The sequence below is a fragment of the Rhodococcus sp. C3V genome (assembly GCF_029269915.1).
GTDB lineage: Bacteria > Actinomycetota > Actinomycetes > Mycobacteriales > Mycobacteriaceae > Rhodococcus_F > Rhodococcus_F qingshengii.
The window spans coordinates 1-44,164 of the sequence record NZ_JARJBE010000023.1 but is presented as its reverse complement, the minus strand read 5'-3'; the positions used below and the strand labels follow the sequence as shown (position 1 = coordinate 44,164).

The following is a 44,164-nucleotide window of genomic DNA, read 5'->3' as shown; positions in this document are numbered from 1 at the left end:
GACGAATCACTCGGGCCCCCGCGATGCGACGAGGACGCGCGGTCAACTCGCCGCCGCAGTTCGGGCACTCGTTGTCCATCGCCGCTGAGCAGTCGACGCAGAAGGTGCATTCGTAGCTGCATATTGTTGCGGCGGAGGCGTTGTCGAGGCAGGTGCGGCACCTCTCGCAGATTGTTTTCATCGCCAACATCGCCGCTCCTGGAGTCCTCTCGCCTTCCGGCGCAGTGCATCTGTCAGCGTCAGAGAACCACACCTGCCCGGATTCGACCTACACCGGTCACACACCCGACTCCCGGCCACTTCAGGCGTCCGTGAGGCCCGTCCGGCGCGGTGTTGCGGCACGATGATGTGCACGGTCGATCGGTGATTCGGAGGAAGTAATGAGCAAGGATTTTTACACTGCGTCGGAGCTGGCGGATCTGGGCTATGTGTCCGAGCGTCTGAGGTCGGTGTTCGGTGAACCCGATTCCGTCGACGGGGAGCTGCGTTGGGATGCCGACACCGTTGTTGCCGTCGAGCGAGATGAGATGCAAGGCCTATCGACTGAAATCTTTACAACTGGCTGGCGAGCCAATAGCTATGCCAACCACCCGACAGGAGGAGATGAACGATGAGTCGCATATGGACGGTGGACACACTTGGGGAGCCGATCGACGTTCTCATGCTTCGGACACGGGCAATCCCCAGCCCGGGGCCGGGAGAGGTCGTGGTGGATATGGGGGCGTGTTCCCTCAATTTTCCCGATGTGTTGCTGTGTCGGGGTGCCTATCAACAGAAGCCAGATATCCCGTTTACCCCAGGACTAGAGGCAGCAGGCACTGTCGCTGATGTGGGCCCGAATGTCGTTGGCCTCAGTAGTGGGCAAAAGGTGATCGTGATCCCGCAGCTTCCCGCCGGCGGACTTGCCGATCAGATTCTCATCCCAGCTGAGCACGTGTTCCCGATAGGCGACTCGCTATTACTCACGAAGGCGTCCTGCCTGTTCGGGACTTACCAGACGGCACACTTCGGCTTGCACCGACGAGCTGCGCTCCGACCGGGCGAAACATTACTCGTACATGCCGGTGCTGGTGGTGTGGGATCGGCAGCGATCCAACTGGGAAAGGCTGCGGGCGCGCGTGTAATCGCGACGGCTGGCGGGAAGGAAAAGACCGCGCTACTTCCTGGCGTCGGCGCTGACGTCGCGATCGACTACTCCACCGAGGACTTCACAGAACGGGTGATGGACGAAACGCACGGCCGTGGAGTTGACGTCGTCCTCGACCCGGTGGGCGGCGAGGTCTTGAGCAAAAGCATTCGATGCACTGCGTGGGAAGGCCGCGTCGTGGTCGCTGGCTTCGCCGGTGGAGAGATCCCCAAGATCGCCGCCAACCGGATTCTCCTGCGGAATATCAGCCTAGTGGGACTTCACTGGGGTCCATACACGCAACACGCACCGCACCTAGTGAAGCAAACCTTGGACGACTTGCTCGCCCTCCTAGCCGACAGCAGAATCGATCCGATGGTCGACGTGCGACAGTTCGCAGAAGCACCCCAAGCGCTCGAAGATCTGGCTCACAGACGAACGGTCGGCAAAGTCGTCATCGAACGCTGAATCCGGCATTGCACTACATACATAGCGACTCGGAGTCACGCTCTCCAACAAGAGGCCGGAGCACTCGGGTGGGCCCGTTAGGCTCTAGGCCTACGCCTGCGACCATGCGCCTCTGATCGGCCACTCCGTCACCAACCTCGGGCCCTGAGAACCCTTGTTCGGCAGGATAATCGCCACACCGATGCTGGAGTGCCTGAGCCGTACTTGAAGCTGTTGCACCGCGTCGCGGAGGGACGAATAACTCGTTCAGAGCCGTAGCTCGCCGCACACATCGTCTCCAACCCGATGCTGAACGGCGAGATAATCCGCCTCGACGGCGCAATTCGCATGACACCGCGCTGATCGTCCTGGAGGGAAGATCAGGTACGAACCGCTGTACCGACGACGCCATGCGCGGGTCGTGTGCCCCTCTGCACCCGTCCCGCGCGACCATTCGATCCCAAAGTAGAGAAAATAGATGCAACGCAAGCACTTCAAAGCCGACCACGAGGACTACCGCGCGACCGTCCGGGAGTTCCTAGCCCGCGAGATCGAACCCCACTACCCGCAGTGGGAGAAAGACCGACTTATCGACCGATCCGCATGGCTCGCTGCAGGCAGGTCCGGCATTCTCGGACTCGCCGTACCCGGCGAATGCGGCGGTGCCGGCGTCACTGACTACCGGTTCCGGCAGGTCGTTTTCGAAGAAATCGCCCGCACCGGCACTACTTCGTTCGGTTCCGGATTGAGCGTGCACGACGACATCGCCATCCCCTACATCTTGCACCTGGGCTCCGCGCAGCAGAAGGCCCGTTGGCTGTCGAAGATGGCCGACGGTGAGGTGATCGGCGCAATCGCGATGACCGAACCCGGCGCAGGCTCGGACCTGCAGGGCATCAAGACCACAGCCGTGCGGGACGGCGAGGAGTGGGTGATCAACGGCCAGAAGACGTTCATCACAAACGGTATTCACTCCGATCTGGTGATCGTGGTGTGCCGCACCGACCCTGGCGCGGGAAGCAAAGGCTTCTCGCTGCTCGTGGTCGAGCGCGACACCCCAGGCTTCAGCCGCGGTCGCAAGCTCCACAAAGTTGGGCTCGCCTCACAAGACACCTCAGAACTGGTTTTCGAAGACGTACGTATTCCGGCCGAGAACTTGCTCGGAACCGAGAGTGGCGGGTTCCGTCATCTGATGGAGAACCTGCCACTCGAGCGGATTTCCATCGCCGTGTCTGCCATCGCGTTGGCCCGCGCGGCCTTCGAGTGGACAAAGAACTACGTGTTCGAGCGAAAGGCTTTCGGAGGACCGATCGGTAATCTGCAGAACACCCGATTCACCCTCGCGGAAATGCGCACGGAGATCGAGGTCACCGAATCGCACATCGACCGTGCGGTTCTCGCGCTGAACGTGGGAGAGCTCACTGACGTCGACGCCTCGATGAGCAAGTGGTGGGCGACCGAACTCCAGAAGCGCGTTGTCGATCGATGCGTGCAGTTGCACGGCGGATACGGCTACATGATGGAGTACCCGATCGGCCGCGCCTACGTCGACTCCAGGATCCAGACCATCTACGGCGGCACCAGTGAGATTATGAAGGAAATCATCGGCCGCGATATCGCCGCCGAATTCCGGTGACAAGAGCTCTCCGAACTCGCCGGCGCAACCGTTTAGCTCGCCTGGTGTGCAAGGACTCCGCCGTCGAACACGGGCACCATCCACGCCGTCGACCCATCCGCGGAGTTGCCGACGTGTTCCCTATGCCCGCGACGCGCTCACGTCGATCGAGCGCTACTCGCAGTAGGTGCCCACCCACGCACCGGAATGCTCAAATAGCACGAGGAGGAGCAGGGCCGGCGCGATGTGAGATCGCTCGGGTCGCCGTCCACGGCTGCTGCGCCCTGGTCTGGTCGAGGTCAACGGGGCGATGCTCCACTGGTGGAGCGAGCTGCTCTACGCGTACTACAGCTGCTCGGAGAACAACGGACCCACCCGGATCGACATCGCCGGGACGACGGCCCCAAGTTGGGCCCGGGGACGTAGGGTTGCTCTTCTTCGAGCGCGACAACTGGAGCTTCGAGTACCTCAACGATCCGAGAAGACCGCCGCCTCCCGCCATTCCGACTATTCGACGTGGACGAGGGCGGGCGATATTGGTTATCTCGACGAGGAAAGGTACCTAATTCCTCACTGATCGGGCGACCTTCAGGGAGCATATCGGGTGGTCAACACCTACCCGCAGCAGATCGAGAGCCGTCTCGGCGAGCACCCCGTGATCTGGGACGTCGCGGTGGTTGGCGTCCCCTACGCCGAGATGGAGCAGTCGGTGCAGGCCGTCGTGCAGTTGATGCCGGGCATTTCACCGTCCGACGATCTGGCCCAAGGCATCGTCGGGTTCGACCGTGGCCGGATCGATCGCTACATGTGCCCACGCGAGGTCAGGTTCGTCGACGCACTTCCCCGCACCGAAACTGGCAAACTGGTGAAACACAGGTTGTAGGCGGGCGGGAAGGCGGTGCCCCCGAGATCGAATCCTGCTCGCGCCGAAATCATTACGCGTGAGTGGAACCGGTGTCATCGGCGTCGAGGCCGAGGGCACCGATACACATCTGGTCCAGCGTGTCGAGCAAGCTCTCCTCGTCCGCATCGTCACCCTGGACAAGCCACAGATATAGGCTGTGGTCGACCATCGCAGCCATGGCACGGGCAGCCATGACCGGATCGAGCGACGCGCGAACATCGCTCTGCTCCTGCCAGCGGGCGATTGCACGAGCCGTCCGATCGATCAGTTGTCGGCGGTGCTCATGGCGTAGTGCGCGGAACTCGTCGTTGAACGTCGCGACCTGCTCGACGATGGCCATCAACTTCGCATTGCGCCGATACGCCTGGTAGTACGAACGGTTCGAGGCGACCAGCCGCTCGGCTGGCGACAGGTCGGTGTCTAGCGGTTCGCGCCGGTGCACATCGTCGAACAGTCGCGTGCTCAACTCCTCGAACACGTCTTCCTTGGAGTCGAAGTACCGGTAGAACGTCCCGTAAGAGACCCCCGCTTCTTGCGCGATCTGCTCGACGCGGGTACCAAGAAAGCCGACCTCCTCAAAGATCTTTCGCGCCGCATCGAGCAAACCGTCCCGAGTCTTTCGACCCCGCGCAGTCAGAGTGGCGACGGACGGCGCCGCAGAGGGTGTGTTGGCAGATGACTTGATCACTCCCGCGACTATCCAACAAAATGACATGACCGTCAATTCATGTTTCCAATTTCGGGCATAGCGTTTCAGCCCCTCCATCGTAGACGCGTCTCGCCGAAGGGGCTGAGGATGATTCTGAATCAGTTCCGTGATGGGAGGAGGGACAAGTGACGGGGGTTCGCCACGCGTAGCCGGGCGAGCACCGCGGTAGAGATCGCTCGGCGGACGGCGGCGTCTGCGTACGAATGTGTCCCCGCCCGAATTCGATCGGCGAGATCGGCCTCGGACTGACATTCGAGGGCCGTGAGTAGGTCCGCCAACTCGGCCGAGCAGTCTCCGGCGCGGAGCTCCCTTCTTGCTGTGCCGAGCAGGTTGACACAGATTCGCAGCGCGTATCGTTCCCGGTCGTGCGCCCCGTCGAGCACTGGGGCGACATCGTCGAGAAGAGCGCCGGTGACAAGCTCGAGGATCTCCGACAAACTCGGGCGGTCGTGCAGCGACGGCGCCGTCACGTCCGGTGGCGGATCGACGACGTCGAGCAAGCCGAGCATAAGAAGCAGGTCGTACTCGGACTCACACACTCGCCGTCCGATCGCGGCCAGCTCGATCGAGTTCTCAGCGCCACCGAGGTGCCGTTGCGATTGGAACTGACTCAGCACCAACCACCGCAGCGTGCCATAGACCTCCCACCAGTGCAGTTCGGCTTCCGACGGCCGGATGCCCGTGGCACGTTCATAGCCGTCGAGTAGCTGTTCCCGGGTACCGATCCCGGCCACCGGCGCCTGCGCACCGAATCGCCATGCACGCACGCAGAGCCAGCCGAGGTCTTCGATCGGATCACCCAGATGGGCGAGTTCCCAGTCCAGCACTCCGCAGATTCCGGCGCCGTCGACAAGCACGTTGCCGAGTCGAAAGTCTCCGTGCACCAGAGCATTCGGGCGTCTGGCAGGCCTATTCTCCCGAAGCCAGCGCAGTCCGACCTCAACCGCTGGACGAGGTTGTTCCAAATCCCGGTACACGGCCTCGGTCGCGTCCAGCGGGTCGCCGGCGTCGAGCATTCCGAGGGTGCTGGTGTCTGCACGGTGGATCTGTCCGAGAACGTTACCCATGTCGTCGGCGAGATGCATCCGCACCTCGTCGAACTCGGAATCCCGCTGCAATTTACGCGGGATCGACTCACCGACAACCATGTCCATCACCAGATACGGGGCATCTATGCCCGGTGCCGCGTCCCCCGATGCGAGGACAGTAGGAACCGGAACACCTGCGGCGGCGGCCGCTCGTAGGCATGCCACCTCTGCCCGCATCCGGTCGGCGTCGCCGTGCCCGGGCGGGTCCCGGCGCAGCACAACGTCCTGCGATTGACCATCTACGCCCCGAACGTCGACCGCCCAGATCTGACGGCTCGCACCGCCGGTCAACTGTCGGGGATCCCCGACAGTGATCTCGTCGCCGAAGGAGTCACTCAGTGCGACGCGAATTCCGTCGCTGAGGCTGCTGGCGGCATGAGTCACAGCCATGGCGCTGCGCCTGGATCGCGCAGCAGTCGACGTGCGGTCGACATGCGGTGCACCTCGTCCGGCCCGTCGTAGACGCGCGCGTAACGTGCTTGCCGGTACATCCGTTCGAGCGGTGTGTCGGAGGTCAGTCCGAGTGCGCCATGCACCTGGATCGCGCGATCGACGACGTCGTGCAGCATCCGGGCACCCCAGAACTTCACCAAGCCAATCTGGATGCGAGCTTCCTCGCCGGTATCCATCACACGGGCCGCATCGAGGGTCATCAGGCGGGCTGCGTGGATCTGCGCTGCGGATTCCGCGATGTACCGGTGAATCTCGCCCTTCTCTGCGAGCAGCGACCCGTGTACGTAACGGGTGTTCGCGCGCTCACACATCAATTCGAATGCACGCTGCGCCTGGCCGAGCCAGCGCATGCAGTGGAAGATCCTGCCGGGGCCCAGTCGGTCCTGAGCGACGACAAAGCCCTTACCCCGTTCGCCGAGGAGGTTGGCCGACGGAACGCGGACATCAGTGAGACGAATCTCGTAGTGATCGCTGGGATCGTGCCCCATGGTCGGTATCGAGCGGACGATCTCGAATCCTGGCGTGTCGGTCGGCACGATGATCGCGCTGATCCGGGAATGCCGCGGCGTCGAATCCGGCTCGGTTCGAGCGAATACCGAGCAATACCCCGCATCTGCCACCCCGCTGGTGAACCACTTGTGCCCGTTGATGACCCACGTGTCGTCGTCGAGTTCAGCGCACGTCTCGATCAGCGTGGGATCGGAGCCTGCCGTGTCCGGTTCGGTCAAGCCGACCGACGGCAGGAACTCGCCCGCGACGATCGGCGGGATCCACCGCTGCTTCTGTTCCTCGGTTCCGTGCTTGTGCAGCATCAGAGTGTCTTGCATCGATACCGAACCGACTGCCAGCTGGCCAAATTCGGAACGACCGATGACCTCGTTGAGGAACACGAAGCCGAGGAAGGGTACACCCCTACCGCCGACGTCTGCCGGGTGCCCGAGCGCCCATAAGCCTAGTTCCTTTGCGCGCGAGCGCAGGTGACCAAGCATATTGTGTGCAACCTCGTCCTCTTTCGCAAGGACGGACTCTACCGGAATCACCTCGTCGTCGATGAATGCGCGTAACCGAGTAGCCAATTCGGCGATGTCGTCTTCGGGTTGGTTAACGATCATGAGTGCCTCCTTGTATCAGCAGCAAGTTGCAGGGGCCGGTTTGCGGCCGAGTCGACGTACTCGTCGATCCGAGAGATCCGCCCATTCTCTACGCGGACGAACAGGCTGGCCGGAATCTCGAGCGGTCCGTGTCCAGGGAGGGTGCCACGCACGACGTGCTGTTGAGCAAATCCGTCGGGCAGCCTATAGCGCCGGATTTCTTCGTAGCGGAAGTTCTCGAGGGTTCGGGAGAGCCAGCGTAGGGTGCGAAGATTCTCCGCGACCGTCTGCTCCTGTCCGTCGTCGTTATGCCAGATACGTGCGTCCGGCGAATACAGTTCGGTGAGCGTCGCTTCATCACCACCGGAGACGGCGGCGAAAAACCGATCTGCGAAGTCTTTCATGCGAAAATGCTTCTCCTCAAGGCAGTTACAGCGCACAAGCTGCGGTCTCTCACCCCGCCCGCAAGGAGTTGGTGTTGACAGACGACTTGCGTATGGACAAACTATCCAAGAACATGACATGACTGTCAAGTCATATTATTGACACGTTTCGCGCCATGCCATTCCCCCCGAAAGGATCGCAATGAACGCCAATCCGAAGTTCGAATTCCGCGGAATCAATCACCTCGCACTTGTGTGCTCGGATATGCAGCGCACCGTCGACTTCTACTCGGGAACCCTGGGTATGCCGCTCGTCAAGACGCTCGATCTTCCCGGTAACCTCGGACAGCATTTCTTCTTCGATTGTGGAAACGGAGACACGCTGGCGTTCTTCTGGCTGGCGGATGCTCCCGACGCAGTTCCCGGAATCTCCGCCCCGGCCGGACTGCCTGACCGGGACGAACTTGTCAGCGCTGTCGGCTCGATGAATCACGTTGCCTTTGCCGTCCCGCCGGAGAAGTTCGACGAGTACCGCAAGCTACTCAAAGCCGACGGTATACCGCTGAGCATTACTCTCAACCACGACGACAGTCCGGAGGGCGCTTCACGAGAGATCCATGAGGGCACCTTCGTCCGGTCCTTCTACTTCCAGGACCCCGATGGCGTACTTCTCGAATTTGCTTGCTGGACAAAGAAGTTCACCGAGTCCGACGTCGCACACACGCCGAAGACCGCAGCAGACCGGACCGTTCCCAGCGCGTCCTGACGTCCCGAGCTTCTTGAAAATCCGAAAGGAATCTGCATGCCACGTCTTCGCGAAATCCCCCGCTCCGAGGTATCGGACGAGAAGATTCTCTTCTTCTACGACCGTCTGTTCGGCCCCGACAAGGATCCCGCCGTCGATCACGGCACTATCCACGCCACCCCCGGTGACTGGTGGACCGTATTCGCCCAGTCCTCCGACGTTTTCCGTCATGCCGTCAAAGGATTCGCGCTGTATCGCAACGCAGACCTCGATCCCCTTCTGCGTGAACTCGGCCAGGCACGCGCCGGGTACGCTCGCGGCAGCCAATTCGTCTTCTCCCAGCACTGTAAGCAGATGCGTTCCCTGGGCATGACCGAAGAGAAGATTGCCGCACTCCCACACTGGCAGGTCAGCGACCTGTTCAGCGACATCGAACGCGCCGTTCTCGCCTACACCGACGGACTCGTCTACGATGGCGGGCGCGTACCCGACGAGGTCTTCGCCGTCCTTGAGGCGCACCTGTCCGACAAGCAGATCATGGAACTGACGTACATCACCTGCATGTACGACATGCACGCCACCATCTGCCGAGCCCTGAAACTCGAATTCGACGATCGCCCCGAACTCATCGAGGAAGTCCGGATACCCGAGGGCGTCGTAGTCGCCGACCTTTCTGCCGACCTTGCCGGAGAATGACCAACTAATCTTCATCGAGGACATCTATAGGTAGGGACTGACCATGGAACTTATTGCCATCCTAGAACTTTCATTCAAGCCGGACTCCCTCGAAGCCGCACGTGCGGTAATGGCGCGAGTGCTCGAGGAAACGCGATCATTCCCCGGTTGCATTTCTGTGAAGACAGTAGTCGACAGCAAGAATCCCACCACGTGGCGATTTGTCGAAACCTGGGAATCCGCCAAGCACGACGCGGATTACCGCAAGTTCCGCGCCGGCGAGGGCGCTATCATCGATCTCGGCCCACTGCTCGCAGGCGCACCGTCGCTCAAGACGGGAACCGCCGACCCAGGCTTGTGATCGACCGGCCCTGGCCGTTGGTATGAGAGCGACGACGCGCGGTAAACGGTCGCAGAATACGAAGAAGGTCTCCTGTCGTGACATCACAGACAGGAGACCTTCTTCGTTCGTGTACTGGGCTGCCCCTTCTGGCTTGCCACCGGTCAGGGCGTGACTACCAGTTCCTGGGAATCCTGGTCCACCGAGGACGCCTTCCGGCGTGCAGTGCCTCGGCCCGGGATTTGGGCGACGACCGGACCTAGCGCCCACCGGACGAGGCTGATCAGTCCGTACGGGAGCACGAAGATGAACAAAATCAACGTGGCACCGTAAGTCATGCCGGCCGCTGACTGGTTGATGTCGGCCGTCCACTGGGGCACGTACACCACGAAGAACGCGCCGAAGACGACACCAGGAACAGTGCCGAGTCCGCCGACGACAATCAGCGTGATGAACGCGATGGCCAACGGAAGTCCGAACGCCTCCGGGCCCACGTACTGGACCACGAGGCTGTAGAGCACACCGCCGAGCCCGGCGAGCGCCGCGCTGAGCGCGAACACCGTCGTCTTCGTCCGAGTAGCCGGGACACCGAGGGTGGTCGCGACGGCCTCGTAGTCCCGGATTGCGATGAGCGACCGTCCGATTCGACCTGTCGACAGTCGGCGCACCACGAAGTATGAAACCGCGGCGACCGCCAGGCACAGGTAGTACACCCACTGGTCGCGTTCGAGCCCGGTGAACGCCGGCGCCTGCGCGCCGGTGACGTTGATTCCGGCCTGCCCGTCGGTGACATGTTCGAACCGCTTGATCACCGCAGGCGTCACCAGCGCGAGACCCAATGTGGCGAGCGCCAACTGGAGTCCGTGCAGGCGCAACGCGGGTAATCCGAATAGGTATCCCACGATGTAGCAGAGTACGAAAGCGATCGGCAGCAGAAGCGGATACGGCACACCATGGTTCTCGATCAGGACTGCACTCAGGTAGGCCCCAACCGCGAAAAAAAAGCCGTGGCCCAGTGAAATCTGACCGGTATTGCCGGTCAACAGGTTCAGCCCCAGCCCGACCACGACGTACACGAGCACCATCGACCTGTCGAAGTTGACGTACGGCGCCGAAATCAACGGCGCCACCGCAGCCACGAGCAGCGCAGTCGCGACTAACGTACGGGACAGCCAGCGCGGCGCGTCGAGCTCGGCGCGAGGTTGACGTAGCAGTTCCAGGATTCTCATACCCGCGCCACCTTTCGTGCACCGAACAGACCCTCGGGCTTGAGCAGAAGAACACCGAGGATCAAAATCAACGCCACCGACTGTTTGAAGTCGTGGCCGATCCACGAGATGTATGTGCCTGCAAGGTTTTCCGCGACACCGACGATCAGGCCGCCAACGAGTGCCCCGACCGGGCTGTCCAGCCCACCGAGCACAGCCGCGGCGAACGCGTAGATCAATGAAGCGACCAGCATGTTCGGCTGGAGTAGCAGTTGCGGAGCAGCCAGCGAAGCCGCGAGAGCGCCGATGGCCGCAGCCAATCCCCACCCGATCGTCAGCATCCGACCGACCGGGATACCGATTAACTGTGCCGAGTCCGGGTTGCCGGCTGCCGCCCGCATCGCGAGACCGACCTTGGTCCGCTGGAACAACCAGAACAGCGCTACCGCCACAACCATGACCGCGGCCAGAATCACGAGCGACTGTCGGGAGATCACTATCGGGCCGAGCATGATCACGGCCCCGGAGACCGCTGTCGGGAACTGCTTGCTCTGCACCCCCCAGATCCACCCGGCGGCGCTGTTGAGCACGAGCATCAGGCCCAGCGTGATGATGACCAACGGCATGTGATTCGGAGAAGATGCCAACGGCCGGACCAGAACCCGCTCAGTCACCGCGCCACCGACGAACGCCACCGCCATCGCTCCGAGGATAGCGAGGTACAGCGGCGCACCCCATTGATGGAATTGCCACGCGAAGAACGCCGAGAACATAGCCATCTCGCCCTGCGCGAAGTTCACGATCCCGGACGCCCGATAGACCAGGACGATGCTCAACGCGAATGCGCCGTACAGGGCACCCCAAGTGAGCCCGTCCACCAATTGTTGAAGAAATACCTGCATGACCTAACTCCTGTGCTCAGTATCCGAGGTAGGCGCGTCGCACCGACTCGTCTTGCGCGAAGTCGGCGGCGGGACGCTGGGCCACGACGCGGCCCGAGTCGACGAGCACCGCGGACGTCCCGATCTCGAGGGCCAGGTGCGCGTTCTGTTCGACGACGAGAATCGTGGTCCCGGTTTCCTGCTTGATGCGGCCGAGCGCGGCGAATACCTCCTGGGTGATGCGCGGCGCGAGACCCAGGGACGGCTCGTCGAGGAGCAACAACCGCGGCCTCGCGACGAGGGCCCGAGCGATCGCGAGCATCTGCTGCTCCCCGCCGCTGAGCCCCGCCGCCAACTGGCGGCGACGTTCACGCAAGCGGGGAAAGAAGTTGTACCACTGCTCGATCGCCCGCTCGGTGACAGCGGCCGTCGTCGCGTATCCCCCGATTCGCAGGTTCTCCTCCACTGTCAAGTCGCCGAACGTGCCCCGTCCCTGCGGGACGTGCGCTACGCCGAGACGTGCGATCCGGTCGGTGCCCATTCCGGTGATGTCGCGGCCGTCGAACGAGACCCGTCCGCTGGTACGCACCATCCCGCAGATGGACCGGAGAATCGTGGTCTTGCCGGCGCCGTTCGCCCCGAGGATCACCGTCACCGCGTCCACGGGTACCTCGAACTCGATGCCGTGCAACACTTCCGCGCTGCCGTAACGAGCATGCAGCCCCTCGACTGTCAGTAAATTCATGCCGCACCTCCCAGATATGCCTCGACGACCTCCGGATGGACGGCGACCTCGGCCGGAATGCCCTCGGTGACCTTCTGCCCGAAGTTCAGGACGACAACCCGATCCGAGATCGACATCACCATCGCCATGTGGTGTTCGACGAGCAGCACCGAGAATCCTCGCTCGTCGCGGAGTCGCCGGATGGTGTCGGCGAGTTCGAGGACCTCTTCGTGGATCAGACCGTTCGCCGGTTCGTCGAGCATCAACAGGCGAGGGCGCTGCATCAGGGCGCGAGCCAGTTCGATCCGCTTCAAGGTGCCGTAGGGCAGTGTGCCCGCTGGTTCTCTTCCGACTTGGGCGAGGTTCATCGACTCGAGCAGGGCCCATGCCTCCTTTCGCTCCCGATGTTCCTCGCGGCGTGTGAGGGGCAGGCCCAGGGCACTGCCGAGGAATCCTGACCGGGTACGTGAGTAGGCTCCGGTGAGAACATTCTCGACTACCGTCATCGTCGGGAACAGTCCGATGTTCTGGAAGGTCCGCGCGATCCCGACGTCGGCAATCGCATCTGCCGACAGGGCCAAGAGATCGTTATCCCCGAAGGTGATCCGACCCGAGTCAGGCTGGTACAGCCTGCTGATGCAGTTGAACATCGTCGTTTTACCCGCACCGTTCGGTCCGATCAGACCGACGATCTGCCCAGGCGCGATCGTGAAGGATGGCCCGTTCAGCGCGACGACGCCACCGAAACGGAGCGTGACGTCCTCCACCCGCAGCGCGGGCACCTCGCCGGCGGCGCTGCCGACCTCCCTCGCGTCCTGCACCGCCGTCACTTCCCGGTGCTGCGTGTGACCACAGCGTCGTAGTGCCAGCTTCCGCCGTGGAACGTCATCGGCGCCATCGAGGTGATCGAGTAGGGGTAGTCGGATGCGGTGTCGAAGGTGACGCCCTCGATGGACAGGTCCGTTGTCACACCATGCAGGTTCTGGACCGCGTCAATCAGATCTGAACGGGTGCAGCCATTCATCTCTTCGAGCGCGGTGACCAGAAGCTGAGCTGTGTTGTAGCCGGTGGCGGCGATAGTGTCCGTGGTCTTGAACTTGCCCGAGTTCCGTTCGGCGAAGGCGCGCCACTTCTGCACACCTGGCTTGGCGTCGTGGTCCTTGCTGCTGACGTCGTAGATCCAGTAGAAGGAGTGAACACCCTCGGCCGCGTCGAGCCCCGCCGGGGCGAGCACGAAATTCGTGTCGGTCGCGCCGGAGTAGATATAGGTGTCGGGCTTCCAGTTCAGTTCGTGTGCCTTCTTGAGGGACTGTGTGACGAAACTGGCGGTCGCGAAGTTCACGAACACGTCGGCGCCGGAGTTCGCGAGGTTCACCACCTGAGAGTCCACCGAAGGCGTCATCTGCTCGTAGGACTGCTGGGCCACGATCTGTGTTCCGCTGCCCGCCAGGGCGGACTTCAGCGCGTCGAGGCTACCGTTTCCGAGGCTGTCGTTCGGGTAGAGCACCGCAATCTTTGCCTGCGGGTGATCGCGAAGGACTTGCTTGGCACGCTCAGAAACCTCCCACCCGGTCTGAGGATTCACCGCACCGGCCACGACGGGTCGTTTGTCAATCGTGGCAAGCAGTTCATCGGTGCCAGTCATCGGAAACACGAGCGGGACGTTCTTCTGCGTCAGGTAGTCCACGACCGCGAGGGTCGAGGCGGTACCGACCAAGTTCTGGATCGCGAACACCTGCTCCTGCTCCACCAGCGAGCGGACGTTGCTGACGGTGCGGGCAGGATCGTATCCATCGTCCATCGCAGTGTAGGAGATCGTACGAGTCTTGCCGTCGCCCATGGCAACTCCGCCAGAAGCATTGATCTCGTCGAACAGCGCGGATGCAGCGGTCGCCTGGGGCCCAGCGACCGACTGCATGAGGCTGGTGCCGAACCGGATCTCAGTGTCGGAGATACCGGGGTCGCAGTCGCCCATGGCGGCGTTGGTCTCGCGGCCGGAACAGGCCGTCAGGACAGCAGTGGCACACAGGGCTGTCAGGCCCACGGCGAGAGTGCGTTTCATGGTCGCTCCGTTGATTGAGGTGTGGTGTGTGTTGGGTCCGGAAGCAGTCCGTACCGCATCTCGGGCAGAACTGAGTTGGGGCGACGCCGTACCGTCGCCGATGCAAAAAGATCAGGATCAGACCGACGACCAGGAGGTGCGGTCGCGGAAGTCTCGTCCGAGGGTCTCGCCGGTGACGTACTCGGCGACGTCGAGGAACAACATTCAAGCGCTCCTTCGTTTCGGTCTGAACAGGACAAGATTCGATCTGACAGTGAGGGGTGCGAGTTGGGAAGCCGTCTCCGCATATGCACAGCAATGTGAAGTCCAAAAGTAATGACGTGACAGTCATGTCATTATTGCCCAAAGTGTGACGGTCAACACGCCTCGTGTCAACCTGCCGAGCCCGTACCTCCCCGTCCGATCACTCTCCCAAACCGCTCGATCGATGCAATTCGTGAGCACAAACGTGCTGACATTCAAAGGGATCCATCGGAATCCGGCCGACAGAGCGCATCACCCACCCCGGCGGACACAACGGTGGGCCCCACACGGTCCGTGTGAGGCCCACTGCAATTCGGGTTCCCGGGAGCCGCCGCATGAATCAGTCAGCTACGCCGATAACAGCGCCGATCGGGAATGGATGTCAGCGGGTCGCCTGAGCTGCGGTACCGGCAGACCTCAAGTCGGCCCATCGGCTGTCGTCCACACCCACCAGTGTGGCGAGCACTTCACGGGTGTGCTCGCCGAGAGCCGGCCCTGGCACAGGAGTCGCCGGTTTCGACCGGGAGAACTTCGGCACGACGCCGGCGGCCGGGACTGCCACACCGAACTGGTTGACCAGGCGAATCACCATATCCCGCGCGGCATAGTGCGAGTCAGCGAGCATGTCCGGGGCGGTGTAGATCCGCCCGGCCGGAACGCCGTTGTCCTCCATAACCTTCAACAGCACATCGGAACTCAGCGTAGTTGTCCAGGAACCGATGATGGCATCGACCTCGGCAATGTTGTCGCCACGCGGGCCGTGTTCGGCGAACCTCGGGTCATCGGCGAGCTCAGGCTGGCCCATCGCGCCACAGAGCCTGCGGAAGACGGTGTCGGCATTGGCTGCAATGATCACGTCGGCTCCGTCAGACGTGGGGTATACGTTCGACGGAGCAACTCGGGGTAGCACCGATCCGGTACGGCCGCGGGTAACTCCGGCGATTTCGTGGTCGGCCATCGTAGATTCCATCAGGGCCGCCACCGCCTCGTAGATCGCGACATCCACCTCTTGGCCGCGACCACTGGCGGAACGCTCGTGAACCGCGGCCAGTGTTCCGATCACCGCGAAGAGAGCCGCCAGAGAATCCCCAAGACTGATACCCACGCGGGTGGAAGGAAGTCCAGGATTGCCCGTCGTATGCCGTATGCCGCCCATCGCCTCCCCGACACTACCGAAACCGGCATCCGTCGCGCGCGGCCCGTTCTGACCGAACCCCGAGACATGGACGAGGATGATCTTCGGGTTGATTGCAGAGAGAGCCGAATAGTCCAGTTCCCACTTTGCGAGCGCGCCGGGCCTGAAGTTCTCGAGCACGATATCGGCTTCGGCGACCAGCTTACGAATCAGCTCCCGCCCCTCGGGCTGACGCAGGTCGATCGCAACCGACTTCTTGTTCCGCGCGATGGAGGGCCACCACAGGCTTTCGCCGTTGACCGTGACACCCCACCGTCGCATCGAATCGCCGGAACCGGGCGCCTCGACCTTGAGGACCTCGGCCCCGTAATCGCCCAGCAGCTGCCCCGCGAAGGGGCCGGCGATGAAACTCCCCAGTTCGAGTACGCGTAGACCGCTGAGCGGACCAATAGATGTAGCCATGCAACAATCGTACACAATTTAGTTCAATCAAGGGCATTTCCACGCATGTAACGCTGTTACTGCATACAAAAAATGCCAGGGCTGTCGCGATAGGCTGGCCGTGATTCGACTCCATATACGACGAAGAGGCACCGTGACAACCACACCGCAGGCACCGGGGCAGGCCGCCTACTCTCAGATCCGCCAAGCGATCGTAGAAGGGCGTTACAGACCCGGTCAGCGTCTGATCGAACAACGGATCGCCGAACAGTTCTCCCTGTCCCGCACACCTGTCCGCGAGGCGCTTCGACGACTCGAGGCCGAGGGTCTCGTGCTCAGCGAACCGAACCGGGGAGCCATCGTGCGAACCCTGTCTATTGCAGATGTATCGGACTTGTACGGACTTCGCGCCCGGCTCGAGGCATACGCCGCCGAACTGGCGGCCGACCGCATCGATCTCGACACACTGGGGTTGCTCGACGCAGGGATCGACGCTTTCGCTCGCGCCCTGACAGCCACGACGGCGGACTTGGTCGATCGGGTTCGCGCCGTCGACACCGCGAACAGCCATATCCACCGGGCAATCATGTCTGCGGCCAAGCACGAGCGGCTGAGCCGTTTGCTGGAACGCACCACCGACGTCCCGCTGGTCTTCCAGGCGTTCCGTCAATATGATCGCGCCCAAACCGAGCGGTCACACCTGTTTCACCAGCTCATCCGTGACGCAATCGTGGCCAGCGACGGGCCGCGGGCATCTGCCCTGATGCACGAGCACGTCCTCCAAGGCCGCGACGTGCTTCTCGCCCATCTCGCCGCAACAGACAGCGACGAGGTGGCCGAGTTATTCGGCACATCAACTCGGGAAGCTGCCGGCGCGAGCGAGCTGGCCGGGAACCCGAACTCCGAGCACCCCACTGAGCCAGTCTGACGCATCGATCAACTCGGGCAGCTGGGCACCCGAGTCGATGTCACTGCGGTCGAGAAGATAGACCAGGTCCTCGGTCGCGATGTTGCCAGTGGCATCTGGAGCGAAGGGACATCCGCCGATCCCACCGATCGAAGAGTCCAGAACCGTGACCCCCGCGTTGATGGCTGCAACAGCGTTCGCGTAACCGGTGTTTCGAGTGTTGTGAAAGTGGGCGCGTAGCCGGATTCCGGGCGCGATCGCCGCAGTCCCTGTGATCAACCGGGAAACCTGTGTGGGCACTCCAACGCCGATCGTGTCGGCAAGCGCAATTTCATCCACCCCGAGCGCGGCCATCTGCCCGGCTAGGGCGAGGATCGCGGACTCGGAAATCTCCCCCTCAAACGGACAACCGAATGCAGTGGCGATGGTGACCGACACCCCGATTCCAGCAGTACGAGCATCGTCGACGAGATCCCGCACCGTCTGAACCGAGTCCGCAACCGACATGCGCTGGTTGCGCTGACTGAATGTCTCGGACGCCACGACGACACAGTTGACCTCGTTCACGCCCGCCATCACTGCACGATCGAACCCGCGACGGTTGAGTACGAGGCCGCTGTAGGAGACGTCGGCGCAGCGCGGCACCCCGGCCATGACCGCCTCCGCATCGGCCATCTGCGGAACCGCAGCCGGGTGCACGAAGCTTGTCGCTTCGATGCGACGCAGACCGGACGCGATAGCGCGCTCGATGAGCGCAATCTTATCGGCGGTCGTAACGTGCACCGCCTCGTTCTGCAATCCGTCCCGAGGGCTCACCTCGACGATATCCACGGAGTATCCCCTTCCCTTGCAGCTCTGTCCGCCAGGCTGCACGCCAGGCTTCGGTAACATTGCATACAATACAATCCCCTTCGCCAACAAGAACGGACCGCTAGTCCAGTAGGTGCAGCGGCCGTCGACTCGCCGTCGGGGAGACCGACACACTCGCACGGCGACTACGTTCCACCGCACCTTGACGGCAGAGTCGGCGCCACGCTGCGAGTGGCGAACCTTCTGCGGTAATCAGGTTGCGACGAGAGTTCGTCAGATTCCCATACGGTTTGCAATGCAGCATCATTGGAAACGAACGCTGAACTGGGTGGAGACATCCCGAGGAAGCCGCTCGCCCCCTCGACCGGCACTATGCACCCATCTCCGGCAGCCCGGCGCAAAGCGCAACCCATTGCGCTTCCACAACCCGTCACGCGTCCGAACTCCCCTTCCGAGCTCCCCTTAATGCTCTCGGCTGTCGGCCCGAACAATTCGAGCAGTTGTGCACTCACTTGCGGACGCTAGTATCTCCGAGCTAGATTGTGTGCAATATGCGCTCGCTCGGCCTCGTTTCGACTGGAGTCCCACATGCTTTTCAGTGACCTTCTGCGGCGGAATGCCGCTCGATTTCCCCACCGGACCGCTCTCAAGATGGACGATGGTTCCGACGCTCGCACCTACGCCGAGCTCTACCAGCGCGCTCTCCGCCTGGCCAATGGTCTGAGTGGTCTCGCAGCGCCTGGTGACCGAGTTGCGTTGCTATCCGAGAACAACCTCGAGTACGTGGAGGCCTACTACGGCGTCCCCTCCGCCGGAATGATTCTGACCCTGCTGAACTATCGACTGCACCCCAAAGAGTGGGTCTGGATCCTCAACGACTCGGCAGCCCGGGTGCTGATGGTGGAGTCTAAATACCTTGAGGCAATCGCCGACCATCGCTCCGAACTCACGAGCGTCGAGCACATCATCGTGATCGGCGAGGAAGCCACCGGCTTCACGGCCTATGAAGACGTCCAACAGTCCGCGTCGGCAATTGCTCCCCAGCTGAACATCAGCGACGACGACGACGCGTGGCTTCTCTACACCAGCGGAACGACGGGCAAACCCAAGGGCGCTCGACTGACCCATCGTAACCTCAACACAGCGCTGATCCAGTCGGCGATCGAGTACGAGCCGAAGCCGGACACCCGTTTCCTCAACGCCATGCCTCTCTGCCACATCGCCGGCTACCTCACCCCGCTCCACCAGTTCCACGGCGGCACTGTGCTGATGATGTCGGGCTGGGAACCCGAGCGATGGATGCAGTTGGTGCAGGAGAACCACGTGACCAGCGGCGGATTCGCACCGACCATGATGCAGATGCTGCTCGCACACCCGAAGATCAACGACTACGACCTCAGCAGCCTGGAGTGGATGGGTTACGGCGCATCGAAGATTCCTGTAGATGTCTTACGCCACACCATCGATCGATTCGGTCCGGTTGTCTACGCCGGAATGGGCATGACGGAGCTCGGCGGCAATATGCTCACACTCGACAAGGCAGCGCATGTGCGGGCGGCACAGGGCGAAGAGCACCTGCTCGATGCAGTCGGCAAACCTATGTCACTGGTCGATGTCCGTGTCGTCGATCCGCTCGGCAACGACTGTGCGATCGGCAATGTCGGCCAGATCGTCGTCCAGGGCGACCAGGTGACCGCGGGCTACCTCGGCAATCCCGAGGCGAACGCTCAGACGTTCGAGGGCGGCTGGTTCCACACTGGCGATCTGGCCCGCCAGGATGAGGAAGGTTTCCTCTACATCGTCGATCGTGCCAAGGACATGATCATTTCCGGCGGGGAGAACGTGTACTCCAGCGAAGTCGAGAACGCGATTTACACCAACCCCGACGTCCTCGGAGCGGCTGTCATCGGAACGCCCGACGAAAAGTGGGGCGAGCTCGTCACTGCCGTGATCGTGCGCAAACCCGGCACCCTGTTGACCGCCGACGACGTCGTGAACAATTGCAAGTCGCAACTCGCCGGTTTCAAACAGCCTCGCAGGGTCATCTTCATCGATGAAATGCCCCAAACTGTCAGCGGCAAGATCCGCAAGAACATCCTGCGTGAACAGTTCACCACCAACTGACACCACTTCCCTTGGAGTACGAGCTGAGGAACAACCATGTTTTTCGACGTTCGTCACGACCAGGCTGGGGCGATGTTGTTCACAGCATGAACTGCGATGGGTGCCTCACATCGTGTCCGCACCATCAACTGATGGTATCGACTCCAGTACTCCCGATGACTGCGGTTCATCCTTTCTGATGACAGTCACACAGTTCACTTCTCGGGCCGAAAGCCGACATTCCTAGTCGCGTCGAGGACAGACGGAAGACGAGCGAGAGCGATCGATGTCAGTCCGGAGATAGTAGTCGAAACCGCACTAGGCAAGGACACCCTCTGTGCGCGCGGCGGCGGCCATCGCCTGCGCGACTGCAGAGGCGACGCGAGGATCGAGCGGGCTGGGAACGATCCTGTCCACAGCCAGATCCTCTGCGACGACCGAGAAGATCGCCTCGGCGGCGGCGAGCTTCATACCCTCCGTGATGCGGTATGTGTCAAGGCGATTGAGTCCAGCGGGAGTTACGCGGCGGCCTGATCGGCATCGAGTTCGACTGAGGGCTTGTTGATCCAGGCGTCGGTGGGTAGGTCCAGGATCTTTGGGATGCCAGCCGTCCCGAAGCGCTCGGGGTGCTGCGCACGTGCCTGAGCGAGCACGACGGCGCGTTCGGTGGCCTTCTGTCCGGCCAGATCGAAGTGCACATCCGCCGGTGTGTGTAGCCCGATTCCGGTATGGCGATGTTCGTGGTTGTACCACGAGGTGAACGCGTCCAAGACATTTCGTGCATGATGAATCGAGGTGAAGCGCTCCGGCCACCTCGGCCCGTACTTGAGGGTCTTGAACAGTGATTCCGAGTATGGATTGTCGTTCGATACTCGCGGTCGTGATTGTCAGCGGGTGACCTCGAGATCTGCGAGCAGCGTCGGCACGCTCCTACTCGTCATCGATGTACCCCGATCCGCGTGCACCACGTTAGGGATGCCGAGTACAGCAAAGATTTCGGTCATCGTTTCCGCAGCGAGCAATCCCGATTCGTGCGTCTGCACGTGCGCGCCCACGATGTAGCGAGAGCAGATGTCGATCATCACGTACGCGTCGAAATAGGTGCCTTTGACCGGGCCGGGCAACTTCGTGATGTCCCACGAATACACCTGACGTGGTGCGGTCGCCACCAATTCCGGACAAGCTCGGGCGGGGGACGAGCCTGGCGTCGTCGTTCCTTGACCTGCGCGTTCTCCCTCAGGATTCGATACATCGTCGACACCGAACACAGATAGATTTCTTCGTCGAGGAGTTGCGCGTAGACCTCAAGCGGTGGCCGATCTACGAACCGGGCTGCACAACACGTCGAGGACGCCGCGACGTTCCGCCTCGGTGAGTTTGCTCTCCGGGACCCGCCCGGCAGTGGCGACAGCCGGACTACTGCAGTAGGACGGGCTTTGTCCCGCGCCGCGGTGCAACGCGCAATTCCTGTCAGTGTGCTTGCATCCCTTGTGGTTAGATCGGATTCGGCGAGTTCGTGATGGGCGTGCATCAACGCTTCTTGTGCTGCTCGTCCGTGTTCGTGCTCTCGGAGAGTTACTCCAAGAGTTCGTGTGCTTTTACCGTGATTCCCAGTGCGGTTTGGGGGGTAGCGAGCTTCTTGTTCGCTCGTTCGAGTTCGCTTGTGAGTCGGGCGATCTCGGCCTGTTCAGCGGTGAGTTTGCCGGTCTCCTCGCCGGGTTTCTTACCTTCGAGGACGCCGGCGTCGCGTTGTTTGCGCCATTCGCTGATCAGCGAGGAGCACAGGCCTTCACGGCGCAGGTACGCACCGCCTCCGTTGCTCTGGCAGGACTGCTCGCACGCGGTCAGGTCGGCGAGCTTGTCGGCGGCGCTGAAGGCGCGTCGTCGACCGGGGCCGTCGGCGCGAGGATGCGAAGGATCCATCCGGACATTGTCCTTGACCGGAACCATGCTGAAAATTGTCATCGTCAGGTTGATCCGTATCTCGCCCTGCAGGCGGGGTGCTGTGAACCGCTGGACTCAACTCACTCTGCCACGCAGGGTGGGGCAAAATGCTGGCGGCCAACAGGTCCATGTGACTGAGGTAGGTCAGTGCGCACGCATGTACGGCCGGGTCGTCGGGCAGCGGGTCGCGGTGCCGGATCCACAGTTACTGCCTCGTCGACGTCTTGGACCTGCCGGGGACACAGCGTCGGTCCCATGCTTCCCACTCTGCGAGCCCCACGCGGTCCTCGTCGCCTTCGAGTTCCTCAGGGGGCGGGACGGTGGGCATGGTGTCCTGGTGAGAGAAACCCGTCGTCGCCGCGGTGGACTGAGGCCATCATCGTGAAAATGGCTTCGCCGCCCCGTAGTCCGGTTACTCGCCGTGTGCGGAAGCTACGGCCGTCACGGATCCGGTCGACGGCGAAGTCGGTGGGATCGGCGATGGTGCCGGACTTGAGAAAGTAGGCGTGCGCTGAGTGCACTCGGTACGCAGGATCAACTGTGCGCGCGGCCGCCATCAACGCCTGACCTGCGACCTGACCGCCGAACTGGAGGGGCGCTCACTCGGAATCGGACGAGAACAGTACGTGTCGGGCACATGTTCCTCGAGATGGAGGATCACATCGAGATGTGCCACTGCTGCCCGCCTCTCGAATTCTACCGATCTGCGTGTGCCTGCTGCGGTCAAACCAGGGACGTGAGGTGGGGACAGGCTAACACCGACAGCGTCGCTGAACTGGATACGGTGACGCGGGGAAGTCTGGCAGACAGGCCGCTGCGCTGGGCATTCGATTTGCTCACTGGATCAGTGAGTTTCCTCGGAGGAGCGGTTCGAGTGACGGACTCACCGCGATGAGCTCGTGAGTGACAAACTCGGCCAAATCCATTGCAGAGGAAAGGTTGTCGTGGCCCTCGGCGAGGGTCGCGCTCGCTTCAGACCACCCGTCAGGGGTGTCGAGCGTGGGACGAACTGTGGGCGCCACGGCGAACACTCCACGGCGGGCGTGGCCACCACCAATCCGAAGCGTATTGGGACCGACTATATTTACAAGTGTGTCGGGGTGGGCGAGCCAGACCACGAAGGATGCCACGCGTTCCGTGGTGAAATACTCACGCATAGCGGTCTCGACCTCCGGGCGCCAGCGATCGTTCTCCTCGTAAAGCGGTGTCCAGGCACCCGGGATGATCGTGTGCACCCGGATTCCGAGGGTGTCGCCCTCGTGAGCGAGCGTGTTGCTCAGTCCCCAGACAGCGGCCTTGGCCGCACCGTGGGCTGAGCTCCCCGGGTTTCCGAGCATGCCGGCCGATGCGGTGTTGATCAGTCGGCCCGCGCCGGATTCGGCCAGGTATGGCCACGCTGCCCGGGTGACCTCGACAGTGCCTCGAAAGCTGACGTCGAACTGGTTCCACCAGGCATCTGCGTCACGATCCGCGAAGGACCCCTTCCCTTTGACGGCCGCATTGTTGATTACAGCGTCGAGCTGTCCAGAGGCATCGATCGCTGCACTGACCACGCTGGCTGCGTCCCCCACAACGCTGTGACTGTCCGGTACGGCCTGGCCCCCTGCTCGAGGATCTCGGCGACGCCCGAGCCCGCTCGGTCTGCATTGACGTCATTGACGACAACTCGAGCGCCGCGCGCCGCCAAGAGCCGCGCATAGTCTCTGCCCAATCCACGCCCGGCTCCTGTGACCAGGGCTACGCGACCTTGGAAATCAAGCATTGAGGACTCCTCTCTCGGTTCTGTGAGTTTGTCGGACACGAGCGTGCGGCGAAGTGTTCATCGCCCGACGCGGCCGTTAGACATTGCTCCCTGGCCGTGCGATCCGAACACCTCGACGAGCACACCCGAGTCAGTCCCGCGGGCCGCTGGCGACGTAGATGACCTGACCGGACACGAAGCCGGCTCCCTCGCTGGCGAGGAAAGATGCCGTGTTCGCGATGTCCTCGGGCTGGCCGACCCGATTGACTGGGATCTGCGCGGCCGCGGCGGCCTTGAACTCCTCGAACCCGACGCCGACCCGCTCCGCGGCAGCGGCGGCCATCTCGGTTTCGATGGAGCCGGGAGCGATGGCGTTGGCGGTGACGCCGTAGCGGCCCAGCTCGATCGCGAGGGTCTTGGTGAATCCCTGCGTACCCGCCTTGGCGGCCGCATAGTTGGCTCGTCCGCGATTGCCGAGCGCCGACGTGCTGGACAAGTTGACGATGCGCCCGAACTTGGCGGCCACCATGTACTTCTGGACCGCGCGGGTCATCAGGAACGAGCCGCGCAGGTGAACGCCGAGCACCGAGTCCCAGCCCTCGACTGTCATCTTGAACAGCAAATTGTCCCGGGTGATGCCCGCGTTGTTGATCAGCACGGTCGGTGCACCGAGTTCGGTGGCGACCCGCTCGACCGCGGCGGCGACCGACGCCTCGTCGGCAACGTTCGCGACGACGGCCAAGGCCATGCCGCCCGCAGCCTCGATGGCGTCGGCCGTGCCCCCTCAGGCCGACCCGTCGAGGTCGACGACCGCCACCGCGTACCCATCGGCGGCGAGCTTCTTCGCGACGGCGGCGCCAATCCCGCGTGCCCCGCCTGTGACGATCGCGATCCTGTGTTCTTCAGTCATGCTCTTCTCCTCGTAGTTCTTCCGCTGGCGTCCACGTGCCAAGAAGTTCGGCTGTCCCCCGCCTCCGACTCGGAGCACGAATCGGGCTAGGCGAGCTGTCCTCCGGATCCGCCCCTTCGTGGTGAACAGCAAGAGCGGGTATCCGCACGCCCGACAGTGGCAGCGGGGACCGCCAGCATCTACACCTGCGGCGGCTATGAGCTCCACTGGGATCGAAGGATTTTCTTGTCGAGCTTGCCCACCGATGTTCGCGGCATCTCGTCGATGAGCACGACCTTGTCGGGGAGCTGCCACTTCGCGAACCGATCCTTGAGGACTTCGATGATGTCTGCCCGCTTCAGTTCGATACCGTCGCGAGGCACGACATAAGCGACGGGGCGCTCCTGGAACTTCGGATCCGGCACCCCGATGACTGCAGCTTCACGCACTTGCGGGTGATCGAGAATCGCGTTTTCCATGTCGATCGACGAGATCCACTCGCCGCCGGACTTGATGACGTCCTTCAATCGATCTGTGAGCTTGAGGTAGCCTTCCGAAGTGATGACACCGACGTCACCAGATCGCCACCTGCCGTCGGAGAATCGCTCCGCGTTGTCGGAGATATTGTGGTAGCTGGTGGTGATCCACGGTCCACGCAGCTGCACCTCCCCTACCGACGTACCATCCCAGGGCAGCTCGCGACCGTCCGAGTCATCGACGATCTCGATCTCCACCCCGAGAAGCGGCAAGCCCTGATAGCGCTTCAGGTCCCACTTCTGCTCGTCGGACAAGCTGTTCAGATCCGGCTTCAGCTGCCAATTCAAGACTGCGACCGGGCTGGTCTCGGATGCACCGTATGCATGGATGACCTGGGCCCCGGTGAGCTCCGACAGCCCCATCATCAACGACTGCGGCGGCTCCGTTGAACCAGACACAAAGCGGGCACGAGACAGATCCGGGGCGGAGGGCAAGGACCGAATGTGCTCAAGGATCGGCGTGAAGATGGACGGGGCGCCGTTGGCCACCGTGACTCCCTCGCCGATCAGCGCATCGGCGACGGACTCGATGTCCTCGGCAGCGAACTTGCCCGGAAGGACAACCTTCGCGCCGGCGCCGACGGCCGCCTGGGGAAAGCCCCAGGACAGCACGTGGAACATCGGCGTCACCGGCATGACGCAGTCCAGATAGTCGATCTTGAGTGCGCTGATCACGCCCAGCGTGTGTAGATAGATGGCGCGGTGCGAGTAGTACACTCCCTTGGGCTGGCCCGTCGTTCCTGTCGTGTATCCGACATAGCACGCGGTGCTCTCGTCGACGAGCTGCCAGTCGTAGCGCTCCGGCTTACCTGCAAGCAGGTCTTCGTAGAAGTACATGTTCGACAGGGATGTCGTGATCTCCGTCGAGGGCTTGTCTGTCATCACCACCCAGCCACGGACCTGGATCTTGTCGGCAAGTTGCTCGGCGATCGGCAGTAGCGACTCGTCAACGAAGATCCACTGCGCCTCAGAATGCTCGACCACGTACGCGAGGTCCGCAGGAGCCAGCCGCAGGTTCATCTGCAACATGGTCGCGCCCACCCCTGGCACCCCGAAGTACAGCTCCAGGTGCCGGAGATGATTCCAGTCGAGCACGCCAACCATCGTCCCAGGCCCGATGCCCAGCTCGTCCAGGGCGTGTGCGAGCTGGCTGACCCTACCCATGGTTCCGGCGTAGTCCGTCCGCTGCCACGACCCATCGAGCCTGCGGTGCACGATCTCCGTGCTCGGGAACACTCGGGCGGCTCTCTTGAGCAACGAGGTCACATTCAGCGGGTAGCCGTCACCCATCGTGGAACGAATTCCGGTCAACATACTTTCCACCTTCGAATCTCGCGGCCAGCAGGCCGCACTCTCAGCGATGCATCACGTGGCTGTTGTCCAGCAGAAGCTGCGCTGGCGGACAGCCGCGCCCTGGCCGGCCAGTCTTCGGCCACTTCGTGCGCGGGTCGACGTGCATGGGACGCTCCCCATGCACACGGAGCGCAGATCCCGCGGCTGCCACCGACTCCAGACTCATGGCCTATGCAGATTAATCTATGTCATTAATTTTGAAGGAACATATATTTTGCCCACTAGAGTGTCAAGGGTCACGCGACGGGTCGCTCTTACGCAGCGCGTTCCCTCACTCACGTGAACGACAAGCGGGAGGCAGCGCCTCCAGAAGGCCCGCTCAGGGGTCGAGCCCGGAATGGCGACACGGGTCGGGGATGGCACCCCTTCGACCGAGTTGCTACCGCCGAATCGGATGATAACCCCGTGCGCTCCTATAACCACAGCGTGCCCCTCCCGTCAACCAGAAGGATCTCGCACTGCCCAGCGAGCGCAGCGCACGGACCACAGCTTTCGTCGGAGAGCTCGCGGCAAGTCTCCCTGCATCCACATCGGTATGAGATGCAGCAGATTCCCTGCGCCCGAAGGCATTCCGCTCGAACACCCCCGTCCGACCCCTTCCATGCTCACCGAAACCCCACCAAATGACTATAGACAAAAGCGATTAGGCCTGCGACAGTAATCACTGAGTGGGATTGATCTAGTCAGATCTGCTGTTGAGCGATCCCTCACAACGTGGAAAAGGATGAAGATGACGACTCCTACTACCGATTCGATCGACGTTGCAGCCGTGGATGCATGGCTGAGCCAGTTCGCCGAGACACTTCGCGCCCGAGGGCATGGGCGGTCCCTCGACAACGTGCTGCTCCCCGACGCGATGTGGCGCGATGGCCTGGCAGTATCCTGGCAGCTGACCACCCTGTACGGACTCGAGCAGATCGCGGAGGCCCTGCAGTCTGCACCGCTGTCGGTGCAAACCCTGACGTTGGACCCGACCCTCGAAATGCGGCGCACCGTACGCAACGGCGTCGAGCACATCGAGGTCCCCTACTCCTTCACGACGTCGATCGGACGCGGACGCGGGTACGCCCGCCTGGTCGAGCTCGATGGGCAGCTCTGGGGCTGGACGTTCGGCACGATCCTCGACGAACTCATCGGCCACGAGGAGCAGACCGGAGCGAACAGGCCGAGCGGCTTGGAGTTCTCTCGGACCTTCAGCGGACCCAACTGGCTCGACAAGCGCAACGAGGAGCAGCGGTTCGACGGACGGGAGCCCGAGGTCCTGATCGCCGGCGGCGGCCAGGCCGGACTGACCGTCGCCGCCCGGTTGCGTCAGCTGGGCGTCGACGCGGTCATCGTCGACCCGATGGAGCGCGCCGGCGACAACTGGCGCAACCGCTATCACTCGCTGACTCTGCACAACGAGGCGGACGTTTGCCACCTCCCGTACATGCCCTTCCCTGCTACCTGGCCCACCTACATCCCCAAGGACATGCTCGCCGGCTGGATCGAGAACTACGCCACGGCAATGGAATTGAACTTCTGGGGAAGCACAAGCCTTGCCAGCGCCGACTACGACGAGACCTCCCAGACGTGGACCGCGACGGTCCACAACCACGACGGCACCGAACGAGTGGTGCGCCCGAAGCACATCATTCTCGCCACCGGGGTGAGCGGGAAGCCGATCATTCCGAACCTCCCTGGTAGCGCCGACTTCACCGGGACGAAGATCCACACGAGCGCGTTCGTCGCAGGCGATACGTACAAAGGCAAGCGAGTACTCGTGATCGGCACCGGAACGAGCGGTCACGACACCGCCCAGGAACTGCACGGCGCCGGCGCCGAGGTCACGATGATGCAACGCTCCGCCACCGCGGTCGCGACGGTGGGCGTTGAACGCGCAGGCAAGCTGTACGCCCCCTACATGCGTGGGCGCCCGACCGAGGAAACCGACCTGAAGTCCGCCTCGACGCCGTACCCGCTGAACCGTCACAGCATGCAGCTGCTGACCAGGGAACTGCGGGAAGCCGAGCGCGAACTCCACGAAGGGCTGGAGGCCGCGGGATTTAGGGTGACGTTCGGCGACGACGATCTGGGCTTCGCCGGAAAGTTCTTCGAGAGCTTCGGCCACTACTACCTCGACGTCGGATGCTCCGGACTTATTGTCGACGGTGCGATCAAGGTGCTCCAGTTCGCCGACTTCGACCGCTTCGTGGCGAACGGTGTACAGGTCACCACCGGCGAAACCCTCGAGTTCGATCACGTCGTGTTCGCGACCGGATTCCAAGGACAAGATTCTGTGGCCGGCGAGATCTTCGGCGAGGATGTCCAGCGTTCGCTGGGCAAGATCTGGGGCTTCGATCCCCAGGGCGAGATGAACAACATGTGGCGCCGCACCGGACAGAAGGGCCTGTGGATCGCCGGTGGCGGCTTTGCTCAGTGCCGCGTGAACTCGAAGTTCCTTGCCCTGCAGATCAAGGGTCGCCTCGCCGGACTGGTGCCGGACACAGCCGATTCCACCGAACCGTTAGGCCGAGTGCGTCCGCAGGACACGGTCGACGTCACGGAGTTCAGCATCTCAGCGCCGTCTCAGACGCTGAAGGCAGGCGCGCCCGTATGACCGCCTCGCTTCCGCTGTACGACGATCTCCCCGTCGGGGACCTCGGTGGACGGCTCGGGTGGGGAGTCTTCGGCGAGAAGGACCAACGGGGAACGATCAATCACCTGACTCCAGAGGTCGTGAAATCTGCTGCAAGCCTGGTGAAACGAGGGGTCACGTTCCCGCTTGATCATCCGATCGGACACTACAGTCCACCGATAGTCGCAGGCAGACTAGAGACTCAGCATCATGTGATCGAGATGGCCGGTGGTCTGGCGATGGACGATTACTACGACGCTTACTTTCCACAGGCCGGAAGTCAGTGGGATTCGCTGGCACATTTCGGATACGACCGCGACCAGTTCTATAACGGCGTGTCGGTGGACGAAATTCGTTTGCAGAACATGAACACCATCCATAGCTGGACCGCCACCGGAATCGTCGGGCGCGGAGTGATTCTCGATATGCCGGCGTACTTCGAATCGACTGGCGGCGCGTACAGGCCCGACGAAACCTTCGAGATCACCAGCGCGCACCTCGAGGGCGCGGCCACTCTGCAGGGTGTGACTCGCAAGCCCGGCGACATCCTGCTCGTCTACACCGGCTTCGATCGCTGGTACGGATCCCGAGATCACGCCGGCCGAACCGAGATCACGCAACGACGGACGATCGCCGGGCTCGCCAGGTCGGAGGAAACGGCCCGCCATCTGTGGAACACCCGTGTCGCGGCGGTTGCATCCGACAACCTCGCCGTCGAGGCATCACCCGGCGACTTCAGCGCAGAAGCCGTGCCGTTCGGCTTCCTCCACCAGATCCTGATCGGAAGTCTGGGCATCGCTCTCGGCGAGCTGTGGAAGCTGTCCGACCTGGTCGACGACTGTCGGAAAACGCGCGTCTACGAGGGAATGCTCGTCAGCACACCGATCGGTGCTCCGGGCGGAATCGGATCCCCCGCCAATGCCATCCTCATCAAGTAAGGGAGCACAATGCACGAGCTCGCCGACAAGACAGTCCTGATCACGGGCGGCGCCAGCGGAATCGGACTAGGAATGGCGCAAGCGTTCCTGGAAGAGAACAGCAAGGTCGTTATTGCCGACATCAATGCTGCGAACTTCTCCGATGCCCGCCAGGTCCTTGCGGATGACTTGTCCCGGGTCGAGTTCGTCGAACTCGACGTTTCCTATGACGAGAGCTGGATCAAGGTCGTCGACTATATGTGGGAGACCTACGGGGGCATCGACGTCCTGGTCAACAATGCCGGTGTCGGACAGGGTGTACTTCCCTCAGGGAAGCAGGCGCGGGCATGGGAACTCCCGGCCTCTGCTCGTGACCTCGTGCTGGACGTGAACATCGCTGGAGTCATTCGAGGCGTCCAACATGTTGTGCCCCGAATGATCGAGCGAGGCCAGGGCGGTCACCTGATCAGCACCGCGTCGATGGCAGGACTCGTCGCGGTACCGGGAACAAGCCTCTACGACACCTCGAAATTCGCGATCGTCGGGTTCTCGGAAGCTATGGCGGGCGAGTTGATTCCTCACGACATCGGCGTATCGATTCTCTGCCCCGGAAGTGTGAAATCGAAGCTCAAAGCGACAGCCGCCCGGCGCAGTGCCGCAAACTCATCGAGCGGAATCGGCGACTACCTCGAGACACTCCAGGAAGCGCGTTCGGGGAAAATGGACGCCCTCTCCGTCGGGCGCCGAACAGTCGACGCGGTGAAGAACAACGAGCTCTACGTCATCACCCACCCCGCCTTCAAACAGGAGGTCGAACTCCGGCACCGCAAGGTCGAGGCAGCGTTCCGTGAGCCGGCGCAGGAAGGCTACGTAGAGAACCCGGCTGCCGTCGCCGGTGCGGGCAACCCGATCTACCGCTCGGGCGATTCGCCCGAGACGGTAGGAACGCCCACGATCGAGGTGACGCGGAAGGCGCTGATCGTGACTCAGGGCGACATCGATCCAGCGAACGAGGAGGAGTTTAATCGCTGGTTCGACACCGAGCACCTTCCGGAGCGGGCGAACTGCCCGGGATTCCTGTCCGCTCGCCGATTCCAAGCAGTCGACGGTGCACCGAAGTACCTGGCGATCTACGAAGCCGAGAATCTGGGCGTCCTCGACACCGACGACTATCGGGCGATGAAGACCCCCAGCGACTGGCAGAAAAAGATCGCGCCGCACCTCACACAGTCGAGCCGGCGGGTCTACACGGAGATCACGCAGCCTGCCGCCGAGGAACAGCGGGTCATCGCGGTTCGACACGACCGCTGACCCCCGCCGGTGCGTTCGAACACATCGCCGGGTGACGACAGATCCAGAACAGAACGCCACGATTTCTGGGAACCGAGCAACCCGGTCTCCCCTTGGCAAAGGATGGGAATGAACCATGGAACGTGAATACGAAACCCTCGAAGTGGTCCGCAAAGACAACGGAGTGGTGATCGTTCGGCTGGACCGCGCGCCGGTCAATGCCGTCAACAAGCAGATGGTGGCAGACCTGACCGCCGTCTTCTCCCAGGCCGAGTACTCGAAAGAGGCACGTGCGATCGTGCTCAGCGCCAATGGCGATGGCATCTTCTGCGCAGGAATCGATCTCAAGGAGCGGCGTCAGCTCAACTCCGGCGAGCTGGATCATCCCGTCCCGGGAATCGTGGTCGACTTCGGTGTGGCATGGCGCCGAGCAACCGAAGCGATCGCCCACTGCGCGGTCCCGGTGATCGCCGCGGTCGACGGACTCGCCGTGGGCGCGGGCCTGATGGTCGCCCAGTGCGACATCATCTACGCATCGGAGCGGGCCGCGTTCGGCCTACCCGAGATCAATGTCGGCCTCCTCGGCGGAAGCAGTGTCGTCACGCGGATGGTCGGCCCCTTCAAGGCACGGAAGATGTTCTTCACCGGCGATCCGGTGTCGGCGCGCGAGTTCTACCGACTCGGCGCCGTCGAAGAAATCGTCCCCGATGGCGAGCCCGAGCGGTACGCAGTCGAACTCGCCGACAAGATCGCGACGAAGAGCCCCATCGCGATGCGCTTGGCCAAGGAGTCGGCGGTGCGGATCGACGGCTTGCCGGTCGAAGATGGCTACCGCTGCGAACAGGACTACACCCTCCGGCTCAGGCTGTTCGAGGATTCCGCGGAGGCGATGACCGCCTTCGTGGAGCGACGCCAGCCCGAGTGGCAGCTGCGGTAGGCCACCTGTGAGTGGGTCCGCTCACGAGGCGGGCCCACTCACCGACGCGGCGTCGGCCCGGCCGCAGGGCCTGGACGGCTTAGCCACGTCGTCGCTCATATCAATCTCTTCAATACATTACATATTGACATTAATCACCGACCATTATTAGTCTGACGTTGAGTTTGACTGCTGGCGTGCCGCCAGAGCTATCGAGGGAGTCCAGCAATGCACTTGGAGCTGACTGCGGAGCAACGAGCGTTCCGGGACGAGATCCGGAACTGGCTCGGTGAGAACGTGCCCACCGAACCGTTGCCGGACAAGTGGACGCAGGACGGGTACGAGGCCCACCAGAAGTGGGAACAGCGCCTGTATGAAGCCGGGTTCGCCGCCGTGCAGTGGCCGTCGGAGTACGGCGGACGCGGTATGGATCCGCTGAGCACCGCCATCTTCTACGACGAGTACGTACGAGCACATGCCCCGGATCGGCTCAACCGCCTCGGGCTCGGGCTGGCCGGCCCAACCCTGATCACACACGGCACCCAGGTACAGAAGGACCGCTGGCTGACGAACATCCTGTCCTGCCGCGAGTTCTGGTGCCAGGGTTTCAGTGAACCCGAGGCGGGAAGCGACCTGGCCTCCCTGCGCACCCGTGGAACCGTCGACGGCGACAACATCATCGTCAACGGCCAGAAGATCTGGACGTCGGGTGCCCGGTTCGCGGACTGGATCTTCACGCTCGTCCGCACCGATTCCAGCGTGCCCAAGCACAAGGGAATCACCTTCCTGATGATCGACATGCGATCCGAGGGAATCACCCTGCGATCGATCGAGCAGATGGTCGACGACGCCGGATTCTGCGAGGTCTTCTTCGACGACGTGGTCGTCCCCCGGGCGAACGTGATCGGCGAGATCAACCAGGGTTGGCAGATCGCCATGTCCACTCTCGGATTCGAACGTGGCAGCGGTCTGAACACCGCCGCTCACTTCAAGCGCGTGCTGGGCAAGATCGTCAACCTGGTCCCCGCGGACAGGCTCGGCGACCCCGATCTACTCGATCGCATCGGCGGTTTCGCCGAGGAGATCGAGGCATACCGCTACCTCTCGCTGCGCACCACCTCCGAGCTGTCACAAGGGAAGACCCCCGGTAGGCAGTCCTACATCGGCAAGGTCTGGTGGTCGGAAATGCAGGCCAGGATGCTCGAATTCGCAATGGAGCTGCTGGGCGAGAATCAGCAGCTCACCGACGTCGACGACGACCTCCGCCAGCGATACTGGCTCACCCGCGCCTCGCTGATCTTCGCCGGCACCAATGAAATTCAACGAAACGTCATTTCCGAGCGTGCCCTCGGTCTGCCGAAGGAGGGTACATCCCGTGCTGTTTGATTTCACCGACGAGCAAAGAGAATTCGCCAGGTCCGTCGATGCCTGGGTCGCGCGCGAATTCGGCACCGACACTCTGCGCCAGGCCTGGCAGGACGGCCATGCGCGCTCCCGGAGCAACTGGGATAAGCTGGCCGAACTCGGACTCACCACGATCCTGGCGCCGGAAGAGCTCGGCGGCCTCGGCGGACGCTTTCCCGACCTGACACTGTCTCTCGAGAGGGTCGGCGCGGCCGCACTCGACGAGCCGGTCGCGGCGACGGGCGCCGTCGTCCTTCCCACTCTCCTGCGATTCGGCGCACCGGATCTGCGTCAGAAGTACGCGGAGCGGATCGCCGAGGGCACCCTGATGGGCACCACGGCGCTCGGCGGCGCCGACCTCGTCGCGGACGGCAGCCGCGCCGACATCGTCCTCTACGAAAGCAAGGGCGCCCTCCGGTTGGCTCGCTCCGGCGAGTTCGACGCCACACAGGTCGACTCCCAGGACCCGAGCCGTCGACTCGCTCGCTGCGTATTCGACGACGCGCGCTCCGAAATCGTGACCGCGGACGCGAACGCACTGCGATGGGCCCAGGCTGCAAACACCGCTGTGACGGCGACGCTGCTCAACGGGCTGTCGACGACCTTACTGGACATGTCGACCGAGTACGTCAAGCAACGTCAGCAGTTCGGCCAGGTGGTCGGAAGCTTCCAGGCGATCAAGCACAAGCTCGCCGACGTCATGATCGCCCTCGAAGCAGCGCGCTCGGTCGGCTGGTTCGCGATGTACGAGCTGGACTCCTCGTCCGATGGCTGGGCGACGGCAGCGGCGATGGCCAAGTCGATGGCGACCCGGGCGAACCTCGCTGCCGCGAACGCCGCGCTGCAGTGCCATGGCGGAATCGGGTTCACACGCGAACATGACCTGCATCTGTTCCTCCAGCGATCGATGGCCTGGCGGGCAATCGACGGTTCCGTTGCTCAGCATCGCCGCACCGCGGCTCGCGGCGCCATCGAGGAGTTGCGGGACGTCGAGCCGGTCGGTGCATGACGATGGCGCACCGTCCGGCACCGGGGGACCACCCCCTCCTGAACCGACTTTCATCGTTGTACGGAGAGTGAAGTAGTGAAGATCCAGACCCTTCCGGAAGTCCAGTCCGATTCTGATCGGATCGATCTCGTCCGAGAGTTCCTCGAAGTCCGCAGTGCCTGCCTGGTCGGTGCGTCGGACGGCAAGAACAACTCGTGGTCGTTCAACGCCCGAATGACGCGCGCGGCGATCAACGCCAAGCTCGACAAGCTCCAGCTGGTCGGTCGCGCCGGTGGAGAGATCGAGGGCATCCCGGTCGTGGGCAGTGTCCTCGAAACCAGCGGCCAGCCCGGCGATCTGTGTGTACTCGTGGTGCGTGCTGCCGAGGTCGTCGCGACGATCCGCGATGCACAGGGTGTCGGGTGGGATCACTTCCTGATCATCAGCGAACTCGGTGAACAGGAACGAGCCGAGCTCGCTGCGTTGATCCCCGACTCGGTTCGAGTGTGGGGACCCAACTGTGTCGGCTACACCGCCGTCTGTTCCGAGCTGACGTTCATGGCGACCGACGAGAAGTACCTGATCGACGGCAACCGGTCGAGCCTGGCGCTGCTGTCACAAAGTGGTGGCGCACTCGGCACCATGGCCCCTCTCGTTCAGCAGACCGGACTCAACGTCTCGCACCTGCTCAGCGTCGGAGAGGAAGCCGATCTGGGTATCGAGGACGTCTTGGACTACTTCGCGGAGTCGGGCGTCACCGATGGCGCTGTGGTCTTCGTCGAGGAAGCACGTCGGCCGGATGCCTTCCTGCGGGCAGTCACCCGGTGCACCGCGAAGGGGCTTCCCGTGGTCGTGGTGAAGGTCGGAAAAAGCGCGGTCGCCCAGCAGGCTGCCCAGGATCACACCGGAGCGCTTGCGGGCGACTGGGACGAGTTCGCTGCAGCCGTCCGCCACAGCGGGGGCGTGGTCGCCGAGTCGTTCCGCGACGCGGCAAACGTCGCCGCCCTGCTCGTCAACAACGAGGGCCGGCGACCCGGCCCGAACACCGTGGTGTTCACGACCTCGGGTGGGTCGGGTGCGTTGGCCGCGGACCTGATCGACCAGTCCGCGCTGCAGCTGAGCCCGCTGTCGGAATCCGCGCGTGCGCTGCAGGAGCTCAACACCCGCAACTCCACGCTGAACCCGTTCGACTCCGCCACTGGCGGCGGTACACCGAAGATCCTCGAGCAGTACCTCCGGTCGATCGACGCCGACCCGTCGGTCGATTCGTTGCTGTTCCTGACCTCGGGGAACATCTACGGTCAGTTCATCTGCGAGCAGCTGACGTCCGGGATCCTGAGCAAGCCGATCGTTTTTGTCTCGACGCAGGTCGAACCCCTGCTGCACAAGCAACTCAACGACAGGGCCGTTCTGGTCGTCGACGATATCGGGGACGCCGTCCGGTGGCTGTCGGCGGCTTCGGGCTCGACGACGCAGATTCCCACGGCGGACGTCGCCGGCTCCGACGAGCAGCACGACGACACCACTGGCGAGGAGTGGCTCACCTACACCGAGGGCACCGCGCTGCTGGCCCGTGCCGGCGTCTCTCGGCCCGGCACCGCCTGGCTCTCCCGGGGGAACGAACTGGCAGATTCTCCGGCCTTGACCTACCCCGTTGTGGTCAAGGGCGGCAATTTGCGGGGCCACAAGGCGCTCTACGGAGGCGTGCGGACCGGAGTCCGCGATCGGGACCAACTGCTCGAGGTCATCGGCGACATGAGCGCGCTGTTCCCCGAGCTCGTCATCGAAGAGCACGCACCCAGCGGCGCCGAGGTACTGGTCACCGCCAAGGCAGGTCCTTTCGGCGGCATGCTGGTCGTCGGATTCGGAGGAAAGCATGCCGACGCGCTCGGCAACCAGGTCGTGCTCAGCCGACGAAGCACCGCCCCGGAGATCGCCGCCGCGATACGTGCGACGCCGTTGTACACCTACCTCGGCTCGACAACCGGTGATGCCGCCGCGGGCGCCCAGTTGATCGCCGATCTCGCGGTGCAGCTGTCCAGCGTTCTCGAGACCGACTCACTCGACTCGGTCGAGCTCAATCCGGTCGTGGTCACTCCCGACGCGGCCTACACGTGTGACGTCAAAGGCCGCCGAAGTGACCCCGGTTTCGTTCCGGCGGGTTCCACACTGGTCTGAGACGACGTTCGGGACGCTGACGAAGATCTACTGCGAAGGGGCACGCCTACTCAAGGCGAGCCCCTTCGCGTCGAGCTACACAGGGTTGGCCAGCGACCCTGCGTATCGCTGTCACACAACAGACGACATGGGGAGCGCATCCTCATGTAGCGCAGCTGCACTGCTCAGTGCAATGTCCAACCCGAAGTGCGCGGAGGCGAGGGTGAGCACCAGCTTGAGCGAGGGCGAGACCCTTTCGGATCGCCACAACAGGTACACGGGCATCACGTCGTCCACCCCATCCAGCGGGACGTACTTGACTCCCGGGAATTGGAGGCATTCGGCAGACTCTCCCGCCAATGCGACGCCCACGTTCGCCCCAACGAGCGCCAGGAGGCTGTAGGGGTCGCTCACGTTCTGCACGATGTTGGGCGTGAAACCGGCCTCTCCGCAGAGTTTCGTCAGGAGCGCACGCAGTTGAGAACCGATCTTCTCCGGGAACGCGACGATCCGTTCTTTGCGCAAGTCGTCGACTCGAACGGAATCCTTGCTGGCGAAAGGGTGCAGATCCGACACGGCCACAAGGAGTTTGTCCTTCTTCACCAGTGCCCACTCGAGATCCTGTGGAATGTCTTGTGCGGTCACGATCGCCAGGTCGAGGTCTCCGGATCGCAGCTGTTCCACGGCCTGGTTGAAGAAGGTCTGTGGATGTATGTCTATGACGACTTCGTGTGCATCTTTAGCGGTGATCTTCGCCAACTGGAAAACCAGGGCGTAGCCCGTTCCCCCTGCGATACCGACATGTACCCGTCCGATCCGCCCGTCTTGCGCAGCAGCCGCGACTCGTCGAAGCTCGGCTAGCTTGTCCTTCACGACCAGAGCAGGGGCAAGCATGGCCTCACCCGCGGGCGTCAGAGACACCGACCTGGTGGTGCGGACGAACAGATCGACGTTGAGCTCCGCTTCGAAGGCCTTGATTAGCTGACTCAACACCGGCTGCGCAATACGCAGCTGCTTCGCGGCACGACCGAAGTGCAGTTCGTCCGCAAGAACCAAGAAGGCCTCAACGTGCTTGATGTCCATCTGGTATCAATCCTTACAACTAATCGGTAGTTGGCACATTGCTACCCAACTATTAGTGTTAGTGACTGATTGTACGGCGGAAAGGCCCTTGCCGGTCAAGAATTGAAGGCCTCTCACTCGACCCCGGCCATCTGGTGTGGCGGGCCGGGCTGCCCGGTGTTCGATTGGGTGAAGGGGAAGAAGTGAATCTGCACCTCGTTACCTACTTCTTGGCTGTAGTGGACCGTGGCGGAGTCACGAAAGCTGCCCGCGCGCTCTACATTTCGCAACCGTCACTCTCCCAGTCCATCCGCACGCTCGAACGACGCCTCGGCGTCACCTTGTTCGACCGCGTAGGCCGACGCCTGACGTTGACCGACGAAGGGAGGACCTTCGAATTCGCAGCGCGCCGTATCGTCGCAGACGTCGAGCGCGCCGAGCAAAAGATGTCAACCATTCGAAACCTGGAGTCGGGGACTGTCGATATAGCAACATTCTCCGCCTTCTCCATCGATCCCACCGTCGAGCTTGTACGCCGCTTCCGGGCGAGCCACCCTCACATCACACTGAGAATCTCCGAGACGAGAGACCCGGCCGGAGTGCTCTCGGCGCTCCGCCGTGGGAAGGCAGAAGTCGGCATCACGGACCTGGCGACGGATCACCCCGGAATGGCCAGTATTCCGCTAAGTGAGCAAGAGTTGGTACTCGCCATCCCGCCCCATCTGGCCACCGGCCTCCCCGATCCACTGCCCCGTGCTCGTGTCCGGGACATCCCTATGGTTGTCGATCTAGGTTCCCCCGGAGCTCTGGTCAACGCACGCGAGATGTTCGGCACCTGCAATGTTGTGGTCGACTGCGCTCATCCGACTGCCGTCTGGGAATTCGTGCGACGTGGGACCGGCGGAACCCTCGCACCACGATCGGTTGCCGAACAGCAAATGTCCGATGCGATCGTGATTGCTTTGGATCCGCCCGTCGCTCGCAGCGTCGGCCTCATCACACGCGCCGACGAACTCACTCCTGCAGCCGATGCGTTTATCTCGTCGGCCCCATATTGTACGAAAAAGGCGTAGCGACATGGAATTCCGTCAGGTTGCGTTGTTTCTGACCATCGTCGAGAACGGCGGCCTCAACGGAGCTGGGGCCGCACTCGGAGTGGCACAGCCGACGGTCTCGCACGCACTGCGCAGCCTCGAGCAAGAGCTTGGCGTACGACTGTTCCACCGAGTGGGGAGTGGTCTCGTCCTCACTGGTGCGGGTCGTTCGCTCATCGGGCCGAGCCGACAATTTCTGCGTGACGTCCACGCAGTTCAGGATATGCTGACCCTGCCACATGACGGCGTTGCCGGCAGCCTCGATCTCATGGTGTTCCCAGCGCTGGCGACGGGCCCGATCGTCGAACTCGTCGCCCGGTTCTGTGAGGCGCATCCTCGGGCCACCGTACGATTCGCGGACCTACGCCGGGAGCAGAACGCCACCGCTGTCATCCGAGACGGGCACTGCGAATTCGTGGTGGCACACCTGCCAGTCGAACGTGGTGACGGACTCGAAGTCATCGAGCTTGGCATCCAGGAGTACTGGCTGGTCTACCCTCCGGGAACGGAGCTACCCTCCGGGGCCCCTCGCGTGGTCCGATCTGCCCAATATCCCGATGGTGTTCGTTCCACGAATGGGCGGTTCAGTCAGTCTGCAGATCGAGACCGCGATGCAGCAGGCAGGTCTCCATCCCCCTCTGGCTGTTCTCAACGACCAACGGGAAGCCCGACGTCCAATGGTGCTGGCAGGAGTCGGGGGTTCGGTGGTCGAGCGGGCTCTCGCGGAATTCGTCAAGGAGATCGTGGTGGCGCGTCTGAGCGCACCCCCCTCCATTCGGAGCTTCGGGGTCATCTATGACCCCACTTCCTTAAGTAGGGCAGGACGAGCGTTCGTCGATATGCTTCAGGCAGACGGCCCCCAACTCGACGACGGGCCGGTTCGGCTCGACACCGTCACCCAAATATGAAGAAACTCGAAGCTGCGACATGTACAGGTTTATCCCTTCCTGCAGGCTTCGCTCTCAGCCCATCCCTGTCGTCCGGCCGTACCGCTCGGCTTCGCTCGGCGGGCTTCGTGCACCCACCGATTGGCCCCGATGCGGGCACGCCGATTCGGATATCTGGCGGAAGCGGGATGATCGAAGTCACAAGTCGCCAGGACGAACCAATCGGAAATTTCCGAAAGCGAGGGTCGACCTGCTCGAAGTCGACTCCACGAGCGATCCTCGATGGAGGTAGCGGCGGTCCTGGGTCTCCACCAATGCGGGCACCACAGTACCTCGGCGATTGCCGATTACGCGCCGAAGTGCACGCGCTGAGGGCGGGACGCAGCCCCAGACTAGAGCAGTCACCCAAACCCCGACCTGGCCTCACAGCCACTACCGCCTTCCCAGGAACCACACACCGGCGAACCCGAGATCCGCCGAGTTGGACGTGGCCATTTGACGAGCCACTCCCTGCTCGGCGGTCCCGTTTGCCCTGTCTACGAGTTCGCGGACTTACCCGCAGACTACTGCGTTCGCAATATCCGCAGGACCCCTGGCACGCCGACAGAAACCCGATCCTCCCGCGCTGCCCCTCATATCGGAGCGCGGTTGTCACTGTCTGAAAGCGGCGCCAGAATCATGCCCAGTCGGCAGCCTTGCTACGACTCCACGCTCAGAAGTGGATATACGCCGCAGATCTACGAGACGTGCATCGGGGGCCAGAACCACGCTCCGACCATGTCGAGACCGAATTCCGGTACACACAAAAGTAACCGGCGAACTTCGGATCGAGCACCCCTGCCACGTCTCGATAGGGGTGTCCGTCACGGGAGACACGGCCGCCTTCAATACCAACCCGGCTTACGCTCGCCCTACGAATCCGAGCTAGTCTCGCGAAATTTCCTCGAGGGAGCGACCGGTTGTGCGTGGACCGAAGACCGCGACCACCACGCCTACCGCGAACATCAGGAGACCGAGGATAAGATAGAGCGCAGCACTGCCCAAACCGCTGTACATCGCTGCGACCACCACACCGGATGCAATTCCGCCCAGTCGTGCGACTCCACCGACAACTCCGGCTCCGGCACCACGAATGTGAGTGGGGAAAACCTCGGGAATGTACGTGTAGAAGCTGGTCGTTGCTGCAACGAGAGCGCACTGCACGATGACTGCTACAACTGTCAGCACCAACGTAGTCGATGTCTGGCCGAAAACGATCATACCGACGCCAGCCACCAGAACTGCCGCGAGGACCGCCGTCTTGCGTTCGATCTTGTCGGACACGGCAAAGAGCAGAAGCGGTGCCAGAACAACGCCGAAACTCGCGATACTGGCGACCTTCAATGCTTCCGACTGATCCATGCCGCGGTCCACGAGTACTGTCGGCACCCAGGACGAGAACCCGTAGAGACCGAAGATGAATACTGCGAATGCACTGCCCAGCAGCACCATCCTCCGGCGGTAAGGAGGCGAGAGGAGATCCCGGTAGGTGCCACTGTGCGTACCCTCCGGTTCCGTAGCGACGGAGCCGAGCTCGCCTTGGCTACGGGCGATTGTCTCCATCTTGACGGCGATTTGCTGCGCCTCCTCCGTTTTGCCGTTTGCGGTGAGCCAGCGGACCGACTCGGGCAAACCGACCGCAGCGATTCCTGCGATAACGAAGCCGACGACACCGAATGCGAAAACCCATCGCCACGCACCCTCACCCGAGGGTGCAATCGCCAGGGCCGCAAACGAGGTCAGCGGATTGGAGATACCGCCGATGAAAATCGTCACCGCAAGGAACCGGCCCCGGGTCCGAGTCGGGAACATCTCACTGATGTAGACAAAGATGACGCCGGCCGCGGCCTGCACTCCAATGCCGGTCAGGACACGACTGAGAAACAGCACTTCGAAGTTGGGAGCCAGCGCGGACATCAACGAGGTCAGCGAATAGAAGACCGATGCCCCGAGGAGCACCGGCTTTCGCCCGAACCGATCAGAGAGCCTGCCTCCGCCGATCGCCCCGAAGGTCATGCCGATAAACACTGCAGAGGTGACGAGACCAACCTGTCCAATGCTCAGTCCCCACTCGGCACGAATCGTAGGTGCCAAGAACGAGAAGACCACGTTGTCGAACATCTCGACCAGATATCCGAGGCCGAGAACGACGACCCAAAAGACGTGTCGGCGGGTGACTGGAAGTCGGTCGAGTCGCGCGCCAGGGCTCGCCTGCCCGACCAGCGCTTGACTTTGTGTATCCATGCGAAGGGTGCCTTTCGTTCTCAGGTCCTGGTCGAGTGCGTGGAGGAGCACCGACCGGTTGAATGCGCCATGGCCGGGCGTCCGGCAACACCTATCCCGAAGGACGTGGCATTTCACGTCTTACCGGGCTCGGGGACGTAGGCCCGGCAGGTCCAACGGTGGGGTATGGATGAGCGAATGCCCTGTACGGGCTCGCTCGTGGTCAGATCCACCGGCGGCAGTCACCTGCCGACGGTCAATCCGAAGATACTTACTGTCGAAACTAAATGATCAGATCGATTCATATCTTAACAATATCAATTATCCGATCTGATAGTGACGGAACTTACATGCCCAGCGTTGGAAACGTCAAGATCGTGGGTTCGCCCACTACGGAATTGCGGTGAGTCGCCTGCGTAGTCATCCCCCACCCTTGCACTCGACTCGCGCAGGTACGCCACTCGGTCGGCAATACGGTGAGCCGACCCGCACGATACATAAGCTTGGTTAGTCGCTCCGATTCCCTGCAGCACTTTGTGCAAAGTGGCTTACGTCATGTTCAGCGCTCTAGGTTCACTTCCTCGCGCCGCGACGTCGGCGGGTAGCGAGGACGTATTTGACGCGGAAGCCGTGCTCGGCTGCCGCAGCTCCGAGTCCGATGAGGAGATGCGATTTCCCGGTTCCTGAGTCTCCGATCAAGCACAGAGGTTGCCCTTTGCGGATCCAGTCGCCGATGGCGAGGTGCCGATGGCCGCGGGGTTGATATTGGTGTTGGCATCGAAATCTATTTCTGCTAAACACTTTTCGCGAGGGAATCCAGCTCCTCTTATTCGCCGCACCACCGATCCGGTCACGGTCGCCGCATTCGGAGAGCAGAAGTTTCGCGAGGAATCCGTAGTAGGAGAGTTGGTCTTTGCGGGCTGCGGTGGCAGCGTCGACTACGACAGCACGCATGGTGGGAAGCCGCACCCGGCGGCAGGCTTGATCGACCGCTGCGGTGGCGGCTTCCTCGGTCAAACTTCTACGACGCAAGGTGGACACTACGGCTCGCTCGCAAGCAAACAATTCGAATGCATCGTCGTCCCGCATCGGTTTTGTCCGCATGGTCTGTCGTTGAGCAAGTACCTGGTCCAGCAGCGCTAACTCCCCCACCTTTTGCAGACCATCGAAGATCTCGCCGCCCGGGATGTCAGCTTCAAATCGTGACCGAAGCGATCGACACCACCGCCTCCGGTGGGAAACTCATCTTCTCTCGTCGGCACACTCGCAGAATTCGAACGCAATCTCATCCGGGAACGGACTCAGGTCCGTCTCGCCGCGGCCCGGGGCGCGTGTCCGTACCGGCGGCCGTCCGCCGAAGATGGCGTCGACGAAACTTGCATATGCACAAAGCGCATAGGCACAAAGGATGAGGGAGAACGGCATGCATCTCACTGACATCGCGGAGATCATCGGCGTCGGACGATCCACTCTGTACCGACACTTCAAATAGAGACGAGCACTTTCAGCCGGGCGGGTGGCCCGCCGTGTGCACTGTGAGTGCAGTTCGTCTACCGGCTCAAATGCGAACTCATCTCAATGATTGGGATAGTCCGGTACCACATTTGACCGACATCGTCGAAATCAGCGGGATTAGTGGAACAACCCTGTATCGGAATCTGAAATAGATTCGCCGACAATATCATTCGCGAATGATCAAGCCTCGATCGTAGTCACAGCGATCGCTTCCGGGATTTCCAGTTGTAGCGCTGCATCTCCGATGCTCGAGGAGGTATCTCGAGGCATACAGTCCGCGAATCCCGCGTGTCGATCACTTAAGTTCGCTATTTCCACTTTGTCGACCACTCCGTTGTAGTCGCTTCTCTACGAGAGACTGAACGGACAGCTCCGTGAGGCCTGCGCAACGGGGCTTGCTTCCCGGGCTTGCCATGTGTCGTACGGACTGCCCGGTCCGCATGTCCGTCTATACGGTGACGTCGGAGTAGGGCATATGCTCTGACACCCAAGGAAATACGAA

Annotated in this window: 37 protein-coding genes and 5 pseudogenes; 20 read left to right on the top strand and 22 right to left on the bottom strand. The window is 62.4% G+C overall.

Going from position 1 to position 44,164, the window contains the following annotated elements; all coding sequences use genetic code 11:
* The coding region (locus tag P3G66_RS30510) for a DUF1272 domain-containing protein (RefSeq protein ID WP_276117703.1) at window positions 1-181 on the bottom strand (181 nt) is incomplete at its 3' end.
* A gap of 199 nt (window positions 182-380) precedes the next feature.
* On the opposite strand from P3G66_RS30510, the gene P3G66_RS30505 reads away from it, so the two are divergent.
* From P3G66_RS30505 to P3G66_RS30485, 5 genes and pseudogenes are all read left to right on the top strand, one after another.
* A complete protein-coding gene (locus P3G66_RS30505) occupies window positions 381-614 on the top strand; it encodes a hypothetical protein (RefSeq protein WP_276117701.1) in 234 nt (77 codons plus the stop codon).
* Window positions 611-1,594 carry an NADPH:quinone oxidoreductase family protein gene (locus tag P3G66_RS30500; protein WP_276117700.1) on the top strand — a complete coding sequence of 328 codons (984 nt, stop codon included), beginning with the start codon at window positions 611-613 and terminating at the stop codon, window positions 1,592-1,594. Before P3G66_RS30505 ends, P3G66_RS30500 begins: the two co-directional genes overlap by 4 nt.
* Window positions 1,595-1,852: 258 nt before the next feature.
* Window positions 1,853-1,936 (top strand): annotated as a pseudogene (locus P3G66_RS30495) (3-hydroxyacyl-CoA dehydrogenase); the annotation flags it as partial.
* A gap of 115 nt (window positions 1,937-2,051) precedes the next feature.
* A complete protein-coding gene (locus P3G66_RS30490; RefSeq protein ID WP_276117699.1) occupies window positions 2,052-3,209 on the top strand; it encodes an acyl-CoA dehydrogenase family protein in 1,158 nt (385 codons plus the stop codon).
* Window positions 3,210-3,792: 583 nt separating this feature from the next.
* Window positions 3,793-4,071 (top strand): hypothetical protein, encoded by a 279-nt coding sequence (locus tag P3G66_RS30485; RefSeq protein WP_276117698.1) that lies wholly within the window; start codon window positions 3,793-3,795, stop codon window positions 4,069-4,071.
* A 52-nt stretch (window positions 4,072-4,123) separates the two neighbouring features.
* Here the strand turns inward: P3G66_RS30485 and P3G66_RS30480 are convergent, their stop codons facing one another.
* The 4 genes from P3G66_RS30480 to P3G66_RS30465 all read right to left on the bottom strand — a co-directional run bounded on the left by P3G66_RS30480 (window position 4,124) and on the right by P3G66_RS30465 (window position 7,837).
* Window positions 4,124-4,780 (bottom strand): TetR/AcrR family transcriptional regulator, encoded by a 657-nt coding sequence (locus P3G66_RS30480; protein ID WP_276117697.1) that lies wholly within the window; start codon window positions 4,778-4,780, stop codon window positions 4,124-4,126.
* A 119-nt stretch (window positions 4,781-4,899) separates the two neighbouring features.
* Window positions 4,900-6,279: a phosphotransferase family protein gene (locus tag P3G66_RS30475; RefSeq protein ID WP_276117696.1), complete on the bottom strand. Its 1,380-nt coding sequence runs from the start codon at window positions 6,277-6,279 to the stop codon at window positions 4,900-4,902.
* Window positions 6,270-7,454, bottom strand: a complete 1,185-nt coding sequence (locus P3G66_RS30470; protein WP_276117695.1) for an acyl-CoA dehydrogenase family protein — start codon at window positions 7,452-7,454, stop codon at window positions 6,270-6,272. Before P3G66_RS30470 ends, P3G66_RS30475 begins: the two co-directional genes overlap by 10 nt.
* Window positions 7,451-7,837, bottom strand: coding sequence for a nuclear transport factor 2 family protein (locus tag P3G66_RS30465; RefSeq protein WP_276117694.1), 387 nt, complete (start codon window positions 7,835-7,837; stop codon window positions 7,451-7,453). The genes P3G66_RS30470 and P3G66_RS30465 overlap by 4 nt, the downstream gene beginning before the upstream one ends.
* A 181-nt stretch (window positions 7,838-8,018) precedes the next feature.
* On the opposite strand from P3G66_RS30465, the gene P3G66_RS30460 reads away from it, so the two are divergent.
* From P3G66_RS30460 to P3G66_RS30450, 3 genes are read left to right on the top strand one after another with little or no spacing between them, the layout of a single operon-like run.
* The gene (locus tag P3G66_RS30460) at window positions 8,019-8,582 is read left to right on the top strand and encodes a VOC family protein (RefSeq protein WP_276117693.1); all 564 of its coding nucleotides are present in this window, start codon (window positions 8,019-8,021) and stop codon (window positions 8,580-8,582) included.
* A 36-nt stretch (window positions 8,583-8,618) separates the two neighbouring features.
* Window positions 8,619-9,257 carry a carboxymuconolactone decarboxylase family protein gene (locus P3G66_RS30455; RefSeq protein ID WP_276117692.1) on the top strand — a complete coding sequence of 213 codons (639 nt, stop codon included), beginning with the start codon at window positions 8,619-8,621 and terminating at the stop codon, window positions 9,255-9,257.
* Window positions 9,258-9,300: 43 nt separating this feature from the next.
* Window positions 9,301-9,597 (top strand): antibiotic biosynthesis monooxygenase, encoded by a 297-nt coding sequence (locus P3G66_RS30450; protein ID WP_276117691.1) that lies wholly within the window; start codon window positions 9,301-9,303, stop codon window positions 9,595-9,597.
* 143 nt (window positions 9,598-9,740) lie between these two features.
* Here P3G66_RS30450 and P3G66_RS30445 read toward each other — a convergent pair whose 3' ends face one another.
* The 6 genes from P3G66_RS30445 to P3G66_RS30420 all read right to left on the bottom strand — a co-directional run bounded on the left by P3G66_RS30445 (window position 9,741) and on the right by P3G66_RS30420 (window position 16,291).
* A complete protein-coding gene (locus P3G66_RS30445; RefSeq protein WP_276117690.1) occupies window positions 9,741-10,805 on the bottom strand; it encodes a branched-chain amino acid ABC transporter permease in 1,065 nt (354 codons plus the stop codon).
* A complete protein-coding gene (locus P3G66_RS30440; RefSeq protein ID WP_276117689.1) occupies window positions 10,802-11,686 on the bottom strand; it encodes a branched-chain amino acid ABC transporter permease in 885 nt (294 codons plus the stop codon). The genes P3G66_RS30445 and P3G66_RS30440 overlap by 4 nt, the downstream gene beginning before the upstream one ends.
* Before the next feature lie 16 nt (window positions 11,687-11,702).
* The gene (locus tag P3G66_RS30435) at window positions 11,703-12,410 is read right to left on the bottom strand and encodes an ABC transporter ATP-binding protein (RefSeq protein WP_276117688.1); all 708 of its coding nucleotides are present in this window, start codon (window positions 12,408-12,410) and stop codon (window positions 11,703-11,705) included.
* Window positions 12,407-13,210 (bottom strand): ABC transporter ATP-binding protein, encoded by an 804-nt coding sequence (locus P3G66_RS30430; protein WP_276117687.1) that lies wholly within the window; start codon window positions 13,208-13,210, stop codon window positions 12,407-12,409. Before P3G66_RS30430 ends, P3G66_RS30435 begins: the two co-directional genes overlap by 4 nt.
* 5 nt (window positions 13,211-13,215) lie before the next feature.
* Entirely contained in the window at window positions 13,216-14,451 is a 1,236-nt protein-coding gene (locus P3G66_RS30425) for an ABC transporter substrate-binding protein (RefSeq protein WP_276117686.1), read from the bottom strand.
* 625 nt (window positions 14,452-15,076) lie between these two features.
* The gene (locus P3G66_RS30420) at window positions 15,077-16,291 is read right to left on the bottom strand and encodes a CaiB/BaiF CoA-transferase family protein (RefSeq protein ID WP_276117685.1); all 1,215 of its coding nucleotides are present in this window, start codon (window positions 16,289-16,291) and stop codon (window positions 15,077-15,079) included.
* A gap of 133 nt (window positions 16,292-16,424) precedes the next feature.
* Between P3G66_RS30420 and P3G66_RS30415 the strand changes: the two genes are divergently transcribed.
* A complete protein-coding gene (locus P3G66_RS30415; RefSeq protein ID WP_276117684.1) occupies window positions 16,425-17,198 on the top strand; it encodes a GntR family transcriptional regulator in 774 nt (257 codons plus the stop codon).
* Here the strand turns inward: P3G66_RS30415 and P3G66_RS30410 are convergent.
* Complete coding sequence (locus P3G66_RS30410; protein WP_276117683.1) at window positions 17,124-18,008, bottom strand: hydroxymethylglutaryl-CoA lyase; 885 nt, start codon at window positions 18,006-18,008, stop codon at window positions 17,124-17,126. The genes P3G66_RS30415 and P3G66_RS30410 overlap by 75 nt on opposite strands.
* Window positions 18,009-18,575: 567 nt before the next feature.
* Between P3G66_RS30410 and P3G66_RS30405 the strand changes: the two genes are divergently transcribed.
* Window positions 18,576-20,111, top strand: coding sequence for a long-chain fatty acid--CoA ligase (locus P3G66_RS30405; RefSeq protein ID WP_276117682.1), 1,536 nt, complete (start codon window positions 18,576-18,578; stop codon window positions 20,109-20,111).
* A gap of 297 nt (window positions 20,112-20,408) precedes the next feature.
* Here P3G66_RS30405 and P3G66_RS30400 read toward each other — a convergent pair.
* The 7 genes and pseudogenes from P3G66_RS30400 to P3G66_RS30370 form a co-directional block, all read right to left on the bottom strand.
* Window positions 20,409-20,576: pseudogene (locus P3G66_RS30400) on the bottom strand (NAD-dependent malic enzyme); the annotation flags it as partial.
* Between the two features lie 32 nt (window positions 20,577-20,608).
* Window positions 20,609-22,013, bottom strand: a pseudogene (locus P3G66_RS30395) (IS3 family transposase).
* Window positions 22,014-22,339: 326 nt separating this feature from the next.
* The gene (locus P3G66_RS30390; protein ID WP_276117681.1) at window positions 22,340-22,591 is read right to left on the bottom strand and encodes an acyl-CoA thioesterase domain-containing protein; all 252 of its coding nucleotides are present in this window, start codon (window positions 22,589-22,591) and stop codon (window positions 22,340-22,342) included.
* A gap of 279 nt (window positions 22,592-22,870) precedes the next feature.
* A complete protein-coding gene (locus tag P3G66_RS30385) occupies window positions 22,871-23,587 on the bottom strand; it encodes an SDR family NAD(P)-dependent oxidoreductase (protein ID WP_276117680.1) in 717 nt (238 codons plus the stop codon).
* Window positions 23,542-23,796 carry an SDR family NAD(P)-dependent oxidoreductase gene (locus P3G66_RS30380; protein ID WP_276117679.1) on the bottom strand — a complete coding sequence of 85 codons (255 nt, stop codon included), beginning with the start codon at window positions 23,794-23,796 and terminating at the stop codon, window positions 23,542-23,544. The genes P3G66_RS30385 and P3G66_RS30380 overlap by 46 nt, the downstream gene beginning before the upstream one ends.
* Window positions 23,797-23,926: 130 nt before the next feature.
* Window positions 23,927-24,685: pseudogene (locus P3G66_RS30375) on the bottom strand (SDR family oxidoreductase).
* Window positions 24,686-24,879: 194 nt separating this feature from the next.
* The gene (locus P3G66_RS30370; RefSeq protein WP_276117678.1) at window positions 24,880-26,514 is read right to left on the bottom strand and encodes a long-chain-fatty-acid--CoA ligase; all 1,635 of its coding nucleotides are present in this window, start codon (window positions 26,512-26,514) and stop codon (window positions 24,880-24,882) included.
* Window positions 26,515-27,283: 769 nt separating this feature from the next.
* Here P3G66_RS30370 and P3G66_RS30365 point away from each other — a divergent pair.
* From P3G66_RS30365 to P3G66_RS30335, 7 genes are all read left to right on the top strand, one after another.
* Window positions 27,284-29,152: an NAD(P)/FAD-dependent oxidoreductase gene (locus P3G66_RS30365; protein ID WP_276117677.1), complete on the top strand. Its 1,869-nt coding sequence runs from the start codon at window positions 27,284-27,286 to the stop codon at window positions 29,150-29,152.
* On the top strand, window positions 29,149-30,108 hold the full coding sequence (locus P3G66_RS30360) for a cyclase family protein (RefSeq protein WP_276117676.1): 960 nt from the start codon (window positions 29,149-29,151) through the stop codon (window positions 30,106-30,108). Before P3G66_RS30365 ends, P3G66_RS30360 begins: the two co-directional genes overlap by 4 nt.
* Window positions 30,109-30,117: 9 nt before the next feature.
* The gene (locus P3G66_RS30355; protein WP_276117675.1) at window positions 30,118-31,398 is read left to right on the top strand and encodes an SDR family oxidoreductase; all 1,281 of its coding nucleotides are present in this window, start codon (window positions 30,118-30,120) and stop codon (window positions 31,396-31,398) included.
* A gap of 115 nt (window positions 31,399-31,513) precedes the next feature.
* Complete coding sequence (locus P3G66_RS30350; protein WP_276117674.1) at window positions 31,514-32,314, top strand: enoyl-CoA hydratase-related protein; 801 nt, start codon at window positions 31,514-31,516, stop codon at window positions 32,312-32,314.
* A 207-nt stretch (window positions 32,315-32,521) separates the two neighbouring features.
* Window positions 32,522-33,679, top strand: a complete 1,158-nt coding sequence (locus tag P3G66_RS30345; RefSeq protein WP_276117673.1) for an acyl-CoA dehydrogenase family protein — start codon at window positions 32,522-32,524, stop codon at window positions 33,677-33,679.
* Complete coding sequence (locus tag P3G66_RS30340) at window positions 33,669-34,706, top strand: acyl-CoA dehydrogenase family protein (protein WP_276117672.1); 1,038 nt, start codon at window positions 33,669-33,671, stop codon at window positions 34,704-34,706. Before P3G66_RS30345 ends, P3G66_RS30340 begins: the two co-directional genes overlap by 11 nt.
* Window positions 34,707-34,781: 75 nt before the next feature.
* A complete protein-coding gene (locus P3G66_RS30335) occupies window positions 34,782-36,863 on the top strand; it encodes an acetate--CoA ligase family protein (RefSeq protein ID WP_276117671.1) in 2,082 nt (693 codons plus the stop codon).
* Between the two features lie 111 nt (window positions 36,864-36,974).
* Here the strand turns inward: P3G66_RS30335 and P3G66_RS30330 are convergent, their stop codons facing one another.
* Window positions 36,975-37,925, bottom strand: a complete 951-nt coding sequence (locus P3G66_RS30330; RefSeq protein ID WP_276117670.1) for a LysR substrate-binding domain-containing protein — start codon at window positions 37,923-37,925, stop codon at window positions 36,975-36,977.
* 182 nt (window positions 37,926-38,107) lie between these two features.
* On the opposite strand from P3G66_RS30330, the gene P3G66_RS30325 reads away from it, so the two are divergent.
* A complete protein-coding gene (locus P3G66_RS30325) occupies window positions 38,108-38,977 on the top strand; it encodes a LysR family transcriptional regulator (protein ID WP_276117669.1) in 870 nt (289 codons plus the stop codon).
* 4 nt (window positions 38,978-38,981) lie between these two features.
* Window positions 38,982-39,906, top strand: a pseudogene (locus tag P3G66_RS30320) (LysR family transcriptional regulator).
* Between the two features lie 903 nt (window positions 39,907-40,809).
* On the opposite strand, the gene P3G66_RS30315 reads toward P3G66_RS30320, so the two are convergent.
* Together P3G66_RS30315 and P3G66_RS30310 are read right to left on the bottom strand one after the other, a co-directional pair.
* Window positions 40,810-42,168 carry an MFS transporter gene (locus P3G66_RS30315; protein ID WP_276117668.1) on the bottom strand — a complete coding sequence of 453 codons (1,359 nt, stop codon included), beginning with the start codon at window positions 42,166-42,168 and terminating at the stop codon, window positions 40,810-40,812.
* Window positions 42,169-42,720: 552 nt separating this feature from the next.
* Window positions 42,721-43,101, bottom strand: a complete 381-nt coding sequence (locus P3G66_RS30310; RefSeq protein WP_276117702.1) for an ATP-binding protein — start codon at window positions 43,099-43,101, stop codon at window positions 42,721-42,723.
* Between the two features lie 454 nt (window positions 43,102-43,555).
* On the opposite strand from P3G66_RS30310, the gene P3G66_RS31995 reads away from it, so the two are divergent.
* On the top strand, window positions 43,556-43,639 hold the full coding sequence (locus P3G66_RS31995; RefSeq protein WP_346349173.1) for a helix-turn-helix domain-containing protein: 84 nt from the start codon (window positions 43,556-43,558) through the stop codon (window positions 43,637-43,639).
* Window positions 43,640-44,164: the final 525 nt, after the last annotated feature.

Bases quoted from the DNA above. Each gene is read 5' to 3' on its own strand.
- P3G66_RS30505 (WP_276117701.1), top strand. From the start codon at position 381: ATGAGCAAGGATTTTTACACTGCGTCGGAGCTGGCGGATCTGGGCTAT.
- P3G66_RS30500 (WP_276117700.1), top strand. From the start codon at position 611: ATGAGTCGCATATGGACGGTGGACACACTTGGGGAGCCGATCGACGTT.
- P3G66_RS30490 (WP_276117699.1), top strand. From the start codon at position 2,052: ATGCAACGCAAGCACTTCAAAGCCGACCACGAGGACTACCGCGCGACC.
- P3G66_RS30475 (WP_276117696.1), bottom strand. From the start codon at position 6,279: ATGGCTGTGACTCATGCCGCCAGCAGCCTCAGCGACGGAATTCGCGTC.
- P3G66_RS30470 (WP_276117695.1), bottom strand. From the start codon at position 7,454: ATGATCGTTAACCAACCCGAAGACGACATCGCCGAATTGGCTACTCGG.
- P3G66_RS30465 (WP_276117694.1), bottom strand. From the start codon at position 7,837: ATGAAAGACTTCGCAGATCGGTTTTTCGCCGCCGTCTCCGGTGGTGAT.
- P3G66_RS30460 (WP_276117693.1), top strand. From the start codon at position 8,019: ATGAACGCCAATCCGAAGTTCGAATTCCGCGGAATCAATCACCTCGCA.
- P3G66_RS30455 (WP_276117692.1), top strand. From the start codon at position 8,619: ATGCCACGTCTTCGCGAAATCCCCCGCTCCGAGGTATCGGACGAGAAG.
- P3G66_RS30450 (WP_276117691.1), top strand. From the start codon at position 9,301: ATGGAACTTATTGCCATCCTAGAACTTTCATTCAAGCCGGACTCCCTC.
- P3G66_RS30445 (WP_276117690.1), bottom strand. From the start codon at position 10,805: ATGAGAATCCTGGAACTGCTACGTCAACCTCGCGCCGAGCTCGACGCG.
- P3G66_RS30440 (WP_276117689.1), bottom strand. From the start codon at position 11,686: ATGCAGGTATTTCTTCAACAATTGGTGGACGGGCTCACTTGGGGTGCC.
- P3G66_RS30435 (WP_276117688.1), bottom strand. From the start codon at position 12,410: ATGAATTTACTGACAGTCGAGGGGCTGCATGCTCGTTACGGCAGCGCG.
- P3G66_RS30425 (WP_276117686.1), bottom strand. From the start codon at position 14,451: ATGAAACGCACTCTCGCCGTGGGCCTGACAGCCCTGTGTGCCACTGCT.
- P3G66_RS30420 (WP_276117685.1), bottom strand. From the start codon at position 16,291: ATGGCTACATCTATTGGTCCGCTCAGCGGTCTACGCGTACTCGAACTG.
- P3G66_RS30405 (WP_276117682.1), top strand. From the start codon at position 18,576: ATGCTTTTCAGTGACCTTCTGCGGCGGAATGCCGCTCGATTTCCCCAC.
- P3G66_RS30390 (WP_276117681.1), bottom strand. From the start codon at position 22,591: ATGGCGGCCGCGCGCACAGTTGATCCTGCGTACCGAGTGCACTCAGCG.
- P3G66_RS30380 (WP_276117679.1), bottom strand. From the start codon at position 23,796: ATGCTTGATTTCCAAGGTCGCGTAGCCCTGGTCACAGGAGCCGGGCGT.
- P3G66_RS30370 (WP_276117678.1), bottom strand. From the start codon at position 26,514: ATGTTGACCGGAATTCGTTCCACGATGGGTGACGGCTACCCGCTGAAT.
- P3G66_RS30365 (WP_276117677.1), top strand. From the start codon at position 27,284: ATGACGACTCCTACTACCGATTCGATCGACGTTGCAGCCGTGGATGCA.
- P3G66_RS30360 (WP_276117676.1), top strand. From the start codon at position 29,149: ATGACCGCCTCGCTTCCGCTGTACGACGATCTCCCCGTCGGGGACCTC.
- P3G66_RS30355 (WP_276117675.1), top strand. From the start codon at position 30,118: ATGCACGAGCTCGCCGACAAGACAGTCCTGATCACGGGCGGCGCCAGC.
- P3G66_RS30350 (WP_276117674.1), top strand. From the start codon at position 31,514: ATGGAACGTGAATACGAAACCCTCGAAGTGGTCCGCAAAGACAACGGA.
- P3G66_RS30345 (WP_276117673.1), top strand. From the start codon at position 32,522: ATGCACTTGGAGCTGACTGCGGAGCAACGAGCGTTCCGGGACGAGATC.
- P3G66_RS30330 (WP_276117670.1), bottom strand. From the start codon at position 37,925: ATGGACATCAAGCACGTTGAGGCCTTCTTGGTTCTTGCGGACGAACTG.
- P3G66_RS30315 (WP_276117668.1), bottom strand. From the start codon at position 42,168: ATGGATACACAAAGTCAAGCGCTGGTCGGGCAGGCGAGCCCTGGCGCG.
- P3G66_RS30310 (WP_276117702.1), bottom strand. From the start codon at position 43,101: ATGCGTGCTGTCGTAGTCGACGCTGCCACCGCAGCCCGCAAAGACCAA.
- P3G66_RS31995 (WP_346349173.1), top strand. From the start codon at position 43,556: ATGAGGGAGAACGGCATGCATCTCACTGACATCGCGGAGATCATCGGC.